Origin of the sequence: Prevotella sp. AGR2160 (assembly GCF_000424185.1) — a bacterium.
Lineage (GTDB): Bacteria > Bacteroidota > Bacteroidia > Bacteroidales > Bacteroidaceae > Prevotella.
Genome location: NZ_AUJK01000011.1, coordinates 57,672 through 101,656, shown reverse-complemented (window position 1 = coordinate 101,656; position 43,985 = coordinate 57,672). Strand labels below are relative to the sequence as shown.

Here is a 43,985-nt window from a genome sequence, read left to right as displayed (position 1 = left end):
TAAACAGAAGGAATAATAAGGAAAGGTAGTCATGGCCTAATCAATACTTGTTTACTGCTACTTCTGCCAACTGCCAAACGAAAAACGACGTAAGGCAGAAGTGGCAGTAACGTGGTGCTGCTCTCGATTTGTAAACACCATAGATATTTCATCATGTTCCGCCACTTTCCGCCAAGTTCCGCCATCCGCCAAAAGAGTAAAATCAAGATAAAAGTACTATTTTAGGCACTTTTGAAGGTTATTTGGCGGTTGGCGGATTGGCGGAAGTTGGCGGAAACTTCGGTTAGCGCCATTAGCGCCACTAGCGCCATGGCGCCAACTTACATAAAAGGGGTAAAAAGTGCTATTTTACGTATGTTTTAGCGGTTTGGCGCTTGGCGCTAGTGGCGCTAGTGGCGCTAACTGTTGATGAACGTAGGAAAGATACTTAGCACTCATAAGTATGCTGTTTACTCTCCAAAACGATCATGTTTATAAAGAAGATTGATGGTGCTTTCAACTTCTCAATGCCCCGGCTTCCTTTTCAATATCCGCTCCATCAGAGCATCACCGACATCAGGGAGGATATGACGTAAATGGCCCATAAGAATATCATGGGACTCTGCAGGTGTTCGCTGTGGCGAGCAGGCTTTTTTCCCGAAGCGATGCACTGCCGTGGTCAGCAAAGCCCATCCCCATCCATACTCCTTGCCGTTCTTATCCTGTGGATAGACGAAATCCTCGGTGACGATATATCCGGCATTCTGCAGACGGGTGACGTATGCATCGAACTTCCCCCGCATCTTCGGACCATCAAAGCCACAGACCTTGCGCAAGTCACGGGTAATCATACTGCCATTCTCCTCAAGCGCAAAGAGAATATCCTCCTCGATACTCCCCTCCGCTATCTTTGGCGACACATATCTCCGCCAATTACAGAAATCGGGCCACAGACGTTTGCTGATGAAGGCAGCCTTGCCCATGATGAATTTACCATAGGCACAGCCAGTCTCCTGAATGGCCCCACCCTTCCATTTCCACAGCGGCCACTCCCAGCCGCCTTCCGGGGACGGGGTATATTGACACTCTTCAGCTGCTTGTTCCTCAGCCGACCATCCCGGGATGCCGACAGGCAGCAGCGGGAGGATTCCCCATGCCTCAATAGCATCCTCCAAATCCGGACAATTATAAATCATAAGCCTTATCTAATATACGCACCGGCAAGCCATTTATCAGTTTTCGATCTTGTCAGTCGTTTTCCGTTACTCATATTGAATCAAAATTGGTTTGACACGACAAAGATAATGATAATTTCTGAGAAACGTGCCACTTTCCCCTGCTTATCTTCTGCGTTCTCCTAAATGAGCAACCAAATGTCACTAGAATATGGGCCACAGGATAAAACATGTGGGCGAGATGCCTCCATCAATAATCATCAATAATCGACTTAATTTCCACCATATGAATCTTTTGTGAAAAGTTAGTTATCGATTGAGAAGCGGTCGAACTGTGAAGTCCGGCCGTTTTTATATGATATCCGCCAAATGTAGCGGAACATGATGAATCAAGTCCCTACAAAAAAAACGGCCAAGAGCTCGCTGCTCCTGACCGTTTTTTAGGTTTGTACCTCACGGCGCAAATCCTAATCTTGTGTGTTATCCAAATGATGAAACAATCTTTACCTAAACTAAAACCTATACCTGAAACAATCTAAAAACCTAAAACTAAAAACCTAAATCTATTACTACTAACCTAAACAATCTATTAACCTTTTGACACTGCAAAGTTACGCATTGTGTTCGAGCACACCAAATCTTTTCAAAGGAAAATGCAAGAAACATGCGATTACTTGACGTGGGTCAAGAATAGGTATGATTCCCTTTCCGGCCGTCCGCAATACTCGTTCTGTGGGCAAAGTTACAAAAAATTATTTAGAATAAAGAAATAACGAGAAAAAATGGTACCCATTGACACAAAAACGGGCGGCCATTACGGCCGCCCTTTTCATTCACCCTATGTAGGTGGCCACCATGTTGTGGCCACGCACCCGCGTTGGTCGGATCATGATAAATCATGTCCCTACATATTCCCCATCTTCCTTGCGTGGCCGCAATAGGACGACACCTACAAAAGGATCAATAAATTACACAGCTTAGCTAATGCCTCCATCGATGATCATTGACGCGATGGCAAAGCCATCCATAGATGAATATCAATTGCATGATCCTGAGCAGTAAAAAGCCCTGGAAGTTTGTCGCTTCCAGGGCTATATATCATAATTTAATATTTACTTGTGGATCTATCCACTTTTAGACAAATTCATGAGACCCCATTCAAGGTTAAGTCAACTTTATCTTACCGTCACTTTGTAGGACTTGTTACCCACTTGGATGATATAAAAACCATGAGTGAGCCGTATGTGATTGGCTATACCCTCGAACACCAGGGTACCACTTGCCGTGAACACACGTACGGGGTCGTTGCTAGACAACACGCTACCACAGAGATGAATGCCTCCGGGGATCTCCACACGGTTGATGCCGGTGGAAACACCCTGACAGCTTGCGGCAGCCGACTCGCCACGATTGTACACAGCCGTTACCTGATAAAGGGTAGCAGCATCGGCGACGACGTATTGCAGCACATTGGCGGCCACACTGTCTACCAGTTCTCCGTCCGCATAAATCCGATATCCGCAAAGTTGGAGTACTCCCTTGCCCGAGAGCGGCTTGAAGTTGATGTCATCGACAAAGAGATACTGCGAATATTCAGCTCCCAGATTACGTATGGCAAAATACTTGGCTCCCGCAGGCAGGTCGAAACTTACTTGCGTCCAGCTGGCATCCGATGTCTTCTCGCCTAGGCTGACAAAGCTCGACGGGTTCGTGTCCGTGGTAGAATAAAGCACTTCATAATGTTCCATGCCATAATAGCCGTGTTCGCTGAACGAGATGGTCTGGGCATCCCCCGGGAGTTCGGGCGAGATGAGCCAGTCGTCGTTGGTACTGTCGGCAGCGCTGAAGGATGCGAAATACTGGTCGCCACTTACTGGTTGCCAGCCGGTAGGATCACCCATCCAGTTAGTGAAAGATGCTCCTGCTTTCGAAGGGTTCATAACGATCCATGCCATAGCATCGCCCTTGTGGGTGAAATTGACGTCATAGCTGTCTACGGTGATATCCGAGCGGGTTGCCTTATGGTCACGGTCTACGACAGTCCATTCGCCAATATTGTCGATGGCAAAGGCGTCATAGGCTTCGGCACCATCAGTCGTGGGAATGACAAAGTCCTCATAGGCCGGTGCCGTCCAAGAGAGCGTTACCTTACCGGCACTCTCCTGAGAGGCCGTAAGCTTTTCGGGCTTCGGATAAACGGGGAGAGTGACCGCCACACCGGCATCGCTGCTGGTGTTGTTGGCAGCAACCTCATCGGCGGCATCGTCGACGGTGAAATGGAAATACAAACTGTCCTGCAGCGTGGTTACCGGTATCTTGAAGATGAACTGTGCCACAGAGTCAGACGGCAGAGCGTCGGCCTCACTGGTTCCCACGACCTTGTCGTGGTCATACAGTTTCACGCTATATTTGCCACTCGTCTGGCTGCCATAGTTCTTTACACGCGCAACGACATGCACGGTGTCACCCACCTGCACCTGAGCCGGAGCACTGATACTGCTGGCCATGAGGTCATGGTCATGCTGATCACGGACGGTGACATTGCGCACAGAGGCCATCTGTGTAGCATCGCTGCTGTAAGTCTTCAGATAGAAAGCTACCTGAATGAACTTGGTATCGGCCGTAGCGAACTGCTTGAGAGGAACCGTAATTTTCTCATAATCCTTGGCATACATATACCTTACATAGTTCTGACGGGAGACCAAGGTGGTGTCGTGGCCGTTCTTGATGACATACACCAAGAGTGAGTCATCACCCTCCTCTGCCCTGTACCAGTAATCGTACTCCAGAATGGGGTTCTTGGCATTGGCCAGACTGATCTTTCCGGAATAAAGCAAGGCATCGTCACCGGGCTGATAGCTTGAGGAGAACATGAAAGCACCGTCTTGTGCGCCCCAGGCAGCATGTGAATCAGTCACACTGCTCTGCATACCCCAGAAGTGATCGGTGCTGCCATCCTTAAGCGTCTCCATGAAAGGCAACGTATAAGGTGTACCCTTGATCAGCGCATTACTGGTGGCAAGGTCGCTGTAGCCACTGCGGTTAGCTGCCGACACGCCATAGAGCAGATAAGCCTGTTCGCCACTGTCGTCAATCTGGTCGGTGTAGGTGGTCTGTTTCTGGTTATTTGTAAGTACGACAGCCTTTCCGCCCACGGATCGCTGGATGCCATAGTACAGATTGTCAGGATCAATATAGCCGCCCGTCACACCTGTAGCGGGAGCCTTCCAGGAAAGGTTAATCTTACCGTTGTCGCCGTAGCTGGCCACTAACAGTGTTGGAGGCAGGGGCACATCAATGCCCACGTAGGTGCTCTGCGATACAGGCATGCCCTCCCCTTCTTCATTGCAGGCTACCACTTCGTAAGTATTTACTTTATTCTTCACCGCCTGGTCATCGGTATAGGAAATCTTCTCTCCGGGGCTTACGTTACGAAGGGTGTCGATGGGTGCCCCGTCACGCTTGATCACCAGATACTGCAGGGAAGTAAGGGCGTCACCCTTGACAGTTGTGGTTGGTGTCATAAAGGATAAGGTGGCTTTGGCGGCACCGTCGGCATCGGCAGTAACCGTAAGGTCACGCACGGAGTCAGGAGCACTATACTTTGGTCCTGCCTCGACCCGGATGTTGTTCAGATGGATATTCTGAATGTCATAGCCGTGAACCTCGATACCCACATTGTAGTTGCCGTCGGCCTTTACGCTGAAATAGCCACCTAACTGCTGCGTTTCAGGCACGTTGATGGTCGTGTCTGCCTGGATCACCGTAGCAACAGCATCGGCAGTAGGCGTGTCCGTATAGACGGCGCGCATGGTATAAGGATAGTTGGCAGCCAACTCACATGTCGTGGCAAAGTGAAGACGGTAAAGCCGGTCGGATTTCAGGGAGATCGCAGGAGTGAAGAGCCAGTCATCGGTATTGTCGAAGGGTGCCCCGGCCGATGTGGCACAGCCAGCGGTTACTGAGGGAGACCAAGTGGAGCCGTCACCATCGGCATCCACTAAGGTGAGCAGCGCAAAGCTGGTGGCATCGGAGAAGTTCTGCACATAAGGTGGCGTTACGGCGGTGCCTGCCACAAAAGTATTGCTCTGAGCACTGCCGCCTTCTCCAACACTGTTCTTGGCAGTTACCACATAGTAATAGGCTGCCAGCTCGGTGGATGCGATCTTGTCGGTAAGCGTGGTATTAGTGTAGTTGTCGGCTATCGTGTCATTGTCGGGCATGCGCACGACAGTATAGCTGATGCCGTTTTCGTCAAGACTTCCTTTGTGCAGTCCCGTTGTCGGCGCTGTCCAGGAAAGGGTCGCTGTACCGTCGGCATAGGTGGCTTTAACATGGGTAGGCGCGGCCGGAGCATCGGGGCCCTCCCACGGCTTTGCCTCACTGAGTGAGTACAGACCGACGATCTCCTCATTGCCGGGGAAATTGTAAACGAGTGATGCCTTACCCGTTGTCACGTCGACGGAGTAAAGTGCACCAACGTTATCAGAAGTCGTAGCTGCCCAGTAAAGGGTGTTCGTGGCAAAGTCGAACGTGGCACTCTGCATGCTGACAGGTTCCACGCCGGTATTACCGATATAGGTCTCTGTGGCATTGGTGGCGTCTACCTTATACAAAGCCCCATCGGTGCCTATACCATAGAGAGTGCCATAGCTGTCGCTGGAAAGGGTCGCAAGCATAGTTTTCAGAGAGCCGATGGCAGTACGTGTCTCATCGTCGAAGGATACTGTCGTGAGTTCCTGTCCGCCCTTTCCGTCCGACATGACGGCATAGATCTTATTGTCTGAGGGATTCACCGTAAGATCTGTGGCCAGCCATTTCGTGCTCACCTCATCTTCGTTCTGTTCACTCCAGTCGTCCGTGGAATAGTCGTAGAAGGTACACGAATACTCATCACCTTTAATCATGTAGTAGTGTCCGTCTTTATACACAGCACCACCCGTAGCACGAAAGTTGCTGTCGTCAGTGGGCGATACGGCCGTGAGCGTGGAAGACTGGGTGGAGAACTGTCGTACGCCGTATTCCATACTCTCTTCCCAATTGTCGGAATAAACCACGTCGCCGTAGAGCGTGACACTTCCATTGCTGAGTAACGGAACGGCGTTCTGTGCAAACCGGTTGATGAGCCGTGGCCGGGTGACAGCCTGATGAGACCTTATCCGGTTGGTAGGCGGATACTTGTTTGGATGACTTTGAAGAGATGCCGCCAGTACTGTTGCGCAGGAAACAAGGGCTACGCCTGCGGCGATCTCCAATTTGCGTAAAATTTCTCTCATATAAATAAATTGATAACGAATGTATGTTACATCCTGTAAATACCTAACAATTTGCTTTAGTCACCGCAAAGTTAATAAAAAAATATTATTTTCAAAAGAAAATATCTATTTTTTTTGCATAAAAGGTAGGGACATGATTCATCATGTTCCTTCACTTCCGCCGATCCGATTTGTAGGTGTCGTCCTATTGCGGCCACGCACAAGTTGAGCAAACCCACCTTGGGCAGTGCCTGCAGATGCTGCAGCACCTCATCAGTGATCAGATGAAAGCCGCGGCGACGGGGCCTCAATGTGAATTCTATTTGATGTACCATCTTGGTTTATTTATTTTTTTTCAATAATTTCTGTGCAGCCATTCCATGATGACCCGGGTGATGTAGAACTGCTCCTTTAATGTAAGAGGTCGTCCTTTCGGAATGCCGTGCCATTTCTGTAAGCAGTTCCGGCAACAGCAGCCAGTGGCGTGCTGGGCGATGAAGGGAGGGAAAATGCCATGCCGCATCGGAGTCTGCTTTCCGTCATTGGGGATTACTGCCGGTGCCAGGCGCTTGGCGATAGTCTCCCTTGTGCCTTTCTCTATCTTCTCCCAACCCTTCTGGCGAATATACTCCTTATCTTTGGCATTGAGATAGAAAGAGCTGCGGAACTTGCTTTGGGCAAGCCGGTCGAAGAGCGGATTGAGATCGATGCCGTCCACCTCTTTTTTATCTGCCCGCTCTTCCTCGTCTTCTTCGGGGAATAAAGATAATTGCTTACACATTTCTTCAATACTCCATCATTGCTATTAATTGCCCAATAGGTTGCATCCATCCCATTGGCGTTATTGAACATTCAGAGCGGAAGAATACTTTATTCAGCCAGTGTATGCATCATCTGCAGTATTAGTAAAGTTTTGTTTGGCAAGCCATTTATCAGTTTTCGATCTTGTCAGTCGTTTTCCGTTACTCATATTGAATCAAAATTGGTTTGACACGACAAAGATAATGATAATTTCTGAGAAACGTGCCACTTTCCCCTGCTAATCTTCTGCGTTCTCCTAAATGAGCAACCAAATGTCACTAGAATATTCCTAGATTCCGTATGTAGGTGGCCACCATGTTGTGGCCACGCACCCACATTGGGTGGATCATGATAAATCATGCCCCTACATTTTCCCTTGCGTAGCCGCAACATGGCGGCTACCTACAAATGGATCGATGCTAGCGGAGATTGTAAGCGGATTGTTCTAATATTAATCTGCCTTTCGTCTACTTTTCATATGGAATCAGTGTGATAGTCTTTCGCCATGGATTGATGATAAGCGGCTTGGCCTCCAGTGGATTCATAAAGCTACCGCACAGGGCTACGAGCCAGCCAAAAAATATTGTAAGGAGAACGGTTACAGCATATACTGATCAAAACGATAGAAAATTCTTAAACTGACGGATTATGAAACTATTAGGAAATATCATTTATCCTATCTTTGGAAGCTGGTTTTATCACAAGCCTTAGGAGGATTTTGTTGATCCTTTTCATTTTTTTCTTCATCCTTTTTGGAATTTCGGAATTTATTCTTATCTTTGCAACATTAATACAACAATAAGATGATTTATAGGCAAAAACAAGCCTTAATTCATTTGATTGCATTATTTAAATTTGATCGTATGACAGATTATTATGAATATTCCATTCCGGAACTGGTAAGGATGTTGGGATCACGATTCCGGGATTATCGCATGCGCTCAGACATGACGCAGAAGGATGTAGCTGATCAGGCCGGACTGACTGTCAATACGGTCCACAAATTTGAGAATGGCCTTTCGCCGAACTTGTCCTTAAGTACGTTCCTGTTACTTCTTAAGGCAATTGGTTGCATCGATGGTCTTGATGAACTCATGCCTGAGCTTCCCGAGTCCGCATATCTGACCCGAGACAGTGGCCGGAAAGTTCAGCGCATACGCCATACTAAAAAGTAACCACTATGACAACAAAGATATTGCGAGTAATGCTCTGGGGACATGAAGTTGGACGGTTGTCTATAGACATGCGTCGTGGCCTGCCCTATTTCGAGTATAGTCATGAATGGTTGGAGAACGGGATGGATATATCGCCTTTGAATGCTTCGATCAGTATGCCACAAAGCCGTCGGCCCATTTATGGAGCTTCCGACAGGATCTATCAGAAGCTCCCGCCGTTTCTGGCCGACTCACTCCCTGACGCGTGGGGAAATGAGCTCTTCGAGCAGTGGAGACAACAGGAAGGTCTGCGACTGGGCGATATTACTCCTTTGGACAAACTCGCGTTCATAGGTCGTCGCGCCATGGGTGCCTTGGAATTCCTACCGGAGGCCGCTCACTTTGCTTCGGAGGAAAGTGTTCAGTTGCAATCGCTGATACAGTTGGCTAATAAGATCTATACAGAACGTGAGAATGCGCGCATATCTCCGAACGAGAACATGACCATGCAGGCGCTGATGTCCGTCGGGACTTCTGCCGGAGGCAGACAACCCAAGGCTATCATTGCCATCAACAAGCAGACGGGTGAAATACGCAGTGGCCAGGTAGAGAATCCCGAGGGATTCGATTACTGTATCCTGAAGTTCAATATCCCGAGCCGGTCTATGGCGGAGCTTGAGATGGCATATTATAAGATGGCTGTGGATGCAGGTATCAAGATGACTCCATGCTGGCTGATGGAGGTTGACGGAGTCCGACATTTCGTTACGAAAAGGTTTGACCGTATAGGCAACAAGAAAGTTCATATGCAAACCCTTGCTGCCCTATATCCCGGTGCAGATAGTTACGAGCGTCTGTTGTGGGTATGCCGCAAGATGCGCCTTTCTGAACTGGAATGCGAGGAGGTCTTCCGTCGTATGGTTTTCAACATTCTTGCCAATAACACCGATGATCACAACAAGAATTTCTCATTCTTGATGGATGAGAATGGTTGTTGGTCTCTATCTCCTGCTTATGACATGACTTTCATCTTTGACGTCCATGGCTTTCTCCCCGAGACGCAGCATTGCATGATGGTCCATGGCAAGTTGAGTCACATAACACTGGAGGATGTATTGGCAGTTGCTCGTGAGAACGGCATACGGAGGGCGGAAAAGATCATTCAAACAGTATCTTCTTCGTTGATGAATTTCAGGTCTTTGGCAGAGAGATACTGCGCTCATGCCCAATGGATCTCTGCAATTGAGAACACGATTCAAGAGAATATGAGGTCTTGGGGTCTTGTGCCTACTCAGACCGCGGTCAGTTTTACAGACGGGCAGAACCGCTCGGTTGAGAATATCCGAATTAAGCAACAGTTGAAAGGCAATTTTCTGCTTCTGGCTACTGATCAGAAAATGAAATATGGAATATACTTTAGCAATAAATCAATAAATATCATATAATGAAGAAGTTATTTGCCTTTTTGTTAGGTTTTCTTGGTCTGACGGTCTGCGCCAACGCACAGACGGACAGCATCAGAACGGTCGATGCACCGCATTTTGCGGAAATGATCAGATCGGACACCGCATTCCTTGTGGATGTCCGTACTGCTGAAGAGTATGGTGACGGTCATATCGATCATGCGGTCAACATCGATGTTTTAAAGCCCGACTTCAAGGATAAGTCGAAGTCTTTGCCAAAGGGTAAATTCATTGCGGTATATTGTCGTTCGGGCAAGCGAAGTCTACGAGCTGCCCATATACTTGCCAAGGAAGGATACCGCGTCATCAATCTCCGTGGCGGATGGATGGAATGGGAGGAATATGCTCAAAAGCAGAACATCCGGTGACCAGGATCATACATATCAGCAAGCTTTGGTTTCGTGGTGGCTATTATGCCATCACGCTATTTGGAGTGGTGTTTACATGTGAGGAACTTTCACCGACAGAGATTAACCATGAGCGCATCCATGCCGCACAGCAACGAGAACTGCTCTATATACCTTTTTATATATGGTATGTGCTGGAATGGTTCCTGCTGCTTCTCAAGTACCACAACTGGACCAAAGCCTATTTCCATATCCGTTTTGAGCAGGAGGCTTACCGCCACCAGGAAGATATAGGGTATTTGAAGAGACGGAAACACTACAAATACCACTGACATGAGTTTCTTGGCGAATCGATTAAATCGGGCTTAAAGGTAAGTAAAAATTGAAAGACGAAGGTTAGGTGTTTTCTTAACTACCTCTATACCACATCTTTTCTTCATCTTCTTATCTTTTTCTATAATTTTCTTATCATTTTTCTATTTTCCGATGCAGAAGTGCTGGAAGATATTGTTCAGGACCGACTGGGAGGAGATCTGCTGACCGACGATCTGATTGAGGTTGTCGATACAGTCACGGAGATCCTCGGCCAGTAGATCACCGCTGAGGTCCATATCCATACCCTCGAGAACACGACGGATGGCCTCTCCGGCCCGACAGAGAGCCGTGTAATGACGGCCGTTGGTGACGATGACCGTGTTCTCCGTGATTTCCGGGATATCTGCCGCCTCGTAGATCAGCTGCTCCAGGGCAGAGAGATTCTGCCCTTGTTTGGCAGAAATCAAAATACCATGAACGACATGCTCCTTCGATTTGATCGTATCCAACCATTGCGTCACCTCCGTAGTAGAGGCCATGAGATCTGACTTGTTGACCACAATGATGACGGGCTTACCGCTGGCCTTCGCCTGCATCTCCTCCACCTCGTCGGGCGACGGGACGGCATCAACCATCCAGAGGATGATACGGGCCTCGGAGAGCTTCTGCCATGAGCGCTCAATACCAATCAGCTCTACCCTATCCGTCGTCTCACGGATACCGGCGGTGTCGATGAAGCGGAAGGTGACGCCGTTGATCTGTGTCGTTCCCTCGATGGAGTCACGTGTCGTACCGTCGACATCACTGACGATGGCGCGGTTGTCGTGGAGGAGCTGGTTCAGGAGGGTGCTCTTACCGACATTCGTCCGACCGATGATCGCCACGGCGATGCCCTGCTTCAGGGCATTGCCGATCTCGTAACTATGCGTCAGGCTCCGGATATGTTCACGGATCTCCCCGGCGAGTTGCCTCAGCTCCGTGCGGTCGGCAAACTCCAGTTCCTCATGATCGGAGAAGTCGAGTTCCAGTTCGAGGAGCGACGTCATCTTCAGGAGTTTCTCCCGAAGTACGGCCAGTTCAGAACTGAAATGTCCATTGAGCTGACTCAATGCCATCTGATGGGTCACGCGGTTGGACGCGGCGATGAGGTCAGCGACGGCCTCTGCCTGCGAGAGATCCATCTTCCCGTTGAGGAAGGCGCGACGCGTATACTCCCCCGGCTCTGCCTGACGGGCGCCGGAGCGGATGAGGGCGTGTAGGATCTGTTGAACGATATAGGCGGAACCATGACACGATATCTCTGCGGCCTCCTCGCCCGTATAGCTGTGGGGCGCATGATAGACGCTCACCACGACATCATCGATCTCCTCCCCTTGGAAAGAGAGGCGGCCATAGTGCAGCGTGTTCGCCACGGCTTGTCGGAGGTCCTTCGAGAAGAGGCGGGAGACGATCTCCAGCGACTCGGGACCACTGAGTCTAATAACAGCAATGGCGCCCCCTGCCGGAGTCGCCAAAGCACAGATTGTATCGTTTGTATGGTTCATTCAAAATCAATTATATTCTCTCAAGGACACGCTGGATGAGTTTGTCGATGGATCCCTTGACGTTCGTGTTGGCCTTGTGGGCACGGCGGTTGGCGATCACCATGCAACAGGTCAGGGCCTTATGACCCATGAGGCGGGACAGACCGGCGACAGCGCTGCTCTCCATCTCGAAATTTGAAATCTTCAGGCCATTATATTCGAAGGCTTCGATCTTCTCGTTCAGTTTAGGATCGGCCAGAGGCAGACGGAGCTCACGACCCTGAGGACCATAGAAGCCACCGCAAGCAATGGTGATGCCACGGTGCATGTCGGTGCCGGCGATACGCTCCAGGAGTTCCTCGTCAGACGGCGCGACATAGGGGTTGCCCATCTTCAGATCCCAGCGTACAAAGTCCTTGAAGGCCTTTTCGCAGTCGAGATCGCAGGCCTTGTCACGGTTGGCATAGAAGTTGAGTAGTCCGTCGAATCCGATACTCTCCACAGTAGCGACGAAGGAACCCGTATGAAGATCCGTCTGCAGTCCTCCACAGGTACCGATGCGCACGAAGGTGAGCTGTCGGAACTGGCTCTTTTCCTTGCGTGTCTTGAAATCGATATTAGCCAGTGCGTCGAGTTCATTCAGTACGATATCGATATTGTCGCAGCCGATACCCGTCCCGACAACAGTGATACGTTTCTGGTTATAATATCCCGTAATGCAACGGAACTCACGGTTATGAACGTCGCATTCCATATCCCTGAAATGAGAAGCCACAAGGCTAACCCGCTCAGGATCACCGCAAAGAATCACCTTGTCCGCCAGTTGGTCAGGACGAAGGTGAAGATGATAGCAACTGCCGTCAGGGTTAATCATCAACTCTGATTCAGCAAAATATTTTTCCATAGTCTTTAGTTTTTTTGATAAAGTGCAATATGTCGTGTAATCTTCATGACAAAGGTAGCCATAATCCCGCAATCCTGCAAGACTATGGCTACCCTTTTAAGGTAATTTATCATTTTGCATTTAACAGATGTTCCGTCATGTGTGCTGCGGCCCGTCGGCCGTCACCCATGGCGAGGATGACGGTGGCACCGCCACGGACGATATCACCGCCGGCATAGATGTCGCCGCGGCTGCTCTGCATCTCATCATTGACGACGATAGTGTTCTTCCTGCCGAGCTCAAGACCGGGAATAGACTTTGGCACCAGCGGGTTCGGGCTCACGCCGACGGCCACGATGACCTGGTCGCAGTCGATAGTGATGGTTTTCCCTGTGGCTACAGGACGACGACGGCCACTCTGATCGGGCTCACCGAGCTCCATGACGTCGAGGACGGCAGCCTTAACACGGCCATTCTCGTCGGCGAGATATTCCTTCGGGTTATGGAGCGTGAGGAAGTGAATACCTTCCTCCTTGGCGTGCTTCACCTCCTCCCGACGGGCCGGCATCTCTGCCTCTGAGCGGCGGTAGACGAGGGTGACATCACCGCCGAGGCGCTTGGCCGTACGGCAGGAGTCCATGGCCGTGTTTCCACCACCGACGACGAGGACTTTCTTACCAATATTAATAGGTGTATCGGTATCGGGGTTGGCAGCATCCATGAGGTTCACGCGCGTGAGGTACTCATTGGACGAGAGGACATCGATGTAGTTCTCGCCGGGGATATTCATGAAGTTGGGCAGACCGGCACCGGAGCCGACGAAGATGCCCTTGAAACCTTTCTCCTCCAGCTCTTCTACGGTGATGGTCTTACCGATGATACAGTCGGTCTGGAAATGTACGCCCATCTTCCGCAGATTGTCGATCTCCACGTCGACGATACGGTTGGGCAGACGGAACTCGGGGATGCCATATTTCAGTACGCCGCCGATCTCATGGAGAGCCTCGAAGACATAGACCTCGAAACCACGCTTCACCATATCACCGGCGAAGCTCAGTCCAGACGGACCCGATCCGACGACAGCGACCTTGATGCCGTTGCTCGGCTGACAGACGGGGAGCTGCATCTTCCCGCTCTCCCGCTCATAATCGGCGGCGAAGCGCTCGAGATAGCCGATGGCCACGGGCTCACTGTTCATCTTATGATGGATGCAACGGCTCTCGCACTGTTTCTCCTGTGGACAGACACGTCCGCAGACGGCGGGGAGCGCCGAGGTTTCCTTGAGGATAGAGGCAGCCTTGAGGAAGTCACCCTTCTCGATCTCCTTGATGAAGCCGGGGATATTGATGTTCACGGGACAGCCCTCCACGCAACTCGGGTGCTTGCAGTTGAGACAGCGCCGGGCCTCACGGACGGCCATCTCGGGAGTGAGACCGATATTGACCTCCTCGATACGCGTCGTGGCACGGTAGACGGGGTCGAGCTCGGGCATCTTGACACGTGGAATTTTCATGCGGTCCTTGGCTTTCAGCGGTTCCTCAGCAGTGAGTTTGGAGAGATCGATAGCTTGATAGTCAATCTTCTTCTCATTCACCTTCACTTCAACATTTCCGACATGGTCGGCATAATGCTGCATCTCCTCGGCTTCCTCACCCTTGAAGGTCTTCATGCGTGACATCATCTCATTCCAGTCGACCTCATCGCCGTTGAACTCAGGACCGTCGATACAGACGAAACGCGTCTTTCCACCAATCGTCAGTCGGCAGGCGCCGCACATGCCCGTACCGTCGACCATGATCGTATTGAGTGACACGTCGTTGGGCACACCGTATTTATGGGCCAGAAGTGACGTAAACTTCATCATCACGGGAGGACCGATGGCGAGGACCTTATCAACATGCTCGCGCTTCAGCACCTCCTCCACGCCGACGGTGACGACGCCCTTTTGTCCGAGGCTGCCGTCATCGGTCATGATGATCAGTTCATCGGAGTAGGCCTTCACATCGTCAATCATGATCACGAGTTCCTTCGTACGACCGGCGAGGACGGAGATGACACGGTTGCCGGCTTTCTTCAGGGCCGTGAGGATCGGGAGGATGGCGGCGATACCGATGCCGCCACCGGCACAGACGACAGTGCCGTAGTTCTCGATGCGGGACGGCGTGCCGAGAGGTCCGACAATGTCATGGACGCTGTCACCGGGATTGAGGCGACAGAGTTTCGTACTGCTCAGGCCTACCTCCTGGATGACCATGGTCAGCGTTCCTTTCCCGGGGTCTGACTTTGCAATGGTATAGGGGACACGCTCGCTGCGATTATCGACGCGCACAATAACGAAGTTGCCCGGTTTGCAACTCCGTGCAATAAGAGGTGCTTCTATTTCAAGACAGAAGACCTTCTCTGAAAACTGATTTTTGCTTAGGATCTTATACATAGACACATAGATTGGAAGTTACCCTCTCTATCCTAGGATAAAAGCTGGGAGAAGATTGTTTGTGTTTTGGTTTAGAAAATCAATGCGTCCCTCTCACGGAGAAAGGGACGCATTTTTATGATTATTCAAAATTCTTGTCATCGAGCATCTCGAAGCCACAGTAAGGCACGAGGCACTTCGGCACACGGATTCCGTCGGGCGTCTGGTTGTCCTCGATGATGGAGGCAACGATACGCGGCAGAGCCAGTGCGGAGCCGTTGAGGGTGTGACAGAGCTCGATCTTCTTGTCGTCGGCATGACGGTAGCGACAGTGCAGGCGGTTGGCCTGATAACTCTCGAAGTTGGAGACGGAGGATACCTCCAGCCAGCGCTTCTGAGCGGCACTCCACGTCTCGAAGTCGTAGCAGATGGACGACGTGAAACTCATGTCACCGCCACAGAGACGGAGGATATGATACGGCAGCTCGAGCTTCTGCAGCAGGCCCTCGACATGGGCGAGCATCTCCTTCAGACTCTCATAGGAATGCTGCGGCGTGTCGATGCGTACGATCTCAACCTTGTCGAACTGATGCAGACGGTTCAGGCCACGGACATCCTTGCCGTAGCTGCCGGCCTCACGACGGAAGCAGGCACTATAGGCGCAGCGCTTGATGGGCAGGTCCTTCTCATCGAGGATGACATCGCGGAAGATATTCGTCACGGGGACCTCTGCCGTCGGGATGAGGAAGAGGTTGTCGAGGTTGGCATGGTACATCTGACCCTCCTTGTCGGGCAGCTGACCCGTGCCATAACCACTGGCCTCATTGACGACGAAGGGCGGCTGGACCTCAAGATATCCGGCCTTGCGGGCCTCGTCGAGGAAGAAGGCCTCGAGGGCACGCTGGAAACGGGCCATCTTACCGATATAAAAGGGGAAGCCGGCACCGGTGACCTTCACGCCGAGGTCGAAGTCGACGAGATTGTATTTCTTCAACAGATCCCAGTGGCAGAGGGCATCGGGACCGAGATCGGGCTTCACGCCACCTTCCTTGACGACAACATTGTCGGAGGCATCCTTGCCCTCGGGGACGTCATCATTGGGGATGTTCGGGATCTGCAGGAGCTGGTTGGTCATATCCTCCTGAGCCTTCTCCATCACTTCCTGGAGGGCCTTGTCGGCAGCCTTCAGTTCGGCAACGGCATCCTTAATCTTGGCGGCCTCGTCCTTCTTGCCCTCTTTCATCAAACCGCCGATCTGGCGGGAGAGCTGGTTCTGCTGAGCCTTATTCGCGTCGAGTTTCTGCTGAGCCTCACGGCGGATCTTGTCGAATTCAAGAACCTTCTCAACAGCCTCGCGAGCACCTTCAAAATGTTTTTTCTCCAGGCCTTTTACAACCCGTTCAGTTTCTTCACTGATCAGTTTGAGTGTAAGCATTGCTAAATATTTTTACTTGTTCGTATTTTCTTTGGGCAAAATTACAAAAAGTTTTTCAGAATAAGCATAAAATGTCGGAAAAAATTACAGACACGGCGTAGGTACATGATTAATCATGTACCTACGGTGATACGGAGGACACGGCGAGTCTGCGGGCTCACGGCGACACGGGCATCAATACGACGGGCGACGAGCCATACGGGAGTGGCAGCGGCGTCGACGAGGATGAGCTGGCGGCGGCGGTCGAAGAGGTTGACTTTCTGATCCGTGAGGAAGTCACTGACGAGCTTGGTATTTTTCATGCCAAAAGGGATAAATCGGTCACCCTCGGTGATCGTGCGCAAGGTCAGCGGGAAGCGGACTTTGTCGGCATCCACCGTGATGACTTTCGGGTCCTTGCTGACGGTCGTTTCCGGCGTCTCCTTGATCTTGATAACGAATTCCTCCCCGAGATGATAGGTCCCCGTTTCCGGGATCTTCCACGACTTCGAGGGCAACGGCTCCAACGGTTCGATGAGGATACGGTCACGGTCGATGAGCAACTCATAACCCGCCGACTTCCAACTGCGGCCCGTGAGGTCCTTCCGCTCAGAATGAGCGTCTTCTATGGCCGTGAAGATTCCCCTGGCGGCCTTGCCCGAGAAGCCGTAAGGACGGACAACCTCGAAGAAAAGATATTCCGGAGATATATATTCAAAGAGATCTTTCAGGGCGATGATGGCATTCTGCTGCGGGACGGCTGCTGATGACTGCTTAGCCTGCGTCCCTCCCCCTTCACGGTCCTCTGGATAGTCGAGATAGAGGATGATGCCGGCGCGGCGGCTGAGAAAGCTGTTGAGATGACTGTCCACGATTTTAGTTGACTGAACGGCCGTATCCATCAGATCCACAAGATGTTCACGCACGGCGGGATTGATTTTTTCCAACAACGGGATCACTTGATGGCGGTAGACGTTGCGGGTCGCCCCGTCGGTGAGATTCGTACTGTCGGTGACGAAATCCTGATGCAGTTCCGTCAGATAGTCCTCAATGTCCTTACGAGATACGGCAAGCAGGGGGCGGAGGATATTGCCGTTCTGCGGTTGGATACCCTTCAAGCCCTGCATGCCCGTGCCTCTGACGATATTCATCAACAATGTCTCGATGGCGTCATCCTGGTGATGGGCCACACAGACGCCCTGGGCGCCGAGGTCCTTCGCCAGTTGCTGAAAATAGGCATACCGGAGGTTACGGGCGGCCAGTTCGATGCTCTCATGGTGCAGGACGGCATAGCTCCGTGTATCGAAATGGACGATATGGAACGGCACCTGCAGATGGTCGCAGAGCGTGCGGCAGAACTGTTCGTCACGGTCGCTCTCCTCCCCACGGAGCTTGAAGTTGCAGTGGACGGCCTCGACGCGATAACCGAGGGCGAGGAGGACACGGAGCAGAGCTACGGAGTCGGCGCCGCCGGAGAGGGCCACGAGGTAGCGGCCGTCCCCGGTGAGGAGGTGATGGCGGGAGATATATGCCGATATTTTTTGGGAGAAATAGTTATACATATTCAAATGATGGCATTGGCGCTACCTTGCGCTTGCAAAGCGCAAGCACACGACGGCAGGCCATTCTACACCGCAACCTACGAGAGGATCAGTTTTTCAGAAAGGCCTCGGCGCGCTTCAGGTCCTCGGGGGTATCGATGCCGACAGTCTCGACATCGGTGGTGCCGACCTTGATACGGAAGCCGTTCTGCAGCCAACGGAGCTGCTCGAGACTCTCGGCCTTCTCCAGACTGCTCTGGGGCAGGGCCGTGACAGCACGGAGGACCTCACGACGATAGGCATAGAGGCCGAGGTGCTTCAGGAAGGGATAATGTTCCAGCCACTCCTTCTCGTCGACGCCACGGACGAAAGGGATGACGCTGCGGGAGAAATAGAGGGCAAAACCCTTGTTGTCGACAACGATCTTCGGGGAGTTGGGGTTCTTGACGGCCTCCATCGTCGTGAACGGTTTGCCGATGGTGGCGATCTGCGTCTGCGGATCGTCGAAACAATGACATACCGTCTCGATCTGTGAGCGCTGGATGAACGGTTCATCACCTTGAATATTCACGACGACATCCCAGTCGCCGCCGATCTTTTCCATAGCTTCCTCAATGCGGTCGGTACCACTCTTATGGTCCTTACGCGTCATGACGGCCTTGCCGCCGAAGCGCACGACCTCGTTGAAGATCCGCTCGTCATCCGTGGCCACATAAGCCTCGTCGAGACAGACGGCTGCCTGCTCATAGACCCGCTCGATCACGGTCTTTCCGCAGAGGACAGCCAGCGGCTTACCCGGGAAGCGGGTGGAAGCATAACGGGCCGGAATAATTCCAATATATTTCATTTTAGTATGTCTTTTTTTATCTATTCGGCGCTACCTTGCGCTTGCAAAGCGCAAGCACACAACGGCAGGCCATTCAACATTTGCACCATCTGTCGAGACAACGGCAGGCCATTCAACATTTGCACCATCTGTCGAGACGACGGTGGATTTATTCTACGTATAAAACCAATCCTTTCAGATATTCACCCTCGGGGTGATAGATATTGATGGGGTGGTCGGCAGGCTGGTGAAGCTGATGAAGGATGCGCACCCGACGATGGGCCTGAGCGGCAGCCGTGAAGACGGCGGCACGGAACTGATCCTTGTTGACAGCCTGTGAACAACTGAAGGTGAAGAGGATACCACCATGCTTGATACGCTGGAGACCTTTCAGATTCAATCGTGTATAACCTTTCAAGGCATTGTGAAGGGCCTTGCGGTGCTTGGCGAAAGCCGGCGGGTCGAGGATGATCAGGTCATACTTGTCGTCATGCTCATCGAGATATTTGAACGCGTCATCGCAATAAGCCTCATGGCGGTCATCACCGGGGAAGTTCATGGCGATATTCTCATTGACGAGTTCGATGGCCTTGGCACTGCTGTCGACGGAGTGCACGAGTTTGGCACCGCCCCGCATGGCATAGACGGAGAAGCCACCCGTATAACAGAACATGTTGAGTACGCTCTTCCCCTTGGCATAATGTTCTAGGAGCGAGCGGTTGTCACGCTGGTCGACGAAGAAGCCCGTCTTCTGACCTTTCAGCCAGTCGATATGGAACTTCAAGCCGTTCTCGATGGCGACATTATCGACATGAGCGCCCCCACCGATGAGGAAGCCGTTCTCCTCGTCGAGACCGGCCTTGTAAGGCAAGGTCGTCTCACTCTTATAATAAAGGTTGTCGATGCGGCCGTCCATGACCTCCATGAGGGCCTTGGCGACCTCCATACGACAGACATGCATACCCACGGAATGAGCCTGCATGACGGCCGTACGGCCATAGCAGTCGATGACGAGACCAGGGAGGTTGTCGCCCTCACCATGTACGAGACGGAACGTATTATTGTTCGGTGCGTCGGCAATGCCGATAGCCACCCGCATGTCGAGGGCGGCCTTCAGGCGCTGGCACCAGAAGTCATGATCGATGACGATATCCTCAAAACTGAGGACACGGACGACGATGCTGCCGATCTGGAAATGTCCGACAGCAATGAATTTCCCTTCAGCGGTGATGACACGGACGATGTCACCCTCCTGGATGCCCTCATCGGCATGATGGACGGCACCACTGAAGATCCAGGGATGGAAGCGCTTCAGGCTCTCGTCCTTGCCACGCTTGAGATAGATATTCTTATACATTGTTGTTATCATTATTTGTTGGGACGACGGCAGGCTCTGGCTCAGGGACTTTCTCCAAAATATAATCACCTGTCTCAATCATGCGTGTCATCTCATCGTAGAGCTGTATACACGTCCATGCATCCGTGGCGGCATAAAGTTTCTGGGAGTCACGGAGGTTATCAGCACACCAGTTGGAGAGGCGCTGCCCCTTGGATATTTTCATGTGGAAAATGTTTGCATAGAGTTTCTGAAGACTCAGATCCTCAATGCCTAACTTAGGCGCCAATGTCTGCAAGTCAACGAACCATCCGGGTTTAAACTGCTGACGACGTTCCAGACCGAGGATATCATCATGCCAGGACAGGCCCACCTTCAGCACAGTCGTATCTTCAAGAAGCCGCATGATAGCCGGTGTAATTCCTGTAAGGTTTAAACGAAATAAGAAGCAAGTCGTTCTGTTCGAGACCTGAAGCAAAGAGACCTGGAAATGCTGACCTTTCTTGAATGACGGCTTGGTCTCCGTGTCTACGCCCAGGATGTCGCTGGCGAGCAGATAATCAACGGCTTTCTCCGTCTCACCCGGCGAGATAATCGTGATGATCCTGCCGGGGAACTGCACTTGGGGAAGCTGCGCAATCGCATGCTTGTCGAACTTGTTATAAATTTTCTTCATTCCATTTTAACCTTACAATTTGCAAAATTAAAAAAAAATCGCGAAAAAGGAGTTGTGTTTGGAGAATTTTCACTATTTTTGCAAGAAGAATTTGTAAAAAGAGAAAGAAACAAATATATGGCACATAAAAAATCTGACCGTAAGAGTAAGAATATCAGCAAACCGACGAGAAAAGGCGGTGAGGCGGTCGGCTTTCAAAATATTATCAGTGATGAGCGAGTAGACTTCATTCTCGGGCTGATCCTATTCGTCGTCTCTATCGTGCTTCTCTGGGCAATGTTTTCATATCTGGGGACAAGTGCTGCCGATCAGAGTATCCTGGAGCGTATGCGTCCGGGTGAATGGATGAATAGCAGTAAGGAATTCTCCAATACCTGTGGCAGCTTTGGAGCTATCCTGTCCTACTATCTTATTTCTGTCAATTTCGGCTTACCCTCCTTTCTCATTCCCATTTTCTTCATTCTCGTATCCTTAAAGCTCATGCGAGTCTACAAGAAGATTAATCTATGGAAATGGTTTCTCTGTCTCAGTGTGACCATGATTTGGAGCAGTGTCACCTTTGCCAAGTTTCTTGCTCCCATCCTCGGCGATGAGGTATGGAATCCCGGTGGTGGTATAGGTGCTCTTTCTGTTCAATACTTGGAGAATCTTGTCGGTGCCCCGGGCTTGACAGCCATTCTGATCTTAACGGCAATCATTTTCCTCACTTATCTCACATCGGAGACGATCACATTTGTCAGGAAGTGTCTCAATCCCGTCGGGATCATTCGGAATAAGGTAAAATTCACGATCACCAATCCCAACGAGCCATCCACTGATGACGCGACACTGACCGATAATACGCTCTATGGCGACAATGAGTCGGAGCAGCATGATACTGAACAGGAGGAGCAGGAAGAAGTAGCATCCGCAACCGACGTAAAGCCAGAGGATCTCAAGCCCGTCGTCATCGACCTTGACCAGTTGGAGAAAGAGAATCAGGCCAAACAGACCAGGGAGCAAGGAGCAGAAGAAGTGACTCCGACAGAACCAGAAAGACCGACTTTCCTCCAGCAACAGCGTGAGAACCGCATGGCCGAAGCCATCCACCCCGCTGCTGATCTCGGAGGCATGGAAGTATCTGTTGCCCACGAGGAGGAGAAATCCACCAGTAATACGGTCAGCGATGATATCGATCTTTCTACGCCGATCAATCCACGTGAGCCGTTCACCCGTTACCATTTCCCTACCCTCGACCTGTTGAAGAGTTATCCTGATGATGACGCTCCCGTCATTGACGAGCAGGAGCAGATAGCCAACAAGAACCGCATCATCGAGGTTCTGGGTAATTTCGGCGTGCAGATCAAGACCATCAAGGCAACCATCGGACCGACCATAACCCTCTATGAGATTCAGCCCGCTGAAGGCGTCCGTATCTCCAGAATCAAAAACCTCGAGGACGATATCGCCCTGAGCCTTGCCGCCCTTGGTATCCGTATCATTGCCCCCATCCCCGGCAAGGGAACCATCGGTATTGAGGTGCCGAATGCCAAACCACATATCGTGTCAATGAAGAGTATCCTCGACTCCAAGAAATTTCAGGAGACGAAGATGGAGCTCCCCGTCGCCCTTGGCAAGACGATTACCAATGAGGTTTTCATGTTTGACCTCGCGAAGGTGCCACACCTCCTCGTCGCTGGTGCCACCGGTCAGGGTAAGTCTGTCGGTCTGAATGCCATCATCACCTCTTTATTATATAAGAAACATCCCAATGAGTTGAAATTCGTACTCATCGACCCGAAGAAGGTGGAGTTCAGTATCTATACGAAGATCGCGCCCCACTTCATGGCCGTTGTGGACCCAGATGACGAGCCGATCATCACCGATGTCACGAAGGTCGTTCGTACGCTCAACTCGCTCTGTGCCCTTATGGACCACCGCTACGACATGCTGAAGATGGCCGGGGCACGTAATATCAAGGAGTATAACCGTAAGTTCGTCAACCATCAACTCGACCTGACGAAGGGCCACGAGTATATGCCCTACATCGTTGTCGTCATCGATGAGTTCGGCGACCTGATTATGACGGCTGGAAAGGAGATCGAGTTGCCTATCGCACGTATCGCCCAGCTCGCCCGTGCCGTCGGTATTCATATGGTCATCGCCACACAGCGTCCTACCACGAGCATCATCACCGGTAATATCAAGGCCAACTTCCCGGGACGTATCGCCTTCAAGGTCAGTGCCGGTATCGATAGTAAGACGATCCTCGACCGCACAGGCGCCCAGCAGCTCATCGGTCGTGGTGATATGCTCTATCTCAATGGCAACGAGCCCGTCCGTGTACAGTGCGCCTTCGTCGACACCCCCGAGGTGGAGGCCATCAACAACTACATCGCCGATCAACCCGGTCCCGTAGAGCCCCTCATTCTCCCTGAACCCGTAGATCCTAACGGCAACGGCAATAACGGCAACGGAAACATGGATGTCCGCAGCCTTGATCCTTTCTTCGAGGAAGCCGCCCATGCCATCGTTCTCAGCCAGCAGGGCTCCACGAGTATGATTCAGCGCCGTTTCTCCATCGGATACAACCGTGCCGGACGCCTCATGGACCAGATGGAGGAAGCCGGCATCGTCGGACCCGCACAGGGCAGCAAACCGCGTGAGGTCCTCATCCAGGATGAGAACCAGCTCAACCAACTTATCGCGCAGATCAGAGGATAGTAAGGACATGATTTATCATGATCCGTCCACCACAAGAACATAAAAATATTTGAAGATATGAAACGATTATTTCTTTCATTATTGCTCATGCTGACACTGACCATCACCATGTCGGCACAAACGGCAACACAAGTATTGAACAAGACCGCCGCCGTCATCGGCCGTAAGGGAGGCGCACGGGCCAACTTCTCCATCTCTTCCAAGAGTTTCGGATCAACCTCCGGCACCATTGCCATCAAGGGACAGAAATTCTATGCCCATACACCGGTGGCCACGGTATGGTTCAATGGTAAGACACAATGGAGCTATATGAAGCGGACACAGGAGGTGAATGTCTCCAATCCCACACAGGCCCAGCAGATGGCCATGAACCCCTATACGTTCATCCATATCTATAAAACTGGTTATAAGACTTCCATGAAGCGCCAGGGTGGAAACTTTGTGGTCCACCTTGTCGCTGCCAACCAGAAAAGGACGGTACAGGAGATGTATATCACCATCAACAGCCGAACCTATGTGCCTTCAGTGGTGAAGATGCGGCAAGGCCGTAACTGGAGTACGATCCGTGTCTCCGGCTTCCAGGCTAAGAACCAGCCCGACGGCCTCTTCACCTTCAGAGCCAAGGATTATCCGCAGGCAGAAGTCATTGACCTCAGATAATCCCTTTGCAGGGGCCGTCCCTTGTGGCGGCCCGTCGGCGGAACGCCGAATCATACAGGAAATGAATGCCGAAACCGGCATCGGGCCGCCACAAGGGACGGCCCCTGCCAACGATTACTTCTCCATCAGTCTCTTGACATATTCTCTTCCCCAGTCTTTCTCATGATAACGCATACCGTCAAAGAGAAGGATATCGATATCAATGATTACCCTACCCTTAGCCTTATCTCCGGGACGACGCCCCAGCTGTCGTTCAATATCTTTAGTAAGTTTGAGGAAATCATCATAAGAAAGAGACGTCTTTCCCTTAACAAGCGCATTCATGAAATCGGGACCATCAAGGCCCACGGGAGACGTCCTCAACAACTCCGAACAAGACCATCCGGAGAAAAGAGAAGGCTGCAATGCCCCCATGGCCGCTATGAGATTCTTATGACGATTGACATTAGAACCCAACAACAATATGACTTCCTTTTCTATCTGCATCATGCAAAATTACTAAATTTTGTTGTATTTTCATTCCTTTCCACGAAAAATTTGTAAATTTGCATTCGTATTTTCCATTTACAACATGAAGAAGATCATCATTATCATGGCCGCTGTCCTCTCTGCCGTCATACCTGCCACTGCGCAGATGAAATGGAACAGTGCCTACCAGAACTATATTGACCAGTATAAAGACCTGGCCATTGAGGAGATGCTGCGCTATCATATACCCGCCAGCATCACCCTCGCACAGGGCGTCTTCGAGAGCCGGGCAGGACTCAGCGACCTCGTCACACAGGGCAACAACCATTTCGGCATCAAATGTCACGAATGGACCGGTCCTACACAGTATCATGACGATGATGCCCGTGGTGAGTGTTTCCGCGTTTATAATAATGCCCGTGAGAGCTACGAGGACCACAGCAAGTTTCTCACCTCCCATCCCCGTTACAACCGCCTCTTCCAGCTCGACATCACTGATTATAAAGGTTGGGCACGGGGTCTGAAGGACTGTGGCTACGCCACCAATCCCCGTTACGCTGACCGTCTGATCAATATCATCGAACTCTATCATCTCCAAGAGTATGACAAGGCTCATAATTTCGACCGTTTCATGGCCCGCCATACAGGTAATGATCAGCCTACGCGTGCCAACGGCCTACTCCATCCCATTAAGATCTTCAACAAAAACTACTATCTCATTGCCCGTGAAGGTGACTCTTTCAAGAGTATCGGCAAAGAAGTGGGTATCTCATGGAGGAAACTGGCTAAATATAATGAACGTAACAAGCATGATGCCCTTCATCCGGGAGACATCATCTTCCTCCGTAAGAAACGGAAGAAAGCACCGAAACAGTTCAAACACCGTCCCCATGTCGTCCAGCCCGGAGAGAGCATGTATGATATCGCTCAGAAATATGCCATCAGACTGAAGAGCCTCTATAAGATGAACAATCTCACTCCTGATTACCAAATTCACGTTGGAGATCGTCTAAGAGTAAGATAAACAATTACCGGACTGGGCAACCACACCGTCCGGTAAAATCAACAAAATATAGAGAAATGATGAGAAAATTCGCAACGTTACTTTTATTTCTGGCAACCCTGACGCTTCAGGCACAGAACTTTAATGATTACTTCACAGACCGTACGCTAAGGATCGATTATATCTTCAGCGGCAATGCCAAGGAGACCCATATCGCCGTCGATGAGCTCTGTACCTCTCCACGGTGGTACGGCAAACGACAGCATCTCGCTGAACTCCCCATGGAAGGTAATGGTCAGATCACTGTTCGTTCCCACCAGAACGGAAAGGTTATCTATCGTAACTCCTTCTCCACCCTCTTCCAAGAGTGGCAGTCTTATCCAGAGGCTGAGCACGTGACGAAGAGTTTCGAAAATGTTTTCCTCGTCCCGATGCCAAAAGACACGGTGGAAGTCACCGTTGATCTGCGTGACAATCGTCGCAATATCGTTGCCACACTGACCCATGAGGTCGTACCGACGGATATCCTTATTCGTCATATCGGAGAACGTAATATCACACCTTTTGTCACACTCCAGCAGGCTCGTGACACCAGTCGCTGTATCCATATTGCCTTCGTCGCTGAGGGTTATCAGAAACAGGAGATGGACACTTTCATCAAAGACGCGAAAGTCGCCATCGACGCCATCTTCGCACATGAACCTTTCAAGAGTCACCGTGACTGCTTCAACATCATCGCCGTCGAATCTCCCTCTGAGGACTGTGGCACGAGTTCCCCGTCTGAGGGTATCTGGAAGAATACGGCTCTGCACAGCCATTTCGACACGTTTTACAGTAAGCGCTATCTCACCACGCTCCATCTCAAGGACCTCCATGACTGGCTTGCCGGCACGCCTTACGAACATATTATCGTACTCGTCAACACAGATCAGTATGGCGGCGGCGGCATTCTCAATAGTTATAACCTTAGTATGACACATAACAAATGGTACCGTCCCGTCGTCACGCATGAGTTTGGCCATAGCTTCGCCGGACTGGCTGATGAATATGCCTATGAGGAGGAACAGATCCCTATGTATCCACACGACATTGAACCCTGGGAACAAAATATCACCACAAGGGTTAACTTCCATGGGAAATGGGAGAATCTTATCGCTCCGGCTAAAGCTGCGAAGAAAGAGTTGAAAAAATACGATCCCAAGGTGGGCTTCTACGAAGGTGCCGGATACAGTTTGAAAGGTGTCTACCGTGGCTATCCCAACTGTCGTATGCGGGATAACACTACACCTTATTTCTGCCCCATCTGCCAACAAGCCATCACGCGCGTTATTGATTTCTATACAAAGTGATCATACCCGTCATTGTCCTTACTGCCGTTGCCGCTGGCCCTGTTGATGACGCGAAGGAGCTAGGTAAAGCTCTCGAATATTTCACTGCCGGGAAATATCACGAATGTCTCATCATCCTCTCGCGCCTCGACAAGCATTACAGGCTGAACCCGCGCTACAGGGCTTATCTCGCCACCTGCTACTACTACGACTGGGATTATCCAAACGCAGTGAAAGTCTTTGAGGAGGTGGAACCGGCGTTTCAGAATCTCGCTCCCCATGAACGGTCGTTCTATTACTGGGCATGGGGCGAGAGTCTCTTCGCTCTGCAACGATGGAAAGAGGCCATACCCAAATATGAGGCTATGCTCCCCGTCTGCTACCCCAGTGAACAGGCAGAGACGTACTATCGGCTGGGCTACTGCCATTTGATGCTGAAGGCTTGGGACAAAGCGCATGAGTGTTTTCTGCTGGCACAGAAAGGCTATGAGCAATTCCCGCAGTTGAAAAACCGGAAGGCACGTCTGGCTCAGTTGCGGAATATGATCCGTGGCTGCGAAGAACGGGGCATCAAACAAAAAATAGAAGGAAAATTTGGTCAATCCAAATAAAAGTGTTAACTTTGCACTCGCATTTTGACAAAGCAACAGTCTTTGTTTCCTCTCACGGGGTGTAGCGCAGCCCGGTAGCGCTCCTGGTTTGGGACCAGGCGGTCGCAGGTTCGAATCCTGTCGCCCCGACATCATTGGCACATGGTTGATCTTTGTTCCGTTCATCTCATTGTAGGGACATGATTCATCATGATCCGTCCAACATAATGTAGGGACATGATTGATCAAGTCCCACATGACTCACAAAAGGAAGTATGGCAGAGTGACCGAATGCGCTGGACTCGAAATCCGGTATACGCCCTTTCGCGTATCGGGGGTTTGAATCCCTCTACTTCCGCCAGTTCGAATATAGGGAGCCTAATTTCAAGGCTCCCTATTTCCTTTATGTGGTGTTATGTTGCGCTATATCGTATCATGCACGCAAATGTTTTACAGATGTTTTACATCACTCCCCCTAAATGTTTTACACTTCAAATCAAATCAGAGTGGCTTATGAGATGGCATTTGGTGAGCAGCATTTGGTGATGGAATTGATGTTGATTTCAATATCATATCTCGGTATTTGGCAAGAGTGACAACAAGGTCGTAAACTGGATAAATAAAGGGTATACAACCTATATAAATAAGGAGAAAGCCCTAAACTACCTGTACTTCTCCGAGAGCAGTATCCCGGAAGCCGCAGATAACCCAGAGCTTTCTACTGCTGCAAATATAGTGAGAAATATTGAGGATCCAAAATTATCTGATGAGAATCTGCAGGAAGATCACACGTTATCACGTGAGAAGCAGACCTTTGACAACAGAGAGCAGATCCCATTGGAGTATGACTTTGCCAGCGACGGCTATACCTTCGATGGTCTCGGTGCCACCTATCCGACGGTGAACAAAGCCGTAGACATTACCGCAACAAGTACCACGACTATGTCGCTATTTCCCATGTGACGTATGACGAGGACGACACTCCTGATGCTATGGAAAATTCGCATCTCATCGTGGAGCGCCGGTATCAATTAAGCAGGTACGTTAGGAAAGACGTGAGCGAGAGCAGAAACATAAACAGTTGTTTGCAGAAATATCGAATAAAGTTTTGTCGGGTGATTTTTCTGATGTAATTTTGCAGCAGATAAACAGTTATATAGATGAAGTCACTCAAAAGAACAGATACGGATTACGACTATCTGAACGACTTCCACAGAGAGTGGAACGAGCGTTGTATGCGAACGAATGAGAAAATGCGGTCGATGCACTTTTCTCACGCATATGCGAAAGCTCAGTCGGAAAGGATGGACGCCTTGATCCGGAAGCAAGAAGAAGAGCAGGGGAGAAAAAGAAAGAACTCCTCAGACAGTAGGCGATAGCCACGGGCAACTGGCATACCGACTAACTTTGTAAAATAATATTTTGCGATATCTCCATAAAATTATGATCATAAGAAGAATAGAAAAAGTAGACAACCAACGCATAGCAGCACTCATCCGGGCACCCTTCGATGAGTATGATATGGAGAAACAGCATACCGTCTATGACGACGAGACTACTGACCATCAGTATGAAGTCTTTAAGAATTGCGCGTCATCTGTTCTCTGGGTTGCCGAAGATCAAGGAAAGGTCATCGGTTCCTGCGGTGTCTATTCCACAGAAGGATTGCCGGAAGGCTGGTGTGAGATCGTCAAGTTCTATGTTGACCAGAACGAGCGCGGAAAAGGAACGGGAAGTATTCTCTTTGAGAAGGCCCTGCAGTCAGCTGTCTCCTTAGGCTATCATACAGCCTATCTGGAGACGTTCCCGGAATTTGCCGGTGCCGTTAAGCTATATGAACGGTTGGGATTCAAACGTATTGATCATCAGGTAGGATCCTCCGGTCATACGGCGACAAGCATATGGATGACGAAGACGTTACGGACAGAATCCTTTGACGACCAGGCGATGCGCAGGAAGGTCCTAGGAAGTGTTGGGGATGCTCATGAACGTTGAGATTATGCAGGCACCCAATGCCACCCCTCTGTGGAAATATTTCGCACTATATACGGACTTACTCAAATAAGATGATATGAAAACGAGATTACTCTTTATCTGTCTCGGCAATATCTGCCGCTCTCCGGCTGCCGACGCTATCATGAAGAAGATGGTGAAGGATGCTGACATGGAAAATGATATAGAAGTAGATTCTGCCGGTATCGGTCCCTGGCATGTAGGACAGTTGCCGGATAAAAGGATGCGGGATCATGGCTTCTTGCGGCACTATTCTATCAATCATATCGCACGACAGTTCAACGCGGCCGTAGACTTCAGCCGTTTCGACTATATTATCGTCATGGATGATGAGAATTACAAAGCGATCACCCAACAGGCCAAGAACAACGAGGACAAAAATAAGGTGATCCGAATGGCCGACTACTTCATTCGCTTCAGAGGCAGGACGAGTGTCCCCGATCCCTATTACGGAGGTGACGAGGACTTTGAGTTGGCCCTTGACCTCATTGAGGACGGATGCCGGGGATTGTTGAAAGCCTTAAAATAAATTCTGTCAGCGTTAGGGCGCCTCTTGTAGGGGCCTAACGCCTATTTTAGCGGAACATGATGAATCATGTCCCTACTTTTTCTTTCCTTTCCATGCCGTATAGCCCACACCTAAGAGAAGGATGAGAAAGGCAATGAGTATTGTTATCATCGGTCCCTTATATCGTTCGGGATAGATCCATATTTCCGTGAAGAAGTCCACACGGCCGAGAATCTCCACAGGGGTCCAAAAGACGATGACGGTAGCTATCGCCATGCGGATATTTGCACCCCACGAGGCCAGGCGCAACTCTTTGCGGAACATAAACACTGAACCCACCAGACAGCCCAAACCAAGGAGAAAGGTCACGGGACTATGATCGCCGATAAAACGAGGATCATAACAAAACATCAGAGCCAGATAACTAGTCCATAGGATCATATTCAACTCCATGAAGGTCACGATAGCCACATGGCGCGTCATCGGTCTGGCTACAATTTCCGAGCGAAGACTTCCAAAGAGGTGCTTCTGCCACCAGTTGATAAAATTACAGCCTGTCTGCGTGCAGAAGATATAAAGTGTCATCACCATCATCCACAGACCGAATGTCGCCGGAAGAATCAAATATTCCGGCCGAGTGACGACTACACCGTTGACAATCTCCGGCTGCGTGCCATAACGGTTCGCATAATACTGAAACAGGAACTCCACCCAACCCGTCCAGAACAAGAGGCCACCGAAGAGGCCACAGAGTGTCTGCCGTGTGTCACCCTTGACAAAGACACCCGTAATAACAATAATGAAACCGACCAGTCCCATCAAAAATCCGGCATAATGGACGGCCACAGGATCCATCAAACGATCCATGAGCATCATCATCGCATGTCCCAAGGGCATGGTGAAAAGGACAAGAAGGAAAGAGGCAATCGTCTTTCCCCAATAGTTCTGACGTTTTCCTTGCATTTTTGACTTGAATATTTGATTGTTTTGCAAAGATACAATATTTTTTCGTATCTTTGCAGAAGAAAATGAACAAAGCAAAGAATGCGGTTCACGATACCTAATATTTATGAACAGAATGATCGAAACAATGAGGTATAGATTTATCCATTATCGTATCAGTATACTTATGCTGATCGTTTTCTGCTTTTCCATCCAAGTAGGAGCAAAGACCCCTTCCGTCAAGCATAAGGCAAGACCGAAGATCGCCCTCGTCCTTGGTGGCGGTGGCGCGAAAGGGGCCGCGGAAGTGGGCGTACTGAAAGAGATTGAAAGAGCAGGTGTACATATCGACTATATCGTCGGAACGAGTATCGGCTCCATTGTGGGAGGACTTTACTCCGTGGGATACCGTGCCGCTGACCTTGACTCCCTCTTCACCCATCAAGACTGGGTCAAACTCTTCAATGACAAGAAGGCCAAGAAAGATATGGAAGTGCCGGAGATCAAAGGTGTAGGACTGATGAGGGGCGTCGGTGTGCTGCAGTTCCTGGATTCTCTCGTGACCGCCCTTAATACTTACCGTGGCCGCGGAGTATACCCTGACTCCATCAATTTCAACGATCTCCCTATCCCCTACCGCGCTGTTGCCTGCGATATCGTAACGGGCAACTCTGCTGTTCTCTCCCATGGTTCTCTGCCGCTTGCCATGCGCGCAAGTATGGCGATCCCCGGTGTCTTCAAGCCTGTGAGACTCGACTCTCTGGTGATGCTCGACGGCGGCCTTGTCAATAATCTGCCTGTGGATGTCGCACGAAAGATGGGCGCGGATATTGTGATCGCTATCGACCTTACACAGAACAAGCATCCTGACTTCACGCCGAAGAAAGTCAGGAAATTCATGGGGAAAGGCCTGAAATGGCTTCGCCAGCGTCCGGACTTCGTCAACTACAACCGTAACCGCAAGGATGCCGACATCTATATCAATCCTGTTCTGAAAGGTTATGGTGTCGCCAACTTCAAAGCAGATGATATCCGAAAGATGATCGATCTCGGTGAAGAAGCAGGTAAAAAGAAATTCAACGCTTTACGACGTCTGGCAACCTCCGGCCGCCGCTAAAATCTGTAGGGGCATGATCAATCATGACCATACATTGTCCTTGACGGATCATGATAAATCATGTCCCAACATTGTCCTTGACGGATCATGATCGATCATGCCCCTACGGCAGATTTTACTTTTTTAATTTTTTACTTTTTTACTTTTAATCGCCTTCTCTATGATCTCCGCGCACGCATCAATACTAAGCGTACTGGTGTTGAGCACGAGATCATAATCACGGGCATCCGTCCAATGATGGCCCGTATACTGCAGATAATGATTGCTACGACCCGTATTCACCTGTTCAATTCTACGTCGGGCATCATTAGCGGAAAGGTTATCCTTCTCCATGACGCGCTCAACGGCATCCGCCTCATTGGACGTCACAAAGACCCGGAAAGCTTTCCGGTCACCCCGCAGTACCCAGTTGGCGCAACGGCCAATGATCACACACGGCTTCTTGGCGGCCAAAGCCCGGATGATGCGACTCTCACTGACGAAGATCGCATCGTCCTGCGACGGGTTCATCGACATCGGGATACTCTTATCCGTAAAGATCAGTTCCCACAGTTTGCCATTACTGATATTCTGCTCGTTCTCACGGACAAACTCACTCGTATAACCCAACCGTTGTGCAGTCTCATCGATGATAGCATGATCGTAAAGATCGACGCCGAGTCGCTCGGAGAGCAGACGTCCAAGGGTCAGTCCGCCACTGCCATACTCGCGGGCGATGGTAATGATAAACGGCACGGCCTCTTCCTCCGTCTCCTCTTCCACTTCTTCAGCAACTTCTTCGCGGCGCTCATCAGCCGGAATAAAGATCTTATCCAACCAAACAATATGCGGAGCAAACTGACGGACCATAAATCCAACATAGAACATGCTCACGAGCGTTCCCACACCGATCATCTTCCAGTCCCAATGCCCGAAGAAATAGTACATCAAGCAAACACCGATCACCACGAGGCCCGTATCTGAACAGATCTTCACCTTTCCGAAGTCCCGCTTCACGGCTTTTGCAATAGCCAGTGGCAGACCCTCACCAGCCAGCATCAGGGAGTCACAACGCACTTCACAAGCAATGCCGAAAGCCAACAGCGCTCCGCCGATGAGCAGCTCCACGAACTGCAGCGGAAAGCCAATGGCATGTGGTAAAGAGGCAGGGATCTGGAGGAATCCCGTCATCCACATCGTCACATCCGTATAGAATCCGAAGAGGAATGACACGAAGATCTGTGTCAGTTGGCGTATCTCATAATTTTTGCGTAACAGCAAGATCTGTATGAGGATAAACAGCACATGCATACAAATCACGATTGCACCCATCGTCATCGGAATCCCCGGAATTAGCGACAACACGTAAGGTGGCGCAGAAATCGGGGACGAACCGAGATTGGCACGAATAGACAGTGAGGTTCCAAAAGCTATCACAAACAGGATAAAGACGAAACTCACATATCGCCGCATCCATTCTCTCTTACTTCTTTTTACTTTTTCCATCAGTTTTTCAATCTTTTCCTTGCAAAAGTACTAAATTTTAATGATATTTAATTACTTATTTCATGAAAAACGAAGAAAATCGCGCAATGTTTTAAATCGTAACCTTTCCACATAATTATCATTCCAATTGAAACTTAAATTCTTGTAAAAATATTTGTCACTTCGGAAAAGATTTTTTATCTTTGCCGAAAGAAGGAAATACTAGTCTATAATAAACAAATTGAACTATGATTATTGACAAAATTGAGAATCTCAAAGGCTATGCGGCAATAAACCCGCTGCTCTCTCAGGTTGTCGCCTTTCTGAGCGATCATGACTTGAAGGACCTCGACAATGGTAAACATTTTATTGACGGCGACCGCCTTTTTGTGAACATCCAGGACGCAAAGGGAAAGACCAAGGAAGATGCCGTCATCGAATACCACAAGAAGATGATAGACATACAGATTCCTCTCAACGAGGCCGAGACCTACGGCTATACGCCTGTCATTGATCTCCCGGAGGCAGACTTCAATGAAGAGAAGGACATCGCCAAACTCCCTGGCGTATCGGCACGTGAATATGTCACGGCCCTTCCCGGTGAGTTCGTTATGTTCTTCCCGCAGGACGGCCATGCCCCCTGCATCGCCGAAGGCACGCTTCATAAGGCTATTTTTAAGGTTGCAAAATAAGGACATGATTCATCATGCTCCGCACTTCACGTAGGGACATGATTCATCATGTCCTTACAATCCCCGCTCCAACACCTGTGTCATGCAGTGGGCAGCACCATAACCGCCGATGAGATTTTCCAAAGGAACCCAAGATACATGAACTCCGGCCTTACGGAAATCCTCCGCCAGATGGTCACTTTGTCCGCCTACCGCCATGATTTCCCGCACCGTCATGACCTTGATGCCTTTCTCCCGTAATAGCTCGATATAGTGCCGATGTTCCCGACCGGCGGTGTCTTCATCGAAATAGCGTTCAAAGAGGCCTGCAGAGGGATGGATGATTCCATCGAAGAGTTCCATGCCCGGCGTGTGCATCAGTATCTAATATACAATAAGACAACAAGAGGCCGCAGAATCATCTGCGGCCTCTTGATCATCGTGGAGAATATCGGAATCGAACCGATGACCTCTTGCATGCCATGCAAGCGCTCTAGCCAGCTGAGCTAATCCCCCATCGTTTAATTGTGGGTGCAAAGGTACACATTTGTTTTTATTCCCACAAATTTTTGTGAAAGATTTTTTCAAGAATATGATTGATCATGTTCCGTTGCCGAGCGGAACATGATCAATCACGTCCCTACTTCTCTTTACTCTGGAGGTATTCGTCATATTCAGCAAGCTCACGGGGACCGAAATGGGCCAGACCGTAATGCTCACCATGCTGACTGATATCAAGACCGACCTGCTCACTCTGGATACTGACACGCATCGGGATGAACTTGTCAATCAACCAGTAACCGAAATAGCTCATGACAAAGGTATAAGCGATCACGATGGCCACGGCCAGCAGATGATAAAGGAAGACGACGAAGCCTGCCCATGTGCCGGCGATAAGACCTTCCTGAATGAAGATGCCCGTCATCACCGTACCGCAGATACCGCCCATACCGTGAGTCGGGAAGACGTCAAGGGCATCATCAATGCTGCTGTGCGAGCGCCAGTAGACAGCGATATTACAGATGATCGTAATCACGAAGGAGATAAAGATCGTCTGACCTACCGTTACATAACCGGCAGACGGCGTACAAGCCACCAAACCGACCACGCAACCGACGGCAGCACCCATGGCAGAGGGCTTACGTCCACGGAGACAGTCGAAGAAGATCCACGTCATCATGGCCGTTGCCGATGCCGTCGTCGTATTCAGGAAGGCTTTCACGGCCTGTCCGTCAGCATGCAGACTACTACCGGCATTGAAACCGAACCAGCCGAGCCACAACATGGCGGCACCGAGGAGAACGAAGGGGATATTGGCCGGCTCCTCGTTCTTTGTCTTGGTACGGCGACGCCCCAGGAAGATAGCACCTGCCAGTGCGGCTACACCCGAGGAGGCGTGCACAACGATACCACCGGCGAAGTCAACGACGCCCCACTTCAGGAACAGACCGTCGGGATGCCATGTCATGTGAGCCAGCGGACAGTAGATGAACACGAAGAAGAAGATCATGAAGAACATGTAAGCCGAGAAGCGGACACGCTCGGCGAAAGATCCCGTAATCAGTGACGGCGTGATGATGGCGAACTTCATCTGGAAGAGGGCATACAATGCCAACGGAATCGTGGCGCCACCGAGGATCTTTCCCGTAGGCGTGGTGTAGATACCGGCACCGACATGCTGGAACATGAAGAAAGAAGCCGGATTGCCGATGATGCCGCCAATATCATCGCCGAAGGCCAGGGAGAATCCAAACACCACCCACAAGACGGTGATGATACCCATGGCGATGAAACTCTGCAGCATCGTTGAAATCACGTTTCGTGCGCCCACCATGCCACCATAGAAGAAACTCAAACCCGGAGTCATCATCAACACGAAGATCGTAGCCGTAATCAACCAGGCGACATCAGCACCGTTGATCTTCGACCAGTCACAAGTGAAACTGGGTTCTGAGGCAAACAATCCACCTAAGGCAATTAAAATCATGGCACCCATGAGGATGTACCACTTTTTCTTTACTTTTGTTGTCTTAATCATCTCTATTTGATCTTATTGGTCTAATTCCGCCGCAAAAGTAAACAAAAAGTTTTATACAAACAAATATTCAAGCATTTTATTTCTTATTTTTGAACAAAACTTTCATTTTGTAGAATATTAGCCCCGCGTTTTGTCATTTTATTTATTATTCATCATTCATAAAGGCGTTCAAGAAGGTTAGCATCCCCATTAATAGGTATTCCTTGGGATAATCAACACTTTGCAACACAGTTGTAAAAAATATTTTGTACCTTTGCGGCGTAAAAAAATAATATTGAGATTTAAATGAGACTATCAGAACTCCAGACGGGCCAGAAGGCCGTCATTACGAAAGTTATGGGTCACGGTGGGTTCCGCAAACGCATCATCGAGATGGGTTTCATCAAGGGAAAGACCGTTGAGGTATTGCTCAACGCACCGTTGAAAGATCCTGTGAAGTACAAGATTATGGGTTATGAGGTTTCACTCCGTCATAGTGAAGCCGATCAGATAGAAGTTGTCTCCATGAAGGAGGCGAAAGAATTCCAGAAAGAACTCAACCAACGTGCCGCTGCCCTCCAGGACCAAAAAATCATCGACTCTCAGGATCCTGACGAGCAGGCTATCACCGATAAGCAGTGGGCGGAAGTTGCCGAGAAGAAACACAAGGTCATCAATGTTGCCCTTGTCGGTAATCCGAACTGCGGCAAGACCTCTCTCTTCAACTTTGCCTCTGGTGCCCATGAGCGTGTCGGCAACTACAGTGGTGTCACCGTAGATGCCAAGGAGGGGCATGCTGAGTTTGAGGGTTACAAATTCAATCTCGTTGATCTTCCGGGCACTTATTCCCTTTCCGCCTACAGTCCCGAGGAACTCTATGTCCGCAAGCAGATCATTGAGAAGACACCGGATATCATTATTAATGTCATCGACTCCAGTAATCTTGAGCGTAACCTCTACCTCACGACACAGCTCATCGACATGCACCTGCGCATGGTCGTGGCGCTGAACATGTTTGATGAGAGCGAGAAGCGCGGTGACAATGTCAACCTCGACAAGCTCAGCGAGCTCTTCGGTCTGCCGATGGTGCCGACGGTCTTCAAGAGCGGCAAGGGCGTGAAGGAGCTTTTCCATCAGGTCATCGAACTCTATGAGAGTACGGAGGACAGCAATCCCCATTTCCGCCATATTCATATCAACCATGGTCATGAGATTGAGAACGGTATCCATGAGATCCAGGACCACTTGAAGAAGGAGAAGAACGATATCCGTTACCGTTACTCTACCCGTTACCTCGCCATCAAACTGTTGGAGAATGATAAGGAAGTGGAGAAATTCGTTGCTACCCTCCCCGACGCCAAGGAGATCTTCGCCCATCGTGACGAGGCCGCGCGCCGTGTGAAGGAAGAGACGGGCGATGACAGTGAGACAGCTATCATGGATGCCAAATACGGCTTTATCCACGGCGCCCTCGAGGAAGCCGGCTATGAGACGGGCCATAAGAAGGACAACTATCAGACGACGCACGCCCTCGACGCCATCCTGACGAATAAGTTCATCGGCTTCCCGATCTTTATCCTCATCCTCTTCATCATGTTCACCGCCACCTTCGTCATCGGACAGTACCCGATGGACTGGATCGATGCCTTCGTGGGCTGGCTCGGTGACGTCATCAGTAAGGGGCTCCCCGACGGACCGGTGAAAGCAATGCTCGTCGACGGTGTCATCGGCGGTGTGGGATCCGTCATCGTCTTCCTTCCGCAGATCCTTATCCTCTACTTCTTCATCTCCTTCATGGAGGACAGCGGCTATATGGCCCGTGCCGCCTTCATCATGGATAAAATCATGCACAAGATGGGTCTGCATGGTAAGTCGTTTATCCCATTGATCATGGGCTTCGGCTGTAATGTGCCCGCCGTGATGGCAACGAGAACCATCGAGAGCAAGCGCTCCCGCCTGGTGACGATGCTCATCCTTCCGTTGATGAGCTGCTCGGCCCGCCTGCCGATCTACGTGATGATCATCGGTACGTTCTTCGCCGTGAAATATCAGAGCCTCGTGATGCTCTCCTTATATTTAATAGGTATACTGATGGCTGTCGTCATGAGTCGTGTGTTCTCCAAGTTCCTCGTCAAGGGAGAGGATACGCCGTTCGTCATGGAGCTGCCGCCCTACCGCTTCCCGACGTGGAAGGCTATCGGCCGACATACCTGGGAGAAAGGTAAGCAGTATCTGAAGAAGATGGGCGGTATCATCCTCGTGGCTTCTATCATCGTATGGGCCCTCGGCTACTTCCCGCACAACGAACAGTTGAGCAAGCAGCAGCAACAGGAGCAGAGCTACATCGGACAAATCGGACATGCCGTTGAGCCCGTCTTCCGTGCGCAAGGCTTCGACTGGAAGCTCGATATCGGACTGATCGCCGGTGTCGGTGCCAAGGAGATTGTTGCCTCGACAATGGGTGTCCTCTACAGTAATGATGACAGTTTCGCCGACGACACGAGTTATAATGACGCCGGTGGCAAATATGAGCTCCTCCGTAAGAAGATGACGAAGGATCTCGCCAAAGCCGACGGCATCAGCATCGAACAGGCAAAGCCCATAGCGACACTCACAGCCTACTGTTTCCTGCTCTTCGTGCTCCTCTACTTCCCCTGTATCGCCACCATCGCGGCTATCAAGGGAGAGACGGGATCCTGGAAATGGGCCGGCTTCGCCGCCGTCTACACGACATGTCTAGCGTGGATCGTCTCAGCCGTCGTATTCCGGGTAGGGTTATTGTTCCTATAATTAATCCCATTGTAGGTGGCCGCCATGTTGCGGCCACGCACCCACATTGAACGGAACATAAGTAATTATTTTACTTCATATTTCCCCTCTTCCTTGCGTGGCCGCAACATGGCGGCCACCTACAAAAGGATTTATGAATTATACATTAAAAAAGATAGAAATCAAATACAAAAACATAATGAAAGATTCTGTAATTATCGTCAGCGGAGGTATGGACTCCATCACCCTCCTCTATGACAAGAAAGATGAGATCGCTCTGGGCATCAGTTTCGATTATGGCAGCAACCACAATGCCCGGGAGATTCCCTTTGCCAAGATGCACTGTGAACGCCTCGGCATCAAACATATCACGATTCCCTTGGACTTCATGCACCAGTATTTCAAGAGCAGTCTCTTGGAGGGTGCCGACGCCATCCCCGAAGGCAACTACGACGAGGAGAATATGAAGTCGACGGTCGTACCGTTCCGCAACGGAATCATGCTCTCCATCGCCGTGGGCATCGCCGAGAGCCACGGACTGAAGCGCGTGATGATCGCCAACCATGCCGGCGACCACACGATCTATCCAGACTGCCGTCCGGAGTTCATCGACGCCATTGACACTGCCGCCAGTGCCGGCACTTACATCCACGTTCGTGTGGACGCTCCTTACACCAATATCACCAAGGCTGACATCGCCCGCATCGGCAAGCGCCTCGGCATCGACTATACCGAGACATGGAGCTGCTATAAAGGCGGTGAGAAGCACTGCGGCAAATGTGGTACCTGCCGTGAGCGCAAAGAGGCACTCCGTGAGGCCGGTATCGAAGATCATACGGAATACGAAGCATAAAATTCCGTATTTTTGTTTCCTACTTGAATAAAATATATTATCTTTGCAAACAAAAAGATAATATATTTTATTTAAACATGCAATTTAGAAATCGAAAAATCACACTTGGCATCCTCTCCGGTGCCATTCTGTCCTCCGCCTTATTCTTCACGGGCTGCGGCACGGCACAGAAAACGGCAACGGCTCCCGTTGCCAAGGATACCCTCTCCATCAGCGATATCCAGAATATGCCTGACGCTGCCAAGGGCGATGTGCTCTCTATCAAGGACGCGCTGCTCATCCTCGACGGCAAGCTCGACCGCAAGACCGTGATGAAGAAATACGGTTACCAGTATAAAGCCAGCTACGAGGTGAGTAGACTGGCAAAATACACGAATCTCTACTACCGCCACTGCACGCTGCCTCGCCAAATCCGCGATGGTGTCTATGCCGACCTGCCTCGTCCGCAGAAGAAAGGCGTGTCGAGTTATGTGGCCCTGAATGAGAAGATTGAGATCGGCGTCTTCAATAATGCGGCCTATCAGACTCTCGTCGACCAAGTGAAGGCTGCCGGTTTCCAACTCGACCAGCCGGGATACGAGGATGAATTTGTCCGCGGACAGTATCACATCTTCTGTTACGCCGGTGGTAAACGCATAAGAATAGAAAAAGAATAATCCGTCATTCCCTTTGCAGGGGCCGTCCCTTGTGGCGGCCCGCCGTCGGAACGACGGATCTATTAATAAACATTTATGATCAAAGTAATTGTTTCCAAAGAGATTGAGACGGTCTGTCCGAACTTCGTCGGCGCCTGTCTCGACGCAGAGGTAAAAAACAGTCCCTACTGTCAGCCGCTGTGGGACGAGATCAACGCCCTTGGCGAGCATTATCGGGAGACACTGACGACGGAATCGCTGAAAGATATCTCCGGCATCGCCGCCACCCGGAAGGTCTACCGCGCCTGCGGCAAGGACCCCTCACGCTACCGCCCTGCCTCAGAAGCCCTCATCCGCCGCATGCTGAAAGGCAAGGAACTCTATCAGATCGACACGCTCGTAGACCTCATCAACCTCGCCAGCATCGCCTACGGTTACAGTATCGGCGGCTTCGATGCCGACCGCTTCGAAGGTGACACGCTGACACTCGGCGTTGGCCGGGAGGGAGAACCCTATGAAGGTATTGGTCGTGGCATGATCAACATCGCCGGTCTGCCCGTTTACCGCGACAGCAAGGGTGGTGTCGGTACGCCGACGAGTGACAACGAGCGTACCAAGATCCAAGCTGCAACGACTCATCTCGTCGTCCTCATCAACGGCTACGACGGTGACGAACAGCATGTGCGTGAGAATGCGGAATATATCCAGCAGCTCCTCCGCAAATATGCTGCCAGCGATGGTGGCGCATATTTCATCTATCGGTAGGGACTTGATTTATCATGTTCCGACTACATCGTGAATAAAAAAACAGAGTAACAGATTTTACATACACTGATCAGCGTGCATAAAATCAGTTACTCTACCCTTCCGCTGACTCTTTTTTGCCTCCTGTTTTTCTCACAGAAAATTGTTATTCTAGGAGAAAATCAAACGTAAATCAGCCTTTTGCTCGGAAAACACCGAAGAAAATTTTGTAAACATCGAGTTTAGAAAATTATCTTTCGTAGATACGAGTCGTAAACACCATCTTTACGAAGCAAATCAACAGCATTTTTCTGCATATTTATTTACTCTGGCGTTCTTTTTACGAATAATATGCGGATAGATATGCATACTAACAACATGCAACAGGGCCAAATTTTCGTATCTTCCTATTAATCAACGAAATAATAATTTCCTTCAAAATTCGCTTATTTCTGACCAATGTTACGTTTCGTGATTTTCCCACCCAAAATAACCCTTTACAAGAGGGCAAAAAAGTGTCAGTGGCAGCATAGAGTAATTGCCTTCCTATAGAATGAGACCATCTGCATCCCTATATTATTTTGTCAACTCCTCCTAACAATCCGTATCACGAAACAAAAAAATATCAATAAAAATAGACTGTTTACTCGCAAAATCGGAAAAAATTTGTTAACTTTGCAAGCAATCATAATCGATGAAATAATTTTCAGCTAAATATTAAGTTTCAAAAACAGATATTGTAGTTATGGCAAATGTAATTAAGTTACGGAAGGGCTTAGACATTAACCTGACGGGAAAGGCCGCGCCACAGGTGACGGCATCCATCGCTACTGATACCATCGGCCTCGTACCGACGGCATTCGAAGGCGTGACCCCGAAGGTCGTCGTCCATGAGGGCGACACCGTCAAGGCCGGTGACGCGCTGTTCGTCAACAAGGCTTATCCCGATGTGAAGTTCGCCTCACCCGTGAGCGGAAAGGTCACGGCAGTGGTGCGTGGTGAGCGCCGTAAGGTGCTCTGCGTGAAGGTGCAGGCTGACAAGGAACAGGTGTATGCTGACTTCGGCAAGAAAGATGTCACGGCTCTCGACGCAGAAGGCGTGAAGAACGCGTTGCTCGAAGCAGGCCTTTTCGGATGGATCAACCAGTTGCCTTACGCTGTGTCTACGAACGCGCAGACGGAGCCTAAGGCAATTTTTGTCTCTGCCCTGCGCGACATGCCGCTGGCTGCCGACTTCGAGGTAGAGCTTCAGGGTAACGAAGAGGCTTTCCAGACCGGTCTGACGGCACTGAGCAAGATCGCCAAGGTGTATCTCGGCATCGGCAGTAAGCAGCAGGCTCCGGCACTGACGCAGGCCCGCGACGTGGAAGTAAACGTCTTCGACGGTCCCTGCCCCGCCGGTAACGTCGGCGTACAGGTCAACCACCTCGATCCCGTCAACAAGGGCGAAGTGGTATGGACCGTTGATCCCTCCGCCGTCATCTTCTTCGGCCGTTTGTTCCTCACGGGAAAGGTCAACCTCGAACGCACCATCGCCGTTGCCGGTAGTGAGATTACAGCTCCTACGTACGTGAAGACGCTGGTAGGCACACCGATGGACAAGATCGTTGAAGGCCGTCTGAAGACAACCGATGATATCCGTATCATCAACGGTAATCCGCTGACGGGTGTCCCCGCGACGGGAGATCTCAAGGAGACTTTCCTCGGCGCCCATACCTCAGAAGTTACCGTTATCCCGGAGGGTGCTCACGCCGATGAGTTCCTCGGCTGGATCCGTCCCCGTACCAACGAGTTCTCTACCAGCCACAGCTATTTCTCCTGGCTCTTCGGCAAGAAGAAGGCTTATAACCTCGACGCACGTATCAAGGGTGGTGAGCGCCACATGATCATGTCGGGAGAATACGACAAGGTGCTGCCGATGGATATCTATGGCGAATACCTCATCAAGAGCCTCATCGCCGGGGATATCGACAAGCAGGAACAGCTTGGCATCTATGAGGTGAGTCCCGAGGACTTCGCCGTCGCTGAGTTTGTCGACTCCAGTAAGCTGCCGCTGCAGCAGATCGTACGCAACGGACTGAACATATTAAGAAAAGAAAACGCATAAATTATGTCATTACGCAAATATTTAGACCATATCAAGCCTAAGTTTGAGGAAGGAGGGAGTCTGCATGCCTTCCAGAGCGTCTTCGACGGCTTTGAGTCCTTCCTCTATGTGCCGAACACGACGGCCAAGAGCGGCGCAAGCATCCATGACGCCATCGACTCGAAGCGTATCATGAGCATCGTCGTCATCGCCTTGATCCCTGCCCTGCTCTTCGGTATGTATAATGTAGGCTACCAGAACTACAAGCTCGCGGGGACTCTCGCCACGGCAGGATTCTGGGAAATCTTCGGCT

36 protein-coding genes and 3 tRNA genes (1 of these 39 only partly in view) are annotated in these 43,985 nt (G+C 50.4%); 22 read left to right on the top strand and 17 right to left on the bottom strand.

The features are described 5' to 3' along the window. Positions 1-503 precede the first annotated feature (503 nt). From G604_RS0108865 to G604_RS0108850, 3 genes are all read right to left on the bottom strand, one after another. Positions 504-1,175, bottom strand: a complete 672-nt coding sequence (locus G604_RS0108865) for a hypothetical protein (RefSeq protein ID WP_028910250.1) — start codon at positions 1,173-1,175, stop codon at positions 504-506. A 1,154-nt stretch (positions 1,176-2,329) separates the two neighbouring features. Continuing rightward, positions 2,330-6,430 carry a CARDB domain-containing protein gene (locus G604_RS14010; RefSeq protein WP_081657724.1) on the bottom strand — a complete coding sequence of 1,367 codons (4,101 nt, stop codon included), beginning with the start codon at positions 6,428-6,430 and terminating at the stop codon, positions 2,330-2,332. A gap of 334 nt (positions 6,431-6,764) precedes the next feature. Continuing rightward, positions 6,765-7,190 (bottom strand): DUF4186 domain-containing protein, encoded by a 426-nt coding sequence (locus G604_RS0108850; protein ID WP_028910249.1) that lies wholly within the window; start codon positions 7,188-7,190, stop codon positions 6,765-6,767. Between the two features lie 823 nt (positions 7,191-8,013). On the opposite strand from G604_RS0108850, the gene G604_RS0108845 reads away from it, so the two are divergent. Genes G604_RS0108845 through G604_RS0108830 form a run of 4 tightly spaced genes read left to right on the top strand, consistent with a single transcriptional unit; the run spans position 8,014 to position 10,506 of the window. Continuing rightward, positions 8,014-8,385, top strand: a complete 372-nt coding sequence (locus G604_RS0108845; protein WP_231376108.1) for a helix-turn-helix domain-containing protein — start codon at positions 8,014-8,016, stop codon at positions 8,383-8,385. A gap of 5 nt (positions 8,386-8,390) precedes the next feature. Next, positions 8,391-9,809 carry a type II toxin-antitoxin system HipA family toxin gene (locus G604_RS14000; RefSeq protein WP_081657723.1) on the top strand — a complete coding sequence of 473 codons (1,419 nt, stop codon included), beginning with the start codon at positions 8,391-8,393 and terminating at the stop codon, positions 9,807-9,809. Next, on the top strand, positions 9,809-10,195 hold the full coding sequence (locus tag G604_RS0108835; RefSeq protein WP_028910247.1) for a rhodanese-like domain-containing protein: 387 nt from the start codon (positions 9,809-9,811) through the stop codon (positions 10,193-10,195). Before G604_RS14000 ends, G604_RS0108835 begins: the two co-directional genes overlap by 1 nt. Further along, positions 10,192-10,506 carry a hypothetical protein gene (locus G604_RS0108830; protein ID WP_036905088.1) on the top strand — a complete coding sequence of 105 codons (315 nt, stop codon included), beginning with the start codon at positions 10,192-10,194 and terminating at the stop codon, positions 10,504-10,506. The genes G604_RS0108835 and G604_RS0108830 overlap by 4 nt, the downstream gene beginning before the upstream one ends. Positions 10,507-10,650: 144 nt before the next feature. Here G604_RS0108830 and mnmE read toward each other — a convergent pair whose 3' ends face one another. From mnmE to G604_RS0108790, 8 genes are all read right to left on the bottom strand, one after another. Next, positions 10,651-12,033 carry a tRNA uridine-5-carboxymethylaminomethyl(34) synthesis GTPase MnmE gene (mnmE, locus tag G604_RS0108825; protein ID WP_028910245.1) on the bottom strand — a complete coding sequence of 461 codons (1,383 nt, stop codon included), beginning with the start codon at positions 12,031-12,033 and terminating at the stop codon, positions 10,651-10,653. Between the two features lie 10 nt (positions 12,034-12,043). After that, positions 12,044-12,916, bottom strand: coding sequence for a nucleoside phosphorylase (locus G604_RS0108820; protein WP_028910244.1), 873 nt, complete (start codon positions 12,914-12,916; stop codon positions 12,044-12,046). Positions 12,917-13,025: 109 nt separating this feature from the next. Further along, on the bottom strand, positions 13,026-15,329 hold the full coding sequence (locus G604_RS0108815; RefSeq protein ID WP_028910243.1) for a bifunctional dihydroorotate dehydrogenase B NAD binding subunit/NADPH-dependent glutamate synthase: 2,304 nt from the start codon (positions 15,327-15,329) through the stop codon (positions 13,026-13,028). A gap of 121 nt (positions 15,330-15,450) precedes the next feature. Next, positions 15,451-16,743: a serine--tRNA ligase gene (serS, locus tag G604_RS0108810; protein WP_028910242.1), complete on the bottom strand. Its 1,293-nt coding sequence runs from the start codon at positions 16,741-16,743 to the stop codon at positions 15,451-15,453. 113 nt (positions 16,744-16,856) lie between these two features. Then, positions 16,857-18,284 (bottom strand): tRNA lysidine(34) synthetase TilS, encoded by a 1,428-nt coding sequence (tilS, locus tag G604_RS0108805; RefSeq protein ID WP_028910241.1) that lies wholly within the window; start codon positions 18,282-18,284, stop codon positions 16,857-16,859. Positions 18,285-18,372: 88 nt separating this feature from the next. After that, positions 18,373-19,110, bottom strand: a complete 738-nt coding sequence (gene kdsB / locus G604_RS0108800; protein ID WP_028910240.1) for a 3-deoxy-manno-octulosonate cytidylyltransferase — start codon at positions 19,108-19,110, stop codon at positions 18,373-18,375. A 148-nt stretch (positions 19,111-19,258) separates the two neighbouring features. Then, positions 19,259-20,446 (bottom strand): class I SAM-dependent rRNA methyltransferase, encoded by a 1,188-nt coding sequence (locus tag G604_RS0108795; protein WP_028910239.1) that lies wholly within the window; start codon positions 20,444-20,446, stop codon positions 19,259-19,261. Continuing rightward, positions 20,439-21,101, bottom strand: coding sequence for a 3'-5' exonuclease (locus G604_RS0108790; protein ID WP_028910238.1), 663 nt, complete (start codon positions 21,099-21,101; stop codon positions 20,439-20,441). The genes G604_RS0108795 and G604_RS0108790 overlap by 8 nt, the downstream gene beginning before the upstream one ends. A gap of 117 nt (positions 21,102-21,218) precedes the next feature. On the opposite strand from G604_RS0108790, the gene G604_RS0108785 reads away from it, so the two are divergent. Beyond that, complete coding sequence (locus G604_RS0108785) at positions 21,219-23,804, top strand: FtsK/SpoIIIE family DNA translocase (protein WP_028910237.1); 2,586 nt, start codon at positions 21,219-21,221, stop codon at positions 23,802-23,804. Between the two features lie 57 nt (positions 23,805-23,861). Continuing rightward, positions 23,862-24,464, top strand: a complete 603-nt coding sequence (locus G604_RS0108780; protein ID WP_028910236.1) for a LolA-like putative outer membrane lipoprotein chaperone — start codon at positions 23,862-23,864, stop codon at positions 24,462-24,464. A gap of 114 nt (positions 24,465-24,578) precedes the next feature. On the opposite strand, the gene folK is transcribed toward G604_RS0108780, so the two are convergent. Beyond that, a complete protein-coding gene (gene folK, locus G604_RS0108775) occupies positions 24,579-24,953 on the bottom strand; it encodes a 2-amino-4-hydroxy-6-hydroxymethyldihydropteridine diphosphokinase (RefSeq protein WP_051220324.1) in 375 nt (124 codons plus the stop codon). An 82-nt stretch (positions 24,954-25,035) separates the two neighbouring features. On the opposite strand from folK, the gene G604_RS0108770 reads away from it, so the two are divergent. From G604_RS0108770 to G604_RS0108730, 8 genes are all read left to right on the top strand, one after another. Continuing rightward, the gene (locus tag G604_RS0108770; RefSeq protein WP_028910234.1) at positions 25,036-25,956 is read left to right on the top strand and encodes a glucosaminidase domain-containing protein; all 921 of its coding nucleotides are present in this window, start codon (positions 25,036-25,038) and stop codon (positions 25,954-25,956) included. Positions 25,957-26,015: 59 nt separating this feature from the next. Beyond that, positions 26,016-27,284, top strand: a complete 1,269-nt coding sequence (locus G604_RS0108765) for a M64 family metallopeptidase (RefSeq protein ID WP_028910233.1) — start codon at positions 26,016-26,018, stop codon at positions 27,282-27,284. Further along, positions 27,281-27,874, top strand: a complete 594-nt coding sequence (locus G604_RS13995; protein ID WP_051220323.1) for a tetratricopeptide repeat protein — start codon at positions 27,281-27,283, stop codon at positions 27,872-27,874. Before G604_RS0108765 ends, G604_RS13995 begins: the two co-directional genes overlap by 4 nt. 55 nt (positions 27,875-27,929) lie before the next feature. Beyond that, a tRNA-Pro gene (locus tag G604_RS0108755) sits at positions 27,930-28,003 on the top strand. Positions 28,004-28,122: 119 nt separating this feature from the next. Then, a tRNA-Ser gene (locus G604_RS0108750) sits at positions 28,123-28,214 on the top strand. 374 nt (positions 28,215-28,588) lie between these two features. Next, positions 28,589-28,816 carry a hypothetical protein gene (locus tag G604_RS13990; protein WP_036905084.1) on the top strand — a complete coding sequence of 76 codons (228 nt, stop codon included), beginning with the start codon at positions 28,589-28,591 and terminating at the stop codon, positions 28,814-28,816. A 480-nt stretch (positions 28,817-29,296) separates the two neighbouring features. Continuing rightward, entirely contained in the window at positions 29,297-29,848 is a 552-nt protein-coding gene (locus tag G604_RS13985) for a GNAT family N-acetyltransferase (protein ID WP_081657722.1), read from the top strand. Positions 29,849-29,924: 76 nt separating this feature from the next. Further along, positions 29,925-30,395, top strand: coding sequence for a low molecular weight protein-tyrosine-phosphatase (locus G604_RS0108730; protein WP_028910231.1), 471 nt, complete (start codon positions 29,925-29,927; stop codon positions 30,393-30,395). A 72-nt stretch (positions 30,396-30,467) separates the two neighbouring features. Here G604_RS0108730 and G604_RS0108725 read toward each other — a convergent pair whose 3' ends face one another. Beyond that, complete coding sequence (locus G604_RS0108725) at positions 30,468-31,337, bottom strand: hypothetical protein (protein ID WP_028910230.1); 870 nt, start codon at positions 31,335-31,337, stop codon at positions 30,468-30,470. A gap of 127 nt (positions 31,338-31,464) precedes the next feature. Between G604_RS0108725 and G604_RS0108720 the strand changes: the two genes are divergently transcribed. Next, positions 31,465-32,433 (top strand): patatin-like phospholipase family protein, encoded by a 969-nt coding sequence (locus G604_RS0108720; protein ID WP_036905099.1) that lies wholly within the window; start codon positions 31,465-31,467, stop codon positions 32,431-32,433. A 123-nt stretch (positions 32,434-32,556) separates the two neighbouring features. Here the strand turns inward: G604_RS0108720 and G604_RS0108715 are convergent, their stop codons facing one another. Then, the gene (locus G604_RS0108715; RefSeq protein ID WP_231376111.1) at positions 32,557-33,885 is read right to left on the bottom strand and encodes a cytidylate kinase family protein; all 1,329 of its coding nucleotides are present in this window, start codon (positions 33,883-33,885) and stop codon (positions 32,557-32,559) included. Positions 33,886-34,145: 260 nt separating this feature from the next. On the opposite strand from G604_RS0108715, the gene G604_RS0108710 reads away from it, so the two are divergent. After that, positions 34,146-34,589, top strand: a complete 444-nt coding sequence (locus tag G604_RS0108710; RefSeq protein ID WP_028910227.1) for a YhcH/YjgK/YiaL family protein — start codon at positions 34,146-34,148, stop codon at positions 34,587-34,589. Between the two features lie 54 nt (positions 34,590-34,643). Here G604_RS0108710 and G604_RS0108705 read toward each other — a convergent pair whose 3' ends face one another. The 3 genes from G604_RS0108705 to G604_RS0108695 form a co-directional block, all read right to left on the bottom strand. After that, positions 34,644-34,931: an arginine deiminase family protein gene (locus G604_RS0108705; RefSeq protein WP_196801111.1), complete on the bottom strand. Its 288-nt coding sequence runs from the start codon at positions 34,929-34,931 to the stop codon at positions 34,644-34,646. Between the two features lie 79 nt (positions 34,932-35,010). Then, a tRNA-Ala gene (locus G604_RS0108700) sits at positions 35,011-35,084 on the bottom strand. Between the two features lie 124 nt (positions 35,085-35,208). Next, positions 35,209-36,606 carry an ammonium transporter gene (locus G604_RS0108695; RefSeq protein ID WP_028910225.1) on the bottom strand — a complete coding sequence of 466 codons (1,398 nt, stop codon included), beginning with the start codon at positions 36,604-36,606 and terminating at the stop codon, positions 35,209-35,211. 285 nt (positions 36,607-36,891) lie between these two features. On the opposite strand from G604_RS0108695, the gene feoB reads away from it, so the two are divergent. The 6 genes from feoB to G604_RS0108665 all read left to right on the top strand — a co-directional run. Then, positions 36,892-39,375 (top strand): ferrous iron transport protein B, encoded by a 2,484-nt coding sequence (feoB, locus tag G604_RS0108690; protein WP_028910224.1) that lies wholly within the window; start codon positions 36,892-36,894, stop codon positions 39,373-39,375. A gap of 178 nt (positions 39,376-39,553) precedes the next feature. Beyond that, on the top strand, positions 39,554-40,207 hold the full coding sequence (queC, locus tag G604_RS0108685; protein ID WP_028910223.1) for a 7-cyano-7-deazaguanine synthase QueC: 654 nt from the start codon (positions 39,554-39,556) through the stop codon (positions 40,205-40,207). Positions 40,208-40,284: 77 nt separating this feature from the next. Further along, positions 40,285-40,863: a hypothetical protein gene (locus G604_RS0108680; protein WP_036905077.1), complete on the top strand. Its 579-nt coding sequence runs from the start codon at positions 40,285-40,287 to the stop codon at positions 40,861-40,863. A 78-nt stretch (positions 40,864-40,941) separates the two neighbouring features. Further along, positions 40,942-41,607: a B3/4 domain-containing protein gene (locus G604_RS0108675; RefSeq protein WP_028910221.1), complete on the top strand. Its 666-nt coding sequence runs from the start codon at positions 40,942-40,944 to the stop codon at positions 41,605-41,607. A 724-nt stretch (positions 41,608-42,331) separates the two neighbouring features. Beyond that, positions 42,332-43,693 (top strand): Na(+)-translocating NADH-quinone reductase subunit A, encoded by a 1,362-nt coding sequence (locus G604_RS0108670; protein ID WP_028910220.1) that lies wholly within the window; start codon positions 42,332-42,334, stop codon positions 43,691-43,693. A gap of 3 nt (positions 43,694-43,696) precedes the next feature. Continuing rightward, positions 43,697-43,985 carry the 5' end (the start) of an NADH:ubiquinone reductase (Na(+)-transporting) subunit B gene (locus G604_RS0108665; protein WP_028910219.1) on the top strand. Its footprint extends 884 nt past the window's final position, so the window shows 289 of its 1,173 coding nt (coding positions 1-289); it begins with the start codon at positions 43,697-43,699; its stop codon lies off the right edge, out of view.

Bases quoted from the DNA above. Each gene is read 5' to 3' on its own strand.
- G604_RS0108770 (WP_028910234.1), top strand. From the start codon at position 25,036: ATGAAGAAGATCATCATTATCATGGCCGCTGTCCTCTCTGCCGTCATA.
- G604_RS0108695 (WP_028910225.1), bottom strand. From the start codon at position 36,606: ATGATTAAGACAACAAAAGTAAAGAAAAAGTGGTACATCCTCATGGGT.
- G604_RS0108705 (WP_196801111.1), bottom strand. From the start codon at position 34,931: ATGGAACTCTTCGATGGAATCATCCATCCCTCTGCAGGCCTCTTTGAA.
- G604_RS0108720 (WP_036905099.1), top strand. From the start codon at position 31,465: ATGAGGTATAGATTTATCCATTATCGTATCAGTATACTTATGCTGATC.
- mnmE (WP_028910245.1), bottom strand. From the start codon at position 12,033: ATGAACCATACAAACGATACAATCTGTGCTTTGGCGACTCCGGCAGGG.
- G604_RS0108725 (WP_028910230.1), bottom strand. From the start codon at position 31,337: ATGCAAGGAAAACGTCAGAACTATTGGGGAAAGACGATTGCCTCTTTC.
- G604_RS0108820 (WP_028910244.1), bottom strand. From the start codon at position 12,916: ATGGAAAAATATTTTGCTGAATCAGAGTTGATGATTAACCCTGACGGC.
- G604_RS13985 (WP_081657722.1), top strand. From the start codon at position 29,297: ATGATCATAAGAAGAATAGAAAAAGTAGACAACCAACGCATAGCAGCA.
- G604_RS0108850 (WP_028910249.1), bottom strand. From the start codon at position 7,190: ATGTGTAAGCAATTATCTTTATTCCCCGAAGAAGACGAGGAAGAGCGG.
- G604_RS0108790 (WP_028910238.1), bottom strand. From the start codon at position 21,101: ATGAAGAAAATTTATAACAAGTTCGACAAGCATGCGATTGCGCAGCTT.
- feoB (WP_028910224.1), top strand. From the start codon at position 36,892: ATGAGACTATCAGAACTCCAGACGGGCCAGAAGGCCGTCATTACGAAA.
- kdsB (WP_028910240.1), bottom strand. From the start codon at position 19,110: ATGAAATATATTGGAATTATTCCGGCCCGTTATGCTTCCACCCGCTTC.
- G604_RS0108715 (WP_231376111.1), bottom strand. From the start codon at position 33,885: ATGCGGCGATATGTGAGTTTCGTCTTTATCCTGTTTGTGATAGCTTTT.
- G604_RS0108730 (WP_028910231.1), top strand. From the start codon at position 29,925: ATGAAAACGAGATTACTCTTTATCTGTCTCGGCAATATCTGCCGCTCT.
- G604_RS0108670 (WP_028910220.1), top strand. From the start codon at position 42,332: ATGGCAAATGTAATTAAGTTACGGAAGGGCTTAGACATTAACCTGACG.
- G604_RS0108780 (WP_028910236.1), top strand. From the start codon at position 23,862: ATGAAACGATTATTTCTTTCATTATTGCTCATGCTGACACTGACCATC.
- G604_RS0108845 (WP_231376108.1), top strand. From the start codon at position 8,014: ATGATTTATAGGCAAAAACAAGCCTTAATTCATTTGATTGCATTATTT.
- G604_RS14000 (WP_081657723.1), top strand. From the start codon at position 8,391: ATGACAACAAAGATATTGCGAGTAATGCTCTGGGGACATGAAGTTGGA.
- folK (WP_051220324.1), bottom strand. From the start codon at position 24,953: ATGATGCAGATAGAAAAGGAAGTCATATTGTTGTTGGGTTCTAATGTC.
- serS (WP_028910242.1), bottom strand. From the start codon at position 16,743: ATGCTTACACTCAAACTGATCAGTGAAGAAACTGAACGGGTTGTAAAA.
- G604_RS0108765 (WP_028910233.1), top strand. From the start codon at position 26,016: ATGAGAAAATTCGCAACGTTACTTTTATTTCTGGCAACCCTGACGCTT.
- G604_RS0108680 (WP_036905077.1), top strand. From the start codon at position 40,285: ATGCAATTTAGAAATCGAAAAATCACACTTGGCATCCTCTCCGGTGCC.
- G604_RS0108785 (WP_028910237.1), top strand. From the start codon at position 21,219: ATGGCACATAAAAAATCTGACCGTAAGAGTAAGAATATCAGCAAACCG.
- G604_RS0108815 (WP_028910243.1), bottom strand. From the start codon at position 15,329: ATGTATAAGATCCTAAGCAAAAATCAGTTTTCAGAGAAGGTCTTCTGT.
- tilS (WP_028910241.1), bottom strand. From the start codon at position 18,284: ATGTATAACTATTTCTCCCAAAAAATATCGGCATATATCTCCCGCCAT.
- queC (WP_028910223.1), top strand. From the start codon at position 39,554: ATGAAAGATTCTGTAATTATCGTCAGCGGAGGTATGGACTCCATCACC.
- G604_RS0108710 (WP_028910227.1), top strand. From the start codon at position 34,146: ATGATTATTGACAAAATTGAGAATCTCAAAGGCTATGCGGCAATAAAC.
- G604_RS0108795 (WP_028910239.1), bottom strand. From the start codon at position 20,446: ATGTATAAGAATATCTATCTCAAGCGTGGCAAGGACGAGAGCCTGAAG.
- G604_RS14010 (WP_081657724.1), bottom strand. From the start codon at position 6,430: ATGAGAGAAATTTTACGCAAATTGGAGATCGCCGCAGGCGTAGCCCTT.
- G604_RS0108835 (WP_028910247.1), top strand. From the start codon at position 9,809: ATGAAGAAGTTATTTGCCTTTTTGTTAGGTTTTCTTGGTCTGACGGTC.
- G604_RS0108865 (WP_028910250.1), bottom strand. From the start codon at position 1,175: ATGATTTATAATTGTCCGGATTTGGAGGATGCTATTGAGGCATGGGGA.